The sequence below is a fragment of the Pseudomonas sp. GW822-FHT06B12 genome (genome assembly GCF_058799675.1).
Genome location: NZ_JBXALR010000003.1, coordinates 224,553 through 280,220 on the forward strand (window position 1 = coordinate 224,553; position 55,668 = coordinate 280,220).

Here is a 55,668-nt window from a genome sequence, read left to right on the forward strand (position 1 = left end):
GGAGTCCTCTAGAACTAAAGCAAAACGGGCGCTGGAGTATATAGCTCCAGCGCCCGCTTTTCATCATTGACCCGCCGGACGAACCGCCGCGTTAGCGGGTCTTGCCCTCAGCCAGCTGAAGCTGCTCCCTGGAAAAGTCATCGACGTCGATCACTTTGCGCCGTGCGGCTTCGGCCTCATGCAAGGTATAGGCTTCTGCTGCTTGCAGCACACCGGCCTCCAGGGCGGCGTCGATGACGTGCTCCCCGGCACTCGGTTTGAACTGCCCGCTCTTGAGCGCAATGTGCATTTTTTTCTGCAACGGTTGTGCTGCACTCAGCAGGTTGCAGGCATGTTGCAGGGCGCCGACCGGGTCATCGACCGATTGCGGGCGATAGCAACCCCCCAGCAACTCTTCAAGCGTCGGGTCGCCTTTGGCCCGGCCAATCACCGCAGCCACTTCGGCACCCAGTTTATCCGACGGCCCTTTGTGACGACGACCGAACGGGAACACGATCACCCGCAACAGGCAACCGAGCACCTTGCTCGGGAAGTTGCTCAGTAGTTCATCCAGCGCCCGTTCCGACTGGCCGAGACTCTCTTCCATGGCCCAGGCGAACAGCGGCGTCATGTGCTCCGGCGAGTCGAGGTCGTGGTAACGCTTGAGGGCGGCGGAGGCCAGGTACAGGTTGCTCAGTACATCGCCGAGTCGGGCCGACAGGCGTTCGCGACGTTTCAGTTCACCGCCCAGCAGCATCATGCTCAGGTCAGCGAGCAGGGCGAATGCCGCGGCCTGACGGTTGAGGGCGCGGAAGTAGCCCTGACTGAGTTTGTCCCCAGGTACATGTTCGAAGTGCCCGAAGCCGAGGTTCAGCACCAGGGTGCTGGCGGCGTTGCTCACGGCGAAACCGATGTGCTTGAGCAGCAGGCCGTCGAATTCCTTCAGTGCCTGGTCCTTGTCTTCACGGCCAGCGAGGGCCATTTCCTTGAGCACAAACGGATGGCAACGGATCGCGCCCTGACCAAAGATCATCAGGTTGCGTGAAAGGATGTTCGCGCCTTCCACAGTGATGAAGATCGGAGCACCTTGCCAGCTGCGCCCGAGGTAATTATTGGGCCCCATGATGATCGCCTTGCCGCCATGCACATCCATGGCGTGGCTGATGCATTCGCGACCACGTTCGGTGAGGTGATACTTGAGAATCGCCGAGAGCACCGAAGGTTTTTCGCCAAGATCCACCGCATTGGCGGTAAGCATCCGCGCGGCGTCCATCATCCAGGCGTTGCCGCCGATACGCGCCATGGCTTCCTGAATCCCTTCGAAGGCAGATAGCGGTACGTTGAATTGTTCGCGAACCTGAGCATACTGGCCGGTCACCAGACTGGTGAACTTGGCCGCGCCAGTGCCGACTGCCGGTAGCGAAATCGAACGTCCGACCGACAGGCAATTCATCAGCATCATCCAGCCTTTGCCGAGCATTTCCTGGCCGCCGATGAGGAAGTCCAGCGGCACGAATACGTCCTTGCCGGAGTTTGGGCCGTTCATGAACGCGGCGCCGAGGGGCAGGTGGCGGCGACCGATTTCGACCCCGGCGGTGTCGGTCGGGATCAACGCGAGGCTGATGCCAAGGTCTTCCTCGTCCCCCAGCAGATGGTCCGGGTCATAGGCCTTGAACGCCAGGCCGAGCAGGGTGGCGACCGGGCCCAGGGTGATGTAGCGTTTTTCCCAGTTCAGCCGAAGGCCCAGGGTTTCCTGGCCTTCCCATTCGCCTTTGCAGATCACCCCGGTGTCGGGCATGGCGCCCGCATCGGAGCCGGCCAGCGGGCCGGTCAACGCGAAGCAGGGGATATCGTCGCCACGCGCCAGGCGGGGCAGGTAATGGTTGCGTTGTTCATCGGTGCCGTAATGCAGCAACAGTTCGGCCGGGCCGAGGGAGTTGGGCACCATCACGGTGGAGGCCAGGTCGCCGCTGCGGGTGGCCAGTTTCATTGCGACTTGCGAGTGGGCGTAGGCAGAAAACCCCTTGCCACCAAACTCCTTGGGAATGATCAGGGCAAAAAAACCATTTTGCTTGATGTGCGTCCAGGCCTCGGCCGGCAAGTCCATCGCCTGGCCGATCTGCCAGTCGCTGACCATGGCGCAGAGTTCTTCGGTCGGGCCGTCGATGAATGCCTGTTCTTCTTCGCTCAACTGCGCTTTGGGATAGGACAGCAGTTTGTTCCAGTCCGGACGACCGCTGAACAGTTCGCCATCCCACCAGACGGTGCCGGCATCGATGGCGTCGCGTTCGGTTTGTGACATAGGCGGCAGGGTTTTCTGGAACCAGTTGAACAATGGCGCACTGAAATATTTGCGTCGCAGCTCGGGCAGCAGCAGGGGAACTGCCACGGCGGCCAGCACGATCCAGAAAATCAGCATCAACCAGCCTCGAGCATGGCTGAAGACACCCATCGCCAGCAGGTAGACAGCCACGATACCCAGGACGGGCAGGGGCGCAATGCGGCGGTGAGCCAGCCAGGCAATCCCGACCACCAGAACCAGTATCCACAACAGCAGCATATTCAATCCTCCGTGAAACCAGGGTCAAAACCACCTTCAGAGCTTAGACGGCATCTGTAAAACAGGGTGGTCAGAGCGATGTGTTTGAAATCGTGGGAAACAGCGGTGATTTTCGTGAGTGATAACGCTGACGAACGCCGTAAAAAGCTTCGCTGAGCGTGCGACAAGCTCTGATGTTTGGCCGAAACGTCGTTATCTCTGTGCTAGGTCTGTCGCTAGACTCGTGGCTTCCCCAGGAGATTGTTCTCATGCACGAGTATCTGAGTCCCGGCCGCTTCATCGATAGTGACCACCCGGCGGTGGTGGAGTTCGCTGAACAGCATCGCGGCAACAGCCGTGATCCGGTCGAGCAGGCGGTGAGTCTGTACTACGCCGTGCGTGAAGCGGTGCGCTACAACCCTTACACCTTCAGCCGCGATCCCGCGACCTTGCGCGGCAGTTATGCACTGGCCACTGGCGAGAGTTACTGCGTGCCCAAGGCCACGTTGCTGGCCGGTTGTGCGCGGCACTGTGGAATCGCGGCGCGGATCGGCTTGGCGGATGTGCGCAATCACCTGTCGACCCCGCGCTTGATCGAGTTGCTCAAGAGCGATGTGTTCGCCATGCACGGTTACACCGAGCTGTATTTGCAAGGCCGCTGGGTCAAGGCCACGCCGGCGTTCAACCAGAAACTCTGTGAGTTGTTCGATGTGCTGGCGCTGGAGTTCGACGGGGTCAACGACAGTGTGTTTCACCCGTTCAATCGCCAGGGGCAGCAGTCGATGGAGTACCTGGTCGATCACGGCCAGTTCGCCGATGTACCCGAAGCGTTCTTCTTCGAGTACCTGGAAAAACTCTACCCGCATTTGTTCGGTGAGCAGTCGCCAGCCCTGTTGGGCGACATGCAGAGCGATTTGAGTCGCGGCTGATCCGGGGCGTAGACTGCCCCGGCATTCATCCAATGAATCCATTGAGGGGCGGTCATGCTGAAGATCTGGGGTCGGAAAAATTCGTCGAATGTCAGAAAGGCACTGTGGTGCGCCGAGGAACTCGGGCTGAGCTACGAAACGCAGGATGCGGGCGGGGCGTTTGGTGTGGTCGACACACCAGAGTACCGGGCGATGAACCCCAATGGCCGCATTCCGGTGATTGAAGACGACGGTTTTGTGCTGTGGGAATCCAACGCCATCGTGCGTTACCTGGCTGCCCGTCACGCGGCGGGTTCGAACTGGTTCCCGGCCGATGTGCAGGCCCGGGCGAGCGCAGAAAAGTGGATGGACTGGACCACTTCGTCGTTTGCCGAACCCTTTCGCCAGGTGTTCTGGGGCGTATTGCGCACCCCGGCCGATCAACAGGATTGGGTCGCGATCAACGCGGCGCAGAAAACCTGTGAGCAATTGCTGTCGATGGTCGACCAGGCATTGGCGCAGAAGCCGTATTTGTCGGGCGACGAGATCGGAGTGGGCGATATTCCTCTGGGGAGCTTCATCTATGCCTGGTTCGAGATGCCCATCGAGCGAGCGCCAATGCCTCATCTGCAAGCCTGGTATGCGCGACTGAAGCAACGTCCGGCTTATCAAAAAGCGGTCATGACCGCGTTGACTTAATACTGACTATCAACACACTTGACTGTACTTGTGCGGCGTCGCCAAGCACCATTGCGTTCATGCGCCGCGGCTGCATGGCTCGCCGCCCGCTCTTATTTATTCCTGACTTCCCTTCTTGGTGTGTAAATCCGATATGAGTTCTGCTCTGTCCATCCGGCAGCTAACCAAAACCTACGGCAACGGTTTCCAGGCCTTGAGTGGTATCGATCTGGATGTCGCCGAAGGTGACTTTTTTGCCTTGCTCGGCCCCAACGGTGCCGGCAAATCCACGACCATCGGCATTCTCTCGACCCTGGTGAACAAGACCAGCGGAACGGTGAATATCTTTGGCCATGACCTGGACCGCAGCCCTGCCGCGCTCAAGCGCTGTATCGGTGTGGTGCCGCAGGAATTCAATTTCAACCAGTTTGAAAAGACCTTCGACATTGTCGTGACTCAGGCCGGTTACTACGGTATCCCGCCCAAAGTCGCCAAGGAACGCGCCGAGCAATACCTGACCCAGCTCGGCCTGTGGGACAAGCGCGATGTGCCGTCGCGTTCACTGTCGGGCGGCATGAAGCGTCGTCTGATGATCGCGCGTGCGTTGGTGCATGAACCGCGTCTGTTGATCCTCGACGAACCGACTGCTGGCGTGGACATCGAACTGCGTCGCTCGATGTGGACCTTCCTCACCGAGCTGAACCAGAAAGGCATCACCATCATCCTCACCACGCATTACCTGGAAGAGGCTGAGCAGTTGTGCCGCAACATCGGCATCATCGACCACGGCACGATTGTCGAAAACACCAGCATGCGTAACCTGCTCAGCCAGCTGCATGTCGAGACGTTCCTGCTGGACCTGAAGCACGACATGACGGTCGCGCCGCAGTTGAACGGTTATCCGACCCGCCTGCTCGACAGCCATACACTGGAAGTCCAGGTCGATAAGGCCGTCGGCATCACCGCGTTGTTCAGTCAGTTGGCCATGCAGAACATCGAAGTGCTGAGCCTGCGCAACAAAACCAATCGCCTCGAGGAGTTGTTCGTGTCTCTGGTGGAGAAAAATCTGGCGAAGGTGGCCGTATGAGTTCCGAATTGAAACCCAACCTCGTCGCGCTCAATACCATCGTTTACCGTGAAGTCCGGCGCTTTACCCGGATCTGGCCGCAAACCCTGCTGCCGCCGGCGATCACCATGGTTCTGTACTTCGTGATCTTCGGCAATCTGATTGGCCGGCAAATCGGTGATATGGGTGGCTTCACCTATATGGAATACATCGTACCGGGTCTGATCATGATGTCGGTGATCACCAACGCCTACGGCAACGTGGTCTCAAGCTTCTTCGGCAGCAAATTCCAGCGCTCTATCGAGGAACTGATGGTTTCACCGGTTTCGCCGCACACCATTCTGATCGGCTACACCGTGGGCGGGGTGCTGCGTGGTCTGGCGGTGGGCGTGATCGTGACGCTGCTTTCGCTGTTCTTCACGCACCTGCAAGTGCACCATTTGGGGATTACCCTGCTGGTGGTGTTGCTGACCGCGACGATTTTCTCGCTGCTGGGCTTCATCAACGCAGTGTTCGCGCGCAACTTCGACGACATCTCGATTATCCCGACGTTCGTGCTGACGCCGTTGACCTACCTGGGCGGAGTGTTCTACTCGATCAGCCTGCTGCCACCGTTCTGGCAGACGGTGTCACTGGCCAACCCGGTGTTGCACATGGTCAACGCTTTCCGTTACGGCATCCTCGGCGTCTCGGACATCAAGATCAGCATCGCCATTACCTTCATGCTGGTGGCGACCGTGGTGTTGTACATCGGTTGCGCGCGGTTGCTGGTCAGCGGTCGCGGGATGCGCACGTAACCTACGGCAAACTCGATCCTTGTGGGAGCGGGCTTGCTCGCGAAGGCGTCATTGCCAGCACTGCAAAAAATGGGTACTACACAAAAAAACGGCCTCCCAAGTGGAGGCCTTTTTTTGATCGTTCCCATGCTCTGCGTGGGAATGCCTCTAGGGACGCTCCGCGTCCAGTGACGCGGAGCGTCACGGGCTGCATTCCCACGCGGGAGCGTGGGAACGATCAGCGTGTTGGTGTGCTACTGCGGTGAGTCGGGTGGATCAAGGTGATCCAGCGCCCGATTCACCGCCAACTCGGCCAGAGAAATCATCTGCTGAATCGCCAGCGCGGTATTGCGCTTGGGGCCTTCGAGCTCAAACGCCAGATCGCTGGCCATGACATTCACCGAGGCGAGGGTTTCGCAGGCGTGGGCCAGCAGGGTTTCGCTGTCGACGTCGGGGGCGATGACAAAAATGCAGCCGGGACGTCGGTCGGCCAACAACTGCTTGGTCTCCGGTAGCACCAGATAGTGATCGAGCGCACGGTGCGCGGCGGCGTGGAGTTCTTTTGAATCGAGGGAGGCGTAGGGGGAAACCGGGTCGGTTTCGGGGGGATTGGGGGTGGCTTTGAACATGGTATTGGGTCCTTAAGGTTGGAGCTGCCACCGCTTCGCGACTAAACGAAGGGTGGCGGCTGTACGCAGGTTAGTCGACCGGGGACCCAAGGAAATCCGGCGCGCCGAAGCGCCCTGCGCACAGCCACCATCAAGTGCAGGAATAGGTAATACCTGACTGATTGTTGCGTGATGCGCCTTGGAGAACCGCGAGCGACTAAACCCGATCACTGATAAGCAGTGACACGGAAACAATAGAGGCGAGAGCCAAAGCGCACAAGCCGGCGGATTCTGGCGCAGGTGTAGGCCGTGACGCAAGGCGTTGTAGCCTCCGACGGAGGCTGAGTCGGCAAATATAAACGCGCGTAACGGAATCAATAACGGCACCTCAAAGGTGCCGTTTTTGCATTTCTATATCCGGCTTTGCCTGCGCCGCTTCCATTGCCGGCCTACCCACCAGCGCCAGTAGATCATGGTCAGGCAGTAGGCCAACGCGCCGAGCACCAGGCCAGTCACCACCGAGCCCAGTAGAAACGGTTGCCAAAGGGTCGACAGCTCACCGCTGATCCATTCCCAGGTCAGCTCATCCGGCAAGCTGCGGGCGGGGACATCCATCAGCCAGGCGCCGGTCTGATAGGTGCAGTAAAACACCACGGGCATGGTGATTGGGTTGGTCAGCCAGACCAGACTCACCGCGATCGGAATATTGCCTCGCACCCAAATGGCGAGCATTGCCGCCACCAGCATTTGCAACGGAATCGGTAGAAACGCGGCGAACACTCCAATCGCCATGGCGCGCGCAACCGAATGCCGATTGAGGTGCCAGAGGTTCGGGTCGTGCAGCAGCGTGCCAAGAAAGCGTAAGGATTTGTGTTCCCGAATGCTGGTCGGGTCTGGCATGTAACGTTTGAATAAGCGCCGGGGCATAAGGCTTCTCGGTCGGTTCAAGCGGCAAGTATGCCCGGATTCTACTGAGCGCCAGTTCAGACTTTGTGACAATTAATAAACGCGGACTTTGGTAACTCGGCTAATCCAAGAGAAGGGACTCTCAAGGACAGGCTAATGCGCACAGGGATGTTGGCGCTCGCGTTGGGTCTGTTGGCCTTGCGTTTTTTACCGGTGTTGCCACCGGTCGGGTTACTGCTGTTGCTGCCCGTACTGGCATTGATGCTGTTGCCATTTCGCACGTATCCACTGGCGTTTTTTCTGTTCGGTTTCAGCTGGGCGTGTGCCAGTGCGCACTGGGCTTTGGCAGATCGTTTGGCGCCGGACCTCGACGGGCAAACCCGCTGGGTCGAAGGACGAGTCGTCGGCTTGCCGCAGAACGCGCAAGGCGTGGCGCGTTTCGAATTGGCCGATGGCGAGGCGCGGCGCACACAATTGCCGAGGCTGATGCGGTTGGCCTGGTACGGCGGGCCGACCGTCAACAGCGGTGAGCGCTGGCGACTGGCGGTGAAATTGAAGCGCCCCACGGGCCTGCTCAATCCGCAGGCCTTTGATTACGACGCCTGGCTGTTGGCGCAACGCATCGGCGCGACGGGAAGCGTCAAGGACGGACAATTGCTCCGACCCGCACAGGGGGCCTGGCGTGATGCTATTCGTCAGCGCTTGCTGGCGGTCGATGCCCAGGGTCGTGCAGGGGCGTTGGCCGCATTGGTGTTGGGCGACGGATCCGGATTGAGCAGCGAAGACTGGCGTGTATTGCAAGACACCGGCACCGTGCATTTGCTGGTGATCTCCGGGCAGCACATCGGTTTGCTGGCCGGGATGGTTTACCTGCTGATTGCCGGGTTGGCGCGTTATGGCCTGTGGCCGCAAAGATTGCCCTGGCTGCCGTGGGCCTGCGGCATGGCATTCGCGGCGGCGCTCGGTTATGGACTGCTGGCGGGGTTTGAGGTGCCGGTGCGCAGAGCCTGCGTGATGATCGGTCTGGTGTTGTTATGGCGTCTGCGGTTTCGCCATCTGGGTGCCTGGTGGCCATTGCTGTTGGCGTTGAATGCAGTGCTATTGCTTGAGCCGCTGGCCAGTTTGCAACCGGGGTTCTGGTTGTCGTTTGCGGCCGTGGCGGTGCTGGTTTTCACCTTCGGCGGCCGCCTGGGCGCCTGGCGCTGGTGGCAAACCTGGACGCGCGCGCAATGGCTGATCGCAATTGGCTTGTGTCCGTTGCTGCTGATACTCGGTTTGCCCATCAGTCTCAGTGGCCCGTTGACCAATCTGCTGGCCGTGCCGTGGATCAGCCTGGTGGTGTTGCCCCCGGCCTTGCTGGGGACGTTGCTGTTGCCGCTGCCTTATGTCGGTGAGGGGCTGTTGTGGCTGGCCGGTGGCTTGCTCGATGTGCTGTTCAACGGCCTGGCGTTGGTGGCTGGGCAGATACCGGCATGGGTTGCCCCGGCGATTCCGCTCTGGGCCTGGGGGATAAGTGCTTTCGGCGCTTTTCTGCTTTTGCTGCCCAAAGGCTTGCCCATGCGGGTGTTGGGCTGGCCGATGTTGCTGTTGATGGTGTTCCCGCCACTCAGAACCGTGCCTGCGGGTATGGCCGAAATCTGGCAGCTGGACGTCGGGCAAGGCCTGGCCATAGTGGTCCGCACGCGTCATCACACGTTGCTCTACGACGCCGGTCCGCGTTTCGGTGATTTTGACTTGGGCGAGCGGGTGGTATTGCCGTCGTTGCGCAAGCTCGGAGTGCGCACGCTGGATGTGATGCTGATCAGTCACGCCGATGCCGATCACGCCGGTGGCGCGCGCTCGGTTTCAAATGGATTGCCGGTGACGCGGGTGCTCAGCGGTGATCCTCAAGCGCTGCCGGCCGAGTTGCATGCGCAAGCCTGTGAGAGCGGTCAACGCTGGGAGTGGGACGGTGTGGGTTTTGCGCTCTGGCAATGGTCCGGGGCGAGCGAGAGCAATCAGAAATCCTGCGTCCTGCAAGTCGAAGCCAATGGTGAACGCTTGCTGCTGACCGGCGACATTGACGCCCGCGCCGAGCACGCATTGCTGGAAAGTCCGCTGGCGGTCGCGACCGACTGGCTGCAGGCGCCGCATCATGGCAGTCGCAGCTCATCGTCGATGGTTTTTCTCACGGCGCTGGCTCCCAAAGGCGTGCTGATTTCTCGCGGGCACGACAATTCGTTCGGTCATCCCCATCCTCAAGTGCTGGCGCGTTATCGCAGGTTGGGCATGCAGGTCTATGACAGCGCCGAACAGGGCGCCTTGCGTTTGCGTCTGGGGGCGTTCGAGGCGCCCGAATCATTGCGTCAGCAATCGCGTTTCTGGCGTGACCCGCCGCCCGTCAGCCAATAGCCGCCAGTCATCGGCGCGGCGCGCCATGCGACACACGGTCTGTGGCGTGCCGGGTCGCTCTGTCGAGTCTGTATGTTAAAGTGGCGGACTTTTTCGAGGGGACTGTCACTGTGTGGGAATTGGTCAAATCCGGCGGCTGGATGATGCTGCCGATCATTCTGAGTTCCATCGCGGCAATGGCGATCGTTGCCGAACGTCTCTGGACCTTGCGAGCCAGCCGTGTAACCCCGGAGCATTTGCTCGGGCAGGTCTGGGTCTGGATCAAGGACAAGCAACTCAATAAGGAAAAACTCAAGGAATTGCGCGCCAACTCGCCGTTGGGCGAGATCCTTGCGGCGGGCCTGGCCAACTCCAAGCATGGTCGCGAGATCATGAAAGAGTGCATCGAAGAAGCCGCTGCCCGGGTGATCCACGAGCTGGAGCGCTACATCAACGCGCTGGGCACCATCGCCGCCATGGCGCCGTTGCTGGGGCTGCTCGGCACGGTGTTGGGCATGATCGATATCTTCAGTTCGTTCATGGGCACGGGCATGACCACCAACGCCGCGGTGCTGGCCGGGGGTATTTCCAAAGCCTTGATCACCACGGCTTCGGGCCTGATCGTCGGTATCCCGTCGGTGTTCTTCCACCGGTTCCTGCAACGGCGCATCGATGAACTTGTCGTGGGCATGGAGCAGGAAGCCATCAAGCTGGTTGAAGTGGTGCAGGGCGACCGTGACGTTGATCTGGCTGAGGGCAAAGCGTGAAGTTTCGCCGCAAGCAACGGGAGAACGTGGACATCAACCTCGTGTCGCTGATTGACGTGGTGTTTGTCCTGCTGCTGTTTTTCGTTGTGACCACCACCTTTACCCGTGAAACCCAATTGCGCGTCGACCTGCCGGAAGCCGTCAGCGGATCGCCTGCCGAAGACCAGCAGACCAAGCAGTTGGACATCGCCATCAGCGCCGACGGGGTGTTCTCGGTCAACAACCAATTGTTGCCGAAGAACGATCTGGCCAGTCTGATCGACGCCTTGAAGAAAGAGTCGAATGGCGACACCCACTTGCCGCTGGCCATCAGCGCCGATGGCAAAACCCAGCATCAGGCGGTCATCACCGCGATGGATGCTGCGGGCAAGCTGGGCTTCACGCACTTGCGCATGACCACCGTTGAGGCGGCGCCGACGCCCTGATGGCCATGTCCGATCGTTTGCTCGCCGCCTGGTACGCCGGTCATCCGGCGCTGAAGCTTTTGCAGCCACTGGAGTGGCTGTACCGGCGCGTGGTTACGGCCAAGCGCGAACGGTTTCTGGCAGGCCAAGGCGAGATCTACCAGCCACCCGTGCCGCTGATCGTCGTCGGCAACATTACTGTCGGTGGCACCGGCAAGACGCCATTGATTCTGTGGATGATCGAGCACTGCCAACGCAGTGGCCTGCGGGTGGGTGTGGTCAGTCGTGGTTATGGCGCCAAACCGCCGCAATTGCCCTGGCGGGTCGAAGCCGATCAGAGCGCAGCCGTCGCTGGCGATGAACCGCTGTTGATCGTCCAGCGCAACGGTGTGCCGTTGATGATCGATCCGGATCGCAGTCGCGCCGTGCAGGCACTGCTGGCCGCTGAGCCGCTGGATCTGATCCTGTCTGACGATGGCATGCAGCATTACCGTCTGGCGCGCGATCTTGAGTTGGTACTGATCGATGCCGCACGTGGACTGGGCAATAAACGCTGTCTGCCGGCGGGCCCTCTGCGTGAGCCGGTCGAACGCCTGCAAAGCGTCGATGCGCTGCTCTACAACGGTGCCTCGGCAGATCGTGAAGACGGCTTTGCCTTCCTGCTGCAACCGACCGCGCTGGTCAACCTGCTGACTGGCGAACGCCGCTCGCTTGAGCATTTCCCTGCCGGTCAGGCCCTGCACGCGGTGGCCGGAATCGGTAATCCGCAACGTTTCTTCAACACCCTTGAAACGCTACACTGGCAGCCTGTTGCACATGCTTTTGCCGACCACGCCGAGTACAGCGCGGCGGCCTTGAATTTCACGCCGTCACTGCCGTTGGTGATGACCGAGAAGGATGCGGTGAAATGCCGACCCTTCGCGGCCGCCGACTGGTGGTATCTGGCGGTCGATGCTGCGCCATCACCGGCCTTCGTGGCCTGGTTCGATACGCAGTTGATGCGGCTGTTGCCCGCGCGTCTTTTGCCTTAAAACGCTTTTATCCAGGGAATGCTCATGGACACCAAATTGCTCGACATCCTCGCTTGCCCGATCTGCAAAGGTCCGCTCAAGCTCAGCGCTGATAAAACCGAGCTGATCAGCAAAGGCGCCGGTCTGGCTTATCCGATTCGTGATGGCATTCCGGTGATGCTCGAAAGCGAAGCGCGCACCCTGACGGCCGACGAGCGTCTGGATAAATGAGCACTGCCTTCACCGTCGTGATTCCGTCGCGTTTTGCTTCCACCCGTCTGCCGGGCAAACCCCTGCAAATGATTGCCGGCAAGCCGATGATCCAGCACGTTTGGGAACAGGCGAGCAAAAGCAGCGCGCAACGGGTGGTCGTCGCCACTGACGATGCGCGCATCGTCGAGGCCTGCAAGGCATTTGGCGCTGAAGTGGTGATGACCCGCGAAGACCATAACTCGGGTACTGATCGTCTGGCTGAAGTCGCCACCCAACTGGGCCTGGCGCCGGACGCTATCGTGGTCAACGTGCAAGGCGACGAGCCGTTGATTCCGCCGAGCGTGATCGATCAGGTTGCAGCCAACCTCGCGGCCCATACCGAAGCGCGTATGGCGACCTTGGCCGAGCCGATCGAAGACGTTGAGACCCTGTTCAACCCGAACGTGGTCAAGGTTGTCAGCGATCTGAATGGCCTGGCGCTGACGTTCAGTCGCGCAACCTTGCCGTGGGCGCGGGACGATTTCGCCAAGAGCCGCGAGCAATTGCCGGCTGCATTGCCGGAGAAGGTTCCTTACCGCCGCCACATCGGCATCTATGCTTACCGCGCCGGTTTCCTGCATGACTTCGTCAGCTGGGGCCCGTGCTGGCTGGAAAATACCGAGTGCCTGGAGCAGCTGCGCGCGCTCTGGCACGGTGTGCGGATTCACGTCGCCGATGCGCTGATTGCACCGCCGCCGGGTGTCGACACGGCAGAAGACCTCGAGCGCGTTCGTCGCCTGCTGGAGGCCTGATGCGGGTTCTGTTTGTCTGCCTGGGCAACATCTGCCGTTCACCCACGGCTGAAGGTGTGCTGCGGCACAAACTGCGTGAAGCCGGTTTGGCCGATCAGGTCGAAGTGGCTTCTGCGGGCACCGGTGACTGGCACGTCGGCAAGGCGCCGGACAAACGCAGCCAGGCCGCTGCCCTGCGCCGTGGTTATGACCTGTCCGCGCAGCGTGCCCGGCAGGTCACGCGCGCCGACTTTTCCAGCTACGACCTGATCCTGGCCATGGACCACAGCAACCTGCGCAACCTCAAGGCGTTGCAACCGGCCAAGGGCAGGGCAGAGCTGGACTTGTTTCTGCGTCGCTATGAATCGAGCGTGGATGAAGTGCCGGATCCTTATTACGACGGCGATCAAGGCTTCGAGCAGGTGCTTGACCTGATCGAGCGCGCCAGTGATTTGCTGGTGATTGAATTGAAGGGACGTTTATGACTTTGCACCTGCAATCGCAGGTTTCGCTGAAGCCGTTCAACAGCTTTGGCGTGGACGTGCGTGCGCAATTGTTTGCGCAAGCGCACAGCGACGCCGATGTGCGCGAGGCGCTGGCTTATTCGGCAGCGCACGACGTGCCGCTGCTGGTAATCGGCGGTGGCAGCAACCTGTTGCTGACCGCAGATATTCCAGCGCTGGTGCTGCGCATGGCCACCCGTGGTATCCGGGTGTTGAGCGACAACGGCAGTCAGGTGGTGATCGAAGCCGAGGCCGGCGAAATCTGGCACCCGTTCGTGCAGTGGACCCTGGCGCAGGGCCTGTCGGGCCTTGAGAACCTCAGCCTGATCCCCGGCACGGTCGGAGCCGCGCCGATGCAGAATATCGGTGCCTATGGGGTCGAGATCAAGGATGTGTTCGCCGGGCTGACCGCGCTGGACCGCCAGACCGGTGAGCTGCGCGATTTCACCCTGGCCGAGTGCAACTTTGCCTACCGTGACAGCCTGTTCAAGCAGCAGGTCGGTCGCTGGTTGATCCTTCGGGTGCGTTTCGCTTTGGACCGCGTCGAGCATTTGCATCTGGAATACGGGCCGGTTCGTCAGCGTTTGACCGAGCAAGGCATCGATCATCCGACCGCAACCGATGTCAGTCAGGCGATTTGCAGCATTCGCAACGAGAAGCTCCCCGACCCGGCAGTGCTCGGGAATGCCGGCAGCTTCTTCAAGAACCCGTTGGTGTCGGCAGTGCTGGCAGATGAAATCCGGCTCGTCCATCCGGGCCTGGTCGGTTATCCACAAGCGGACGGCCGGGTCAAGCTGGCGGCCGGCTGGTTGATCGAACAGGCAGGCTGGAAAGGCTTTCGTGACGGTGACGCCGGCGTGCATCGCTTGCAGTCGCTGGTACTGGTCAACTACGGCACGGCCACCGGGCTTGAGCTGCTCAACCTGGCTCAACGGATCCAGAAAGATATTGCCGAACGTTTCAATGTCGAGCTGGAAATGGAGCCGAATCGGTATTGAAGCAGCTTCAAGCTTCAAGCTATAAGCTGCAAGCAGATCATGCTGTAGTTTTTGACTTGCAGCTTGCAGCTTGCAGCTTGCAGCTTGCAGCTAAAAGCCCTGCCCCAAGCAGGGCTTTTTTGTTAATACCGGGTTAACTTGGCTTCCTGACGATGCAGCTATTTGTTGCATAACCCTACACATATGCGGGCGTGCCCATGATTACCCTGAAGCTCAATGGTCAAGATCATCAGCTCGACGTCACGCTGAGCCAGAAGAAACCTTTGCTGGCGAAGGCTGACTCATGAGCGTGGGCGCGATCATTCTCGCGGCAGGGCAGGGCAGTCGTTATCGACAAATGGCCGGTGCCGATCAGGACAAGTTGCTGGCGATGTGTGAAGGGCGCGACGGCATTGTGCGACCGGTGATCGAACAGGTGCTGCGCAATTTGCCAGGTGGCGTTGAGGCGCGGTTGCTGGTGACGACACCGGATCGTCCAGAGGTCGCACGGCTGGCCCAGTCTTATGGCTGCCAGGTGCTGCTGTTGGCGTCGGCGGGCATGGGCGACAGCATTGCGGCGGCAGTTGCTGCATGTCCCGCGCTTGATGGCTGGTTGGTGGTGTTGGGGGATATGCCGTTTATCTTGCCGTCGAGTATTGAGCGGATTGCTGAGGGGGTTGAGGTCGATACCATCAGTGTGCCCGTGCAGGACGGCGAGTTTGGGCATCCCGTCGGGTTTGGGCGTTCATTTGGCACAGCGCTGATGGCGTTGTCCGGTGATCGCGGGGCGAAGCCGCTGTTTGCGTTGGCGAAAGTCGTTGAGGTGGCGGTGGACGATCCCGGGGTGTTGTGGGATGTGGATTTGCCGGTCGCGCTGGTCTTTCAATAATCGTCGATTGGTCGTGATACCTCGCGGGCCGAGGCCAACCCCCAGGCCTCTATAGGGCAGAGTACTGAACTCTGCCCCTTCTACTGCCTATTCGTATTTATCGATGGGTGCCAGATATAAAACTCGTTATTCATCCGGTTTTATCCGACATACGATCTTGTTGCATGCGGTGTTCACTGTTGCGGTGTATGCCCGGTTAGTACTCATCAAGATAGTAAAGAGCCTACATGATAAAGCAGTATATGGATGCGTCGGTTAGTGTTAGTCCTATTGAACTGGACAGTGAGGTCCAAACGTTGGGCGCCTTGGAGCGGGCGTTGAGTTTTGATGATGTTTATCAGCCGGTTCCCCGTTATGTCAACACGCTGCGTCAACTCAGAAAGGCTTCTCAAGCGATAAGTTGTCACCGTGACGAGATTAAGTTTGGTGTTACGTTTAGTGAACGCTTGCAAGTACTCTCTGATGACTTCGGTTTGTCAAAGGAGCACTTTTCGATCAATACCAGTGGCTCGCCATTGATTGTCAAGGAGCTGGTCGGGGAACACCTGATTTCGCCCACTCACTTTGAAAACGGTGCGTATTTCAGCCACCCCCATGCTGATCATCAACTCGATCACTCGGCGGATGAGTTGCCTTCGATCAAGATTGGCCAGTATGTGCGTTTTGGTCGTAATGCCGCAGTCAACGCCGGTGGCGATGTGGATATTGGCGACGGTGTCTGGCTGTCGCCGGGCAGTCAGTTGCTTCGTCAGGACCATGATCCTTATGGTCGGCTCTCCATCGGCTCGCGGACCGTTGCGATGACGCGCCTGCCCCCCCGTGAGGTTGTGCGATTACGCATGGGTCGGGCGTGAAGCGATCGTGGGCTGGAATGCGGATTATCTGGGCAAGGCCAGCATCGTCGGCATCCGCTCCTTTCTCAATACCTGGGTCGGCGACTATTCCATCGTTGGCGACCAGGGGAAAATCCTGCAATACCTGCCGTTCAAGGCTCACCTCATGGAAACGTATCAGCCGTCGATCGAGCAGACGCTGCAAGTCAGCGATTGGGCCGCGATCAATTCGGACTGGTTGATGATCTACCGTGATACCCCGAAGCGCGAGACATCACTATTGCCGGCATCCCTGGCGGAGTATCTGGACACACCGGGCAAGAAGTCGGTGTTGCTGATTGCGCCGACCGATAACGCCCAGCTTCAAGCGTTCGCCCGACACAGTCTCGATGTCATTTCCACTACCCGGCAGCAGTTTGCTCACCACTTGCAGTGGGCGCAGGACCACGGCCACAAGCAGCTCAGATTGCGTGCCGACCTGGATTTTTCGAGGCTGCCGTTTGCCTCGGCCGGCGATTTTCACTATCGCCGTCGATTGGGTTATTCACTCATTGTCGCAAACAGTTCGCCTGTCGAGGCCGAGCCTTGCCGAGTCTATGTCAATGAACTGGCCCGGGTGTTGGCGACAGAGGCACTTATGTTGGTGCCCATCACTGATGTGTTGCAGGCGCAATTGTCTGTGTATCAAGACGTGTTCCATCTGCTGGGGGAAGTCGAGTTCGACGGCGCCTCTTTCATGTTAATGAAGAAGATCTGACGAGGGTGCCAATGCCGTACTTACTACTTTCACTCGCTGCCGTGTTCTGGGGCGGTAATTATGTCGTCGGAAAATTGATGGTGGTGGATGTTGACCCCGTGCTGCTGTCGCAACTTCGATGGCTGATTACCAGTGCATTACTACTGGTGATTAACTATAAGTCTGTGGTCGCCAGTTTGCCGGCCGCGCGCAAATCATGGTTAACCCTGGTGATGTTGGCGGTCTGTGGGCAGGTTATATTTCCGCTGACGTTGTATATAGGTTTGCAATACACCAGTTCTTTGAATGCGGCGATTTACCTGTCGGCTACGCCATGTCTGGTACTGGCCCTCAATCGTTTCGTTTTCGGTGATTTCATCTCCAGGTCGAATATGCTTGGCGTGGTCATCAGTACGGTCGGTGTGTTCTGGCTGGTGACCATGGGGCACCTTTCCGATTTGAGTTTTCTGGAGGGTTTCAACAAAGGCGACTTCTGGACCATGGCCTCGGCCGCTAGTTGGGCTGTCTATTGTTCCTTTCTGCGGACAAAGCCCAAAACCATAGCTGGCAATGCCTTTGTGACGTATTGCGCGGTGGTGGGTGCGCTATGCCTGATTCCGTTCAGCCTGGGGGTTTGGGTCTTGCATCCTGACTTAACCTTCAACCTGGGGCAGGGCACAGCCCCCTGGCTCGGTCTGGCGTATCTGGTGATCTTCCCGTCCTGGTTGTCGTACTTGTTCTGGAGCAAAGGCATCGGTGAAATCGGTGCCACTCGTGGCGAGATCTTCACCCATCTGGTGCCACTGTCCGGGGGGCTGTTTAGCATTGTGTTCCTGGACGTACAAATGCATACCTATCACTTGGTCAGTCTGGTGCTGATTGTGTTTGGGGTGGTCCTCTGTTCCATTAAGCGACGGGCACCGGTTGCGCTACGTACGGAGGTCGCGTGATGGACAGAATCATCGATTCGGTCGATCGCCAGGGCGTTCGGTGGGTGGGCCTTGTACAGGGCAAGGGGGCATCGACTTCGGTCTGGCAGGTCGCAGGTGTCGAGACCTCTCAGGCGTTGGCCATGCGGTTCATGCGTAGCAAGCAATCCTGGGAGCGCTTCAGGAGCGGCTTGTCCCTTGCTGCGGTGCCGCTTGAGGCGCTTTCATCGATGACCTTTAACGTGCCGCTGCGACCCGTTCAAGATGCCGTATGCATGGTGAGCGGTTTCGGTTACACGCACCGCTCGGTCAATGGTCTGTCCATGCCTGAGCGATCCTCCCCGGACTGGTACTACAAAGGCAACGGCAAAGGGCTGGTTGCTGCTTCACAGGCGATTAAATCGCCGTGCCATGCCAGTGGCGCGGGAGTCGAAATCGAGTATGCCTGTGTATACCTCATCGACGACTGCCGAAACCCACGCTATATCGGCTACACCTTGGCAGTGGATTTCTCTGACCCGGTGCTGCGTCACGCTCAACCCGGGCTGGCCGGTCTTTCCAAGTTGCGCAATACCGCGTTGTGCCACGAACTGGTTATCGCTGAACCACCGCACCATTCGGTGGTGAGGAGTTCGATTGTCCGGCGTGGAGAAACTGTATGGAGCAAACAGTCGCTATTGGGGCTCGATCAACTGATGTTCGCCAAAAGCGAACTCGAAGCCTTGTTGTTCCAGCATGAAGAGCTCTGCGAGCCAGGTACGGTCCACTACGTTTTGCTCGGCGCTTCAATAAGTACTGACAAGGATGCCTTCGAGTTGCAGCACGGTGACGTGATTCAGGCGAGCAGCCAAGAGGAGGGGCTGCTACTGTCCAACCTTTTCGAAGATGAAGTGGTGCGTCAATCGTGTAACTGCTGACGAGTGCCCGGCCTGTTATATCGCTGTTGCCTTCAGCGGTAAGCGGGCCGACTTTTCGAAGTCCAGCACCCATTGCGCCAATGCCCTGGGGGCCGGTTTGCCAGGGTGATCGAAATACACGAATTCAGTGGTCAGCGACGCATATGGACCACTCAGGAAGTAAGTCTGCACCTGTTCACTGCGGCAGCACGAATCGACCAGTGACAAAGGCACCATGGCGACACCCACGCCGTTGATCACATTTGAAAACAGCAGCGGATAAGAACCGCACTCGATGATCTTTTCAGGAGTGATGTTGCCCATCATAAACAGTTCGTCGAGATTACGTTGCGAAGCGCTACGCCGGCTGTTGACGAGGAATACCTGACCGCTGAACGCTTTCAAGTCCTGGACAGCAGGCTGTGTCGCACTGTAGATCAGGGCCAGCGGATCGTTGAATAGTGTCACCCGGCGATAATGCGCAGGCGCAAAGCCGGCGCCGACAATTACCGCGTCGAGTTTACCGGCCTCAAGATCCTTGAGCAGTGACTGTGTGTTACCAATGCTGACATCCACCGCCAGGCCGTCGGGATTGGCAACGATGCTTTGCAGCAGATTCTGGCGAGTGATGGTGAGATTTTCGATGACTCCCAGGCGAACGCGTGTTTCGGTTTTTGCCTGATTCAGGCTGGCTTGAGCGAGAGCAACCAGATCGAGGATTTGTGAGGCGTAGGCATAGAGTTCCTTGCCTTGAGCCGTCATCGTGATGCCGCGACCGGAGCGTTCGAACAACTTGGTATCGAGTCGTGATTCGAGTGTCTTGATTCGGAAGGAAATACTGGATTGAGCGCGGTTTAATCTGATCGCGGCTTGCGTGACGCTTCCATAGTCAACAATCGCTTTGAAAGCGTCCAGTTCAGCAATTTCCATAGTCATGCGCTCTTTGCTCCATAACGGGCCGAAGGCTTTCGGGCCGTGGCAGGGTCTGCTTTTAGCCCTGCAACCGCTCTATTCTGCACGTTGCGTTGTTATTTTGTAAAAAAGTATTACAAGGTATTAAGCAAGTGTTTAACCGGGAGCGCAGGAACTTCGGTAATGAGCCATTGTTAAACCACGACGGGCTATCGGTATTCAAAGGCATAAAAAAGCCCCGCCTGGGTTACCAAGCGGGGCTTTTTAGTGGCTGATGGAATCAGGCGAGGGGTTTAGGCTCGTGTTCTTTTTCCAGGGCCTCAGGCTTTTGCTCTACCACTTCTTCGACGGAACGCAGGTTTTCGTCGAAGGTTGGGGTAGCAGGCTCGGCGGTCACTTCGGCAGCCGGGGCAGGGGCTGCCTCGACGACTTCAGCAACAACCGGGGCTGGCTCGGCAGCAACAGCCGGTGCAGCAGCGGCAGCCAGTTCGGCTTCCTTCTGCAAGCGCTCCTCTTCACGCTTGCGGCGACGCACTTCACGTGGGTCGTTTGGCGCGCGACCACTTGGCGTCAGGGCGCTGACCGGGGCGGCTTCGACAACTGGAGCTTCAACCACCGGAGCAGGCTCGGCAACAACAGCCGGGGCTTCAGCGACTGGTGCTGGAGCTTCGACAGCCGCAGTTTCTGCAACCCAGTTGAACGCAGTTTGCTCTTCACGAACCTCAGGCGCTTTTTCAACGACCGGGGCTTCAACCACAGGCTCAGCAGCGAATACTGGCTGTTCGGTAACTACGGCTGGTTCAACAGCAGCGTGAACTTCAGGCTGTGCTTCACGAGTTGGAGCTACTTCTACAGCTGGAGCGGCTGGCGCTTCGACTGGAGTAGTGGCTTCCACGATTGGCGCTTCAACTTGAGCAACTTCCTGAGCAACTTCTTCAGTCACGGCAGCAGTAGCGCGTTCAGCTTGCTGGTGAGCCTGGGCTTCAGCTGGAGCGCTGATCACAGTGCTGGCAACAGCAGCGGTAACGGCCAGGCCGGCAGCCAGTTCAGCGCCAGTTGGCTCTTCGCTGGTTTCGGACTCTTCCGAGCCTTCGATCACGTTGCCGTTGGCATCGCGTTGACGCTCGCGACGATTGCTGCGACGACGCTGACCACGGGAGCGGCGGCGTGGACGATCGCCTTCGGCGTTGTCCTGACCGTCTTCCTGCAGTTGCTCTTCGTTGGTCGGCAGCTCTTCTTCGGCAACAGCAGCGGCAGCCTGTTCGGCGCGTGGTTGACGCTCTTCACGCGGTGGACGTGGCGCGCGTTCTTCGCGCGGCTGGCGAGCCGGACGCTCTTCAGCTACGGCGGCAACAGCGGCGGCTGCTGCCGGGGCGGCATCCAGAGGTTCACGCAGTTCACGAACCGGGCGCTCTTCACGCTCGCCACGTGGCTTGCGATCTTCACGCGGGGCACGTGGTGCGCGTTCTTCACGCGGTGGACGTGGTGCGCGCTCTTCGCGAGCGACTGCTGGAGTCTCTTCGCGGGCTTCGCGTGGTTGACGCTCTTCACGAGGCTCGCGCGGTGCGCGCTCTTCACGAGGGGCGCGTTCTTCGCGCGGCTTGCGTTCTTCATCGCGGCGACCGTTACGGTTGCGGCTCTGTTGACGACCGTTGCGGCGCTCTTCGTTGCGTGCCGGACGCTCGGCGGCTGGTTTTTCAACCACAACCGGAGCAGCAGGCTCTTCCTTGGTGGCGAACAGGCTGACCAGCGACTTCACCAGGCCTTTGAACAGGCTTGGCTCAGGGGCGGCAACTGGAGCAGCAACCGGGGCGGCAGCGACTTCGGTCGGAACCGGAGCGTTGGCGCGGGCTGGAGCGGTTTTCACGGCAGCTTCCTGGCGAACCAGAGTGCGGGTGGCGGCGGCCGGTTGAACTTCTTCCACTTCAGCAGCGGCAGCAGCGATTTCGTAGCTGGACTGGTTGATGTGGGCTTCCGGGCTGTCATCGCGCAGACGCTGAACTTCGAAGTGCGGCGTTTCGAGGTGATCGTTCGGCAGAATGACGATGCGGGCACGGGTGCGCAGTTCGATCTTGGTGATCGAGTTGCGTTTTTCGTTCAGCAGGAACGCAGCGACCGGAATCGGCACTTGTGCGCGAACTTCGGCGGTGCGGTCTTTCAGGGCTTCTTCTTCGATCAGGCGCAGAATTGCCAGCGACAGTGATTCAACGTCACGGATGATGCCGGTGCCGTTGCAGCGCGGGCAGACGATGCCGCTGCTTTCGCCCAGCGATGGACGCAGGCGCTGACGGGACATTTCCAGCAGGCCGAAGCGCGAGATGCGGCCGACTTGCACGCGAGCGCGGTCGGCTTCCAGGCATTCGCGGACTTTCTCTTCCACGGCGCGCTGGTTCTTGGCAGGGGTCATGTCGATGAAGTCGATGACGATCAGGCCGCCGATGTCGCGCAGGCGCAACTGACGGGCGATTTCTTCGGCGGCTTCAAGGTTGGTCTGCAGAGCGGTTTCTTCGATGTCGCTGCCTTTGGTGGCGCGTGCCGAGTTGATGTCGATGGACACCAGGGCTTCGGTCGGATCGATAACGATGGAGCCGCCGGAAGGCAGTTCAACGACGCGCTGGAAGGCGGTCTCGATCTGGCTTTCGATCTGGAAACGGTTGAACAGCGGAACGCTGTCTTCGTACAGCTTGATCTTGCTGGCGTACTGCGGCATCACCTGGCGGATGAAGGTCAGGGCTTCGTCCTGGGCTTCAACGCTGTCGATCAGCACTTCGCCGATGTCCTGGCGCAGGTAATCGCGGATCGCACGGATGATCACGTTGCTTTCCTGGTAGATCAGGAATGGCGCGGAGCGGTCCAGCGAGGCTTCTTTGATGGCGGTCCACAGTTGCAGCAGGTAGTCGAGGTCCCACTGCATTTCTTCGCTGCTGCGGCCAAGGCCGGCAGTACGCACGATCAGACCCATGTCGGCCGGGGCTACCAGGCCATTCAGGGCTTCACGCAGTTCGTTGCGCTCCTCACCTTCGATGCGACGGGAGATACCGCCGGCACGCGGGTTATTAGGCATCAGAACCAGGTAACGACCGGCCAGGCTGATGAAGGTGGTCAGGGCGGCGCCCTTGTTGCCACGTTCTTCTTTTTCGACCTGAACGATGACTTCCTGGCCTTCGCTCAGGACGTCCTTGATGTTGACGCGGCCTTCAGGAGCTTTCTTGAAGTATTCGCGGGAGATTTCTTTGAGGGGCAGGAAGCCGTGGCGCTCAGAGCCGAAATCGACAAAGGCAGCCTCAAGGCTTGGTTCGATGCGAGTAATCCGGCCTTTATAGATGTTGGCCTTCTTCTGCTCGCGTGCACCGGATTCGATGTCCAGGTCGTAGAGGCGCTGGCCGTCTACCAGTGCAACACGCAACTCTTCGGGTTGAGTTGCGTTAATCAGCATTCTTTTCATGTAGTACCGTCGGTTTCCGGGCTGCCGGAAACGGCGTTCGGCACACACGACTTCTCACGGTCGGTGTCAGGTGCGTCAGGAGTGGTTGGCCACTCCCGTGTCTAGCGAAGTCCGGCCAATGTGGGCCTTCATCGCGACGTACGCGTCCTGCTTGCTGTGGCTACTTAAGCACTCAGTCAGGAGGAGGAATCAACCGGCGACTGTGGACGAGATGAAGCGTCTAAATATAAGCCTAGTGCTACACAGTCCGACGGTTGTGCATCTCCACCCTACACGTATCCCTGATAATTCGGGTGCTGCCGCGCGCAGAATCCGCAGCGGGTTGGCATTTACCGTGTTCTCCAATGGGGAGTTCACGCTCATGGCTACACAAGACTGGGTGATAGCTGTTTTGCTGGCACTCAGCTTGTAACAGGCGTTGTTTCCGAAGTATTCGCTTAAGGGCTGGTTCGAGACTGACTGCACTTTGTGAACTGGCCGTAAATATCGGCGCATCAGACGAGTGGTTACTCTGTTTGCTGCGCTCGCTTCAGGCCTCATGTCACCTGCGCTCGTTACAATCACGAACCTTCCAACGTAGCGAAAGCCCCGTAGGACGGCCTCGCGTCCTGATGAATTGCGTTGGTCAGGGCCGGCAATCTGCCGTTTGTCCTCTGTCCAGGCCGCTTTTGGCGGCGTTCGCGACTATAGCAGTAATGATTAAGTGCTTCAATTCCATAAAAAATTGATATCATTCGCGGCATGACGACTACTGCCCCCTCGACCCCTAGCGTACAACTGCTTGAGGTCTCGCCGGAATATGCCGGCCAACGTATTGATAACTTCCTTCTCGCTCGGCTCAAAGGCGTGCCCAAGACCTTGATTTATCGCATTTTGCGTAAAGGCGAAGTGCGTGTGAACAAAGGTCGGATCAAGCCCGAATACAAGCTGCAGGCGGGCGACATCGTGCGCGTGCCACCGGTGCGTGTGCCGGAGCGCGACGAACCTGTGCCGCTGGCGCAAGGTTTGTTGCAACGCCTCGAAGCCTCGATTGTCTTCGAAGACAAGGCGCTGATCGTGATCAACAAGCCTTGCGGCATCGCTGTTCACGGCGGCAGTGGCTTGAATTACGGGGTAATCGAAGCCTTTCGTCAGTTGCGTCCGGATTGCAAGGAGCTTGAGCTGGTTCACCGTCTCGACCGTGACACCTCCGGCCTGCTGATGATCGCCAAAAAGCGCAGCATGTTGCGTCACTTGCACACGGCATTGCGCGGCGATGGCGTTGACAAACGCTACATGGCGTTGGTCCGCGGTAACTGGGCGGCCTCGATCAAGCAAGTCCGTGCGCCGCTGGGCAAGAGCAACCTGCGCTCCGGCGAGCGCATGGTCGAGGTCGACGAGGAGGAGGGCAAGGAGTCTGTGACTGTGTTCAAGGTTCTGCGTCGCTTTGGCGACTTTGCCACCATGATCGAAGCCAAGCCGATCACTGGCCGGACTCACCAGATTCGTGTCCACACCCTGCACGTCGGGCACTGCATCGCCGGCGACACCAAGTACGGCGATGACGATTTCAGCAAGGAAATTCGCGATCTGGGTGGCAAACGCCTGTTCCTGCACGCTTACATGCTCACCGTACCGCTGCCTGATGGCGGCGAGTTGAAGCTTCAGGCCCCTGTCGATGAAATGTGGGCCAAGACTGTGGAGCGCCTGAGTGTCGCGCCTTGATTACAAACTGCTGATCTTCGATTGGGACGGTACTCTGGCTGATTCCATCGGTCGGATTGTCGAGGCGATGCATGTGGCATCGCAGCGCTCCGGTTTTCAGCTGCGCGATGATCTGGCCGTCAAGGGCATCATTGGTCTGGGGTTGCCGGAAGCGATTCGGACCTTGTATCCGGAGATTGGCGATGACGAGCTAGTGGCGTTTCGTCAGCACTATGCGGATCACTACATCGCGTCGGAGGCCGTGCCTTCGCCGTTGTTTGAAGGTGTGGTCGAGTCGCTTGAGGCGTTTCGTGCCGAGGGGTATCACCTGGCGGTGGCCACCGGAAAAGCGCGTCGCGGACTGGACCGTGTGCTGAAGTCCCACGGCTGGGAGGATTATTTCGATATCACCCGCGCCGCCGATGAAACCGCCAGCAAGCCGCATCCGCTGATGCTTGAACAGATTCTGGCCCATTGCGACGTCCGCCCGGAGCAGGCGTTGATGGTGGGGGATTCGTCGTTCGATCTGCAGATGGCGCGCAACGCCGGGATGGATTCGGTCGCCGTCAGCTATGGTGCTCAATCGATAGAGGCCTTGCGCGTGTTCGAGCCGTGTCTGGCCATCGATCATTTTTCGCAACTGCACGCCTGGCTGGGTCAGCGGGCCAATTAAGTTTTTTGTTGGGGTGGATGGAATGACCGACGAATGGAAGGCGCCAGCCAAGGCCAGTGCTGAAGGTGGCGACGACAAAAGCTGGAAGCTGCTGGAGAAAACCCTGCTTGCAGGCGTGCAAGAGCAGCGTCGTTCGCGGCGTTGGGGGATTTTCTTCAAGTTGCTGACCTTTGTTTATCTGTTCATCGCGTTGATCCTCTTTACGCCGCTGATGGATATTGAAAAAAGCGCGACTCGTGGGTCGGGCTACACGGCGTTGATCGAAGTGAATGGGATGATTGCCGACAAGGAATCGGCCAGCGCCGACAATATCGTCGGTGGTTTGCGCGCGGCGTTCGAGGATCCGAAGGTCAAGGGCATCGTGCTGCGAATCAACAGCCCGGGCGGCAGTCCGGTGCAGTCGGGTTATGTCTACGATGAAATCGGTCGTCTGCGTGCCCTGCATCCGGGTATCAAGGTTTACGCGGTGATTTCCGATCTTGGTGCTTCGGGGGCTTACTACATCGCCAGCGCGGCAGACCAGATCTACGCTGACAAGGCGAGTCTGGTGGGTTCGATTGGTGTGACGGCGGCCGGTTACGGGTTTGTCGGCACCATGGAGAAGCTCGGTGTCGAGCGTCGGACCTATACCTCGGGCGAGCACAAGTCGTTCCTCGATCCGTTCCAGCCACAAAAGCCTGACGAAACCGAGTTCTGGCAGGGCGTGCTGGACACCACGCATCAGCAGTTCATCGCCAGCGTCAAAAAAGGCCGTGGCGATCGCCTGAAAGACAAAGAGCATCCGGAGCTGTTCTCCGGGCTGGTCTGGTCAGGCGAGCAGGCGCTGCCATTGGGCTTGATCGATGGTTTGGGCAGTGCCAGCTCAGTGGCGCGTGATGTGATCGGCGAGAAAGAGCTGGTCGACTTCACGGTTCAAGAATCGACGTTCGACCGCTTCTCGAAAAAGCTCGGCGCCAGCGTGGCTGAGCAGTTGGCCATGTGGATGGGCTTTCAAGGCCCGACATTGCGCTGATTGCTGCACGACATAAAAAACCGGCCCGCGTGGCCGGTTTTTTTTTGATCAAAAGATCGCAGCCTTCGGGGCGCTTGTGTAGGAGCTGCCGCAGGCTGCGATCTTTTGACTCTTAGGGGATCTGCACGCTCTCCGCCAGCAGCATATCCACCAGGCGAATCAATGGCAGGCCGACCAGGCTGGTGGCGTCCGGGCCTTCGGTGCTTTGAAACAGGCTCACGCCCAACCCTTCGGCCTTGAAGCTGCCAGCGCAGTCGTAGGGCTGTTCGGTGCGCAGGTAGCGTTCGATGCGTGCCTGGTCGAGTGTGCGCATGTGTACGGTGAAAGGGATGCAGTCGAGCTGGTAGTGGCCAGTCTGGCTGTTGAGCAGTGCCAGGCCGGTCAGGAAGGTCACGCTGGCGCCGCTGGCGGCCAGTAGCTGCTCGCGGGCCTTCTCGAAGGTGTGGGGTTTGCCGATAATCCGTCCCTCGAGCACGGCGACCTGGTCCGAACCAATAATCAAATGGGCGGGATGACTGCCGGCCAGCGCTCGGGCTTTTTCATGTGCCAGGCGTTTTACCAGTTCGATGGCTGGCTCGCCCGGTTGGCGGCTTTCGTCGATATCCGGTGAGCTGCAGGTAAATGGCAGCTGCAAGCGGGCCAATAATTCGCGGCGATAAACCGAGCTTGAAGCAAGTAATAAAGGCAGCATACGGCTCTCCAAAAGTCAGTCGCAAATTCTAGCGGGGCTTCCAAGTGACGGACAGGGCTGAATTTCCTTTGACATGGCTGGGTGCATCCCTATAATGCTGCGCCTATGTTGAATGACCCGATTCCACCTCACGTTGACCCGCGCAAATTGGCTGATCGTGGCACCACCCTTCAAGGTGAAATGCTGCTGGCCGATTTGGAGAGACTCTGCGACCCGCTTTCCGACACTGTCGGTACGGTGCAGGCTAAATTCGTTTTTGAACGAGATGAACGTAAGTCTGTGGTCATCCACAGCTTTATCGACACCGAAGTCAAAATGGTTTGCCAGCGTTGTCTTGAGCTGGTCACCCTGCCGATTCACAGCGAATGCAGTTATGCTGTGGTGAAGGAGGGTGCGAATACCCAGTCGTTGCCGAAAGGTTATGACGTGCTGGAACTGGGCGAAGATCCTTTGGATCTGCAGTCACTGATCGAGGAGGAGCTTCTGCTCGCCTTGCCCATTGTGCCTGCTCATCATCCGGAAGAATGCCAGCAGCCGGCGGGTCTCGATGAGCCCGAACCGAGCGAGGACGAGGTAACGCGGTCCAACCCGTTCAGTGTATTGGCGCAGTTAAAGCGTGACCCAAACGTTTAGGAGTTAATCAATTATGGCTGTTCAGCAGAACAAAAAATCCCGCTCCGCCCGTGACATGCGTCGTTCGCACGATGCTCTCGAGGCAAGCACCCTGTCCGTAGAAAAGACCACTGGTGAAGTTCACCTGCGTCACCACGTATCGCCAGAAGGCGTATACCGTGGCCGTAAAGTGATCGACAAGGGCGCTGACGAGTAATCCTTGTCCGCTCAAGTCATCGCGATTGACGCAATGGGCGGGGACTTCGGTCCCCGCAGCATTGTTCAGGCCAGCCTTGCTTGTCTGTCTGCTACGCCCTCGCTGCATCTGACCCTTGTCGGTCAACCCTCCCTTTTAGAAGAATTGATTGCCAGCCAGTCGGCTGTGGATCGCGCGCGCCTGACGATTGTGCCGGCCAGCGATGTCATCGGCATGGACGAAAAGCCTTCCCAGGCCTTGCGCGGCAAGCCGGACTCCTCGATGCGGGTTGCGCTTGAGTTGTTGCGCGATGGCAAGGTTCAGGCGTGTGTCAGTGCCGGTAATACCGGTGCGCTGATGGCGTTGTCGCGTTATGTGCTCAAGACCTTGCCGGGTATCGATCGGCCGGCCATGGTGGCGGCGATCCCGACGCAGCGTGGTTATTGCCAGTTGCTCGATCTGGGCGCGAATGTCGATTGCAGTGCCGAGCACCTGTTCCAGTTTGCGGTGATGGGTTCGGTGGCGGCTGAAACCTTGGGCATTGTTCGCCCGAAGGTCGCGTTGCTGAACATCGGCACGGAAGACATCAAGGGCAATCAGCAGGTCAAGCTGGCGGCCACGCTGCTGCAAAACGCTCGCGGGCTGAATTACATCGGCTTCGTCGAGGGTGATGGCGTGTACCGCGGTGAGGCTGACGTGGTGGTCTGCGACGGTTTTGTCGGCAATATCCTGCTCAAGTCCAGCGAGGGGCTGGCGACCATGATTGCCGGTCGGATCGAGGCGTTGTTCAAGCAAAACCTGGCATCGAGAATGGTCGGGGCTTTGGCATTGCCGCTGATGAAGCGCCTGCAGGCCGATCTGGCGCCTGCGCGACATAATGGCGCAAGCTTCCTCGGTTTGCAGGGGATCGTCGTTAAAAGCCATGGCTCGGCCGGTGTGCAGGGCTTTCAGAGTGCCATTCAGCGCGCCTTGATCGAGATTCAGGAGAACCTGCCGCAGCGGCTTCACGGTCGTCTTGAGGATTTGTTGCTTTAGGCATTTTCGTCGGACAATGCTTAAATGTGACCGCTCAGTTCAATTGGCCATCCAACTGTCAGTTTCTTGCGTCCAGCCGTACAGGACGTCAATTCTCCGGCGACAAGATCATTAGGGGCTTGTTACATGTCTGCTTCCCTCGCATTCGTCTTTCCAGGACAGGGTTCGCAGTCCCTCGGCATGCTGGCCGAGTTGGGCGCGCAATATCCGTTGATCCTTGAAACTTTCAATGAAGCTTCCGAAGCTCTGGGTTACGACCTGTGGGCACTGACCCAGCAAGGGCCGGAAGAGCAACTCAATCAAACCGACAAAACTCAGCCGGCGATTCTCACCGCTTCGATTGCCTTGTGGCGTCTGTGGCTGGCTGAGGGCGGCGCACGTCCGGCTTACGTTGCCGGTCATAGCCTGGGCGAATACAGCGCGCTGGTCGCGGCTGGCAGCCTGAGTCTGGGTGATGCGGTGAAGCTGGTAGAGCGTCGCGGTCAGCTGATGCAGGAAGCGGTGCCGGCTGGGCAGGGCGGCATGGCCGCAATCCTCGGTCTGGACGATGCCGATGTGCTGGCTGCCTGTGCCGAAGCGGCGCAAGGCGAAGTCGTCAGCGCGGTCAACTTCAACTCGCCGGGCCAGGTAGTGATCGCCGGTGCCAAGGCTGCTGTCGAGCGCGCCATCGAAGGCTGCAAGGCGCGTGGTGCCAAGCGCGCCATGCCGCTGCCGGTCAGCGTGCCGTCGCACTGCGAGTTGATGCGCCCGGCTGCCGAGCGTTTCGCCGAGTCGATCGCTGCGATCAACTGGCAGGCTCCGCAAATCCCGCTGGTACAGAACGTCAGCGCCGATGTGGCGCCGGATCTGGAAACCCTCAAGCGCGATCTGCTCGAACAACTCTACAAGCCGGTTCGCTGGGTTGAGTCGGTCCAGGCGCTGGCCGCCAAAGGCGCTACTCAACTGGTTGAATGCGGTCCGGGCAAAGTCCTGGCTGGCCTGAACAAGCGCTGCGCCGAAGGCGTGTCGACCTCTAACCTGAACACCCCGGATGCTTTCGCTGCTGCTCGTGCAGCGTTGGCCTGAACTTAGGAGAAGCCTGCATGAGTCTGCAAGGTAAAGTTGCACTGGTTACCGGCGCCAGCCGTGGTATTGGCCAGGCTATCGCACTGGAACTGGGTCGTCAGGGCGCTATCGTGGTGGGTACCGCGACTTCGGCTTCGGGCGCTGAGCGCATCGCGGCAACCCTGAAAGAGAACGGTATTCAAGGTACCGGTCTTGAACTCAATGTCACCAGCGACGAGTCCGTAGCGGCTGTGCTGGCAAGCATTCAGGAGCAGTTTGGTGCGCCGGCGATTCTGGTGAATAACGCCGGTATCACCCGCGATAACCTGATGATGCGCATGAAAGATGACGAATGGCATGACGTCGTCGACACCAACCTGAACAGTCTGTTTCGCCTGTCCAAGGGTGTTTTGCGTGGCATGACCAAGGCGCGTTGGGGGCGAATTATCAGTATTGGTTCGGTTGTGGGTGCCATGGGCAACGCAGGCCAAGTAAACTATGCAGCCGCCAAGGCAGGTCTGGAAGGTTTCAGTCGCGCTCTGGCGCGTGAAGTGGGTTCGCGCTCGATTACGGTCAACTCGGTGGCCCCTGGGTTCATCGACACCGATATGACTCGCGAACTGCCAGAGGCGCAGCGTGAAGCCTTGCAGACACAAATTCCGCTGGGTCGTCTGGGGCAAGCTCAAGAGATCGCGTCTGTGGTCGCTTTTCTTGCGTCGGACGGTGCGGCTTACGTTACTGGGGCTACAATCCCGGTGAACGGCGGGATGTACATGAGTTAAATGTGACGGATTGATTCAAAAAAATGTCATACGAGCTGTCTAAAATCCGTTATAAAGCTGCAATCTATTTATAGGCAGATGGTCGTCAGGGTTTGAGGAGTGAAGCTTTCAGTTGAAAAACTGAAAAGCCTTTCTATACACTTACCCACTGGCCAGCTGCCTGAATTTGTCCATTAGGAGTGAAAACAAGGTATGAGCACCATCGAAGAGCGCGTCAAGAAAATCGTTGCTGAGCAACTGGGCGTTAAAGAAGAAGAAGTTGTGAACACTGCTTCCTTCGTTGAAGACCTGGGTGCCGACTCCCTTGACACCGTTGAGCTGGTGATGGCTCTGGAAGAGGAATTCGAGACCGAAATTCCTGACGAAGAAGCTGAGAAGATCACTACTGTACAAGCTGCCATCGACTACGTTACTAGCCATCAGGCGTAATAGTTTGTAGCCGTTGTTAGCTGTCATGGAAAAACCGCACTGCCATCACGGCGTGCGGTTTTTTCCTTTAGGCCTGATGCAAAGTCGTCATTTGAAAAAAGGAGAGTGCTGTGTCGCGTAGACGCGTCGTAGTCACCGGTATGGGTATGTTGTCGCCACTGGGCACGGATGTGCCGAGCAGCTGGCAGGGCATTCTGGCTGGCCGCAGTGGCATTGGTCTGATCGAACACACCGACCTTTCTGCCTATTCCACCCGTTTTGGCGGCTCGGTAAAGGGCTTCAATGTCGAGGAATATCTGTCGGTCAAGGAAGCTCGCAAACTCGACCTGTTCATTCAATACGGTCTGGCAGCAGGGTTTCAGGCAGTGCGTAACGCAGGCCTGGAAGTCACCGACGCCAATCGTGAACGCATCGGCGTGGCCATGGGCTCGGGTATTGGCGGTCTGACCAATATCGAAGAAACCAGCCGCACGCTGCATGATTCGGGGCCACGGCGGATTTCTCCGTTTTTTGTGCCGGGCTCGATCATCAATATGATTTCCGGTTTCCTGTCCATCCATCTGGGGACGCAGGGGCCTAACTACGCCATTTCGACAGCCTGTACCACCGGTACGCACTGCATCGGTATGGCGGCGCGCAACATTGCCTACGGCGAAGCCGACGTGATGATTGCCGGTGGTGCCGAGATGGCCGCTTGTGGACTTGGCATGGGCGGCTTTGGTGCTGCTCGAGCACTGTCGACCCGCAATGACGAACCGACTCGTGCCAGCCGTCCATGGGACAAGGGCCGTGATGGCTTTGTGTTGTCCGACGGTGCCGGTGCATTGGTGCTTGAGGAGCTGGAGCACGCCAAGGCACGTGGCGCGACCATTTACGCCGAGCTGATCGGCTTTGGCATGAGTGGCGATGCGTACCACATGACTTCGCCACCGGCCGATGGCGCAGGCGCCGCACGTTGCATCGTCAACGCGCTGCGTGACGCCAAGCTGAATGTCGAGCAAGTGCAGTACATCAACGCCCACGGTACTTCGACCTCCGCCGGTGACCTCGCCGAAGTCTGCGCGATCAAGTCGGTGTTTGGCGATCACGCCTACAAGCTGGCCGTCAGTTCGACCAAGTCCATGACCGGTCACCTGCTGGGTGCGGCGGGCGCAGTCGAAGCGATCTTCAGTGTGTTGGCAATCAATGGCCAGGTGGCGCCACCGACCATTAACCTCGATGAGCCGGATGAAGGTTGCGACCTCGATTTCGTGCCGCACACTGCACGCGATATGAATATCGATGTGGTGTTGTCCAACTCGTTCGGTTTTGGCGGTACCAACGGCTCGCTGGTGTTCCGTCGGTTCGTTGATTGATGGAAAGCTGGGTCGACGGTCAGCCGGCTGACGCTCTGTCGCTAAAAGACCGCGGCCTGGCGTATGGCGATGGTCTGTTCGAGACCATTGCGGTCAAGGGCGGGCAGCCGCTGCTGCTGGATCGACATTTGAGTCGTCTGGCCGATGGCTGCTCGCGTTTGGCGATTAACGCGGATCACGCGTTGATTCGCAGTGAGCTACTGACATACGCCGCCGCACTTGGCGAAGGCGTGCTCAAACTTATTCTCACTCGCGGCGACAGCCAGCGTGGTTATGCGGCCGATCCTTCGGTGGCGCCGCGACGAATTCTGCAAGGCAATCCGCCAGCTGCTTATCCTGCTGTCCATGCGCAGCACGGTATTCGGCTGTTTCCCTGTGCCACACGACTTTCCGAGCAACCCTTGCTCGCCGGCCTCAAGCACCTCAATCGTCTCGAACAGGTCATTGCCCGTTCGGAATGGCAGGATACCGAGCATGCCGAAGGATTGATGCTGGATCTTCAGGGCAGGGTGATCGAAGGCGTTTTCAGCAATCTGTTCCTGGTGCGCGATGGCGCGTTGCTGACGGCTGATCTGAGTCGTTGCGGCGTGGCCGGAGTGATGCGCGCCGAACTCTTGTTTCAAGCCGAGAGTCTGGGGATTGCCACACATATCACTGACATCAGCCTTGATCAGCTGCAACAGGCTGATGAAATTTTTGTTTGCAACAGCGTGTACGGTATCTGGCCGGTACACGCTTATGCTGCGCTGAGCTGGCCGGTTGGGCCGCTCACCCGTAAACTGCAAGGCATTGCCCGCGCGCTACTGGATGCTTGATTCGTGAGACGTAAACTCTTGCTGCTGCTGGAAACCGGACTGGTTCTGGCGGGGCTACTGCTGGGCGCTTCGGCCTGGAAGATCAACTCGGCGCTGGAGCAGCCACTCAAGATTACTCAGGAAGAGTTGCTGGATGTGCCGAACGGCTCGACGCCGTCCGGGACTTTCAATCGCCTTGAAACCGACGGTGTGCTTCAGGACGCCTTCTGGTTGCGCCTGTACTGGCGCTTCAACCTTGCCGCGCAGCCGTTGCACAGCGGTGAATACCGCATGCTGCCAGGTATGAGTGCGCAGGGCCTGATCGGTCTTTGGCAGCGCGGTGAAGTGGTTCAGTACAGCCTGACCTTGGTCGAGGGCTGGAACTTTCGTCAGGTCCGTGCGGCGCTGGCAAAAAGTGACAAGCTCGAACAAACCCTTGCGGGTCTGAGCGACAGCGACGTGATGAACAAGCTTGGTCACGCTGGAGTGTTTCCGGAAGGCCGGTTTTTTCCAGACACTTATCGTTTTGTGCGTGGCATGACCGACGCCGAGCTGCTGGAAAAAGCTTACGAGCGCCTCGACGAAGTCCTTGCGAAAGAGTGGAGCAAACGCTCTCCCGACGCGCCCTATACCGAGCCCTATCAGGCACTGATCATGGCTTCGCTGGTGGAGAAAGAGACCGGTGTGCCGCAAGAGCGTGGGCAGATTGCCGGGGTGTTCGTACGACGGATGCAGATCGGCATGTTGCTGCAAACCGATCCGACCGTGATCTATGGCCTGGGTGAGCGCTACAACGGCAAGTTGACCCGTGCCCACCTGAAAGAACCGACGCCCTACAATACTTACATGATCTCTGGGCTGCCGCCGACGCCGATTGCCATGGTCGGTCGTGAAGCGATTCATGCGGCGCTGAATCCGGTGTCCGGTACCAGTTTGTATTTCGTGGCGCGCGGTGACGGCAGTCACGTGTTCTCCGACGATCTGGATGCCCACAACAGTGCTGTGCGCGAGTTCCAGATCAAGCGACGCGCCGATTACCGTTCCAGCCCGGCGCCGGCCAATGGAGCTGCGGCGCCTGATGCGCAGGCGCCGACTGCTCCAGCGTCGCCCGACACGGCTCCAGAGGCGACGCCGCAACTGCCGCCATCGCAACCGGCTCCAGCTCCAGCTCCAGCACCGAGTGCCGATGAGCCGCAAAGCCCGCAATGACTCTGACTAAGGACTGCCTGTGACTGGCTTGTTTATTACCCTGGAAGGCCCGGAAGGCGCCGGCAAGAGCACCAATCGTGAATACCTGGCCGAGCGTTTGCGCGCCGAGGGTATCGAAGTCGTGTTGACTCGAGAGCCGGGTGGTACACCGCTGGCCGAGCGAATCCGCGACGTGCTGCTGGCCCCGGTCGACGAGGTCATGAACCCGGATACCGAGTTGTTGCTGGTGTTCGCAGCTCGGGCCCAGCATTTGGCCGAAGTGATTCGCCCGGCGCTGGCGCGGGGTGCGGTGGTGTTGTGCGACCGCTTTACCGATTCGACGTACGCCTATCAGGGCGGTGGTCGCGGATTGTCGCTTGAGCGTATCGCGACCCTGGAAACCTTCGTTCAAGGCGACTTGCGCCCGGACCTGACACTGGTGTTCGACTTGCCGATTGAAATCGGCATGGCGCGGGCCAGCGCTCGCGGTCGACTGGACCGTTTCGAGCTTGAGGGTCGAGTGTTTTTTGAGGCGGTGCGCAGCGCGTTCTTGAAGCGCGCCGAGGCTGATCCAGCGCGTTACCTGTTGGTGGACGCCTCGCAGCCGTTGGCACAGGTTCAGCAGTCGCTGGATGCCTTGATGCCACGATTGCTGGAGCGTCACCGTGGCTGAGGCCTATCCGTGGCAAGACAGCCTTTGGCAGCAACTGGCCGGTCGGGCACAGCACGCGCACGCCTATTTGCTGCATGGCCCGGCCGGGATCGGCAAGCGTGCGCTGGCCGAGCGGTTGATGGCCAGTTTGCTCTGCCAGCGTCCGACCGCCCAGGACGCCTGTGGCGAGTGCAAATCCTGCCTGCTGCTCAAAGCCGGCAGTCACCCCGACAACTACATCCTGGAACCGGAAGAAGCCGACAAGGCGATCAAGGTCGATCAGGTTCGTGATCTGGTCAGCTTCGTGGTCCAGACCGCGCAGATGGGCGGCCGCAAAGTCGTGTTGATCGAGCCAGCCGAGTCGATGAACATCAACGCCGCCAACGCCTTGCTGAAAAGCCTCGAAGAACCGTCAGGCGATACGGTATTGCTGTTGGTCAGTCACCAGACCAGTCGTCTGCTGCCGACCATCAAGAGTCGTTGTGTGCAACAGGCCTGTCCGTTGCCGAGCGAAGCCATGAGCCTGCAATGGCTGGCCAAGGCCTTGCCCGATTGCGCCGAAGAAGAGCGTATCGAGCTGCTGACCCTGGCTGCCGGTTCGCCGCTGGCGGCTGTCAAGCTGCAAGGGCAGGGCGTGCGCGAGCAGCGTGCGCTGGTAGTCGAGGGCGTGAAGAAGTTGCTCAAGCAGCAACAGTCGCCGACGCAACTGGCCGAAGAGTGGAAATCCATTCCGATGTTGCAGCTGTTCGACTGGTTCTGCGACTGGTCAAGTCTGATTCTGCGCTACCAGTTGACCCAGGATGAAGAGGGGTTGGGGTTGGCGGACATGCGCAAAGTGGTTCAGTACCTGGCGCAGAAAACCGCTCAGGAAAAAGTCTTGAATATTCAGGACTGGATTCTCGCCCAGCGGCAGAAAGTGATGAGTAAGGCGAACCTTAATCCGGCGTTGTTGCTGGAAGCGCTGTTGGTGCAATGGGTGTCCTTGCCCACCCAGAAGTGAGCGTCTGCGCCTAGACTCTGATCATCAGCCATGGAGGTCAGCATGAATGAACCCGTCAGCCCGGGCCCGCGCAACGGCATCTTGTCCCTGACCATCAAGGACAAATCAGTGCTTTATGCGGCCTATATGCCGTTCATCAAAAACGGCGGCCTGTTTATCCCGACCAACAAAAGCTACAAGTTGGGTGACGAGGTATTCATGCTGCTGCATCTGATGGATGAGCCGGAAAAGATTCCGGTGGCCGGTAAAGTGACCTGGGTGACCCCCAAGGGCGCTCAGGGTAATCGTGCCGCCGGTGTCGGCGTGCAGTTCAACGAAGGCGATGACACCGCTCGAAGCCGAATCGAAACCTATCTGGTCGGAGCCCTGAAGTCCGACCGTCCCACTCATACGATGTAGTTGCAGCCTTTTATGCTCGTAGATTCCCATTGTCACCTTGACCGTCTCGACCTTGCCGCACACGACGGCTCGCTGGATGCTGCGCTCGCAGCCGCTCGTCAGTGCGGGGTAGGGCATTTCCTCTGTATTGGCGTCAGCGTCGACAACGCCAAGGACGTCAAAGCCCTCGCCGAGCGTTACGACGACGTTGATTGTTCGGTGGGCGTGCATCCGCTGGATGTTCAGCCGGGCGCCGCTCCGGCGCTGGACTGGCTGCTGCAGGAGCTCAATCACCCGCGGGTGGTGGCGATCGGCGAAACCGGTCTGGATTACCACTACGAACCAGAAGCCGCCGAGTTGCAGCAGGAGTCCTTCCGTTTGCACCTGCAAGCGGCCCAGCAGACCGGCAAACCGGTGATCGTCCACACCCGTGGCGCCCGCGCCGATACGCTGAGGCTATTGCGTGAAGCAGCATTGCCGCAGGCCGGGGTGTTGCATTGCTTCACCGAAGACTGGGACATGGCCAAGGCTGCGCTGGATCTGGGGTTCTATATATCGTTGTCGGGGATCGTGACTTTCCGCAATGCCGACGCCTTGCGTGATGTGGCCCGGCAAGTGCCGGCGGATCGCCTGCTGGTGGAAACCGATTCGCCGTACCTGGCGCCGATCCCACATCGCGGCAAGCCGAACCTTCCGCAATACGTACGGGATGTCGCGGAGTTTCTGGCCATGTTGCGCGGCGAATCCTACGAGCGCTTTGCCGAGCAGACTACGGAGAACTTCAAGCGGCTGTTTCCGTTGGCACACGTCAAGTCGATTTGACAGGGTCGAGCCGGAGCCTCAAATCGCAGGCAAAAAAAACCCGGGTTCTGGGGGGTGAATCCGGGTTAAGACCATTAGGAGTAAAACAAAGGTACGCGGTCCTTTGGTACCTTCATCGGCGCAACACTTGGGGGAGATGCCGCGCCGACAGTTCAAGTATTGATCACTATTGCGCCGAGTCCAGTTTGCCCCAGCTGTTTCTTAAACATATTTGGAATACAGGCGCTTCGCTTGAGTTCTCACTGCCTGGCGATCGACGCAACAATGGCAGCAGTTTCGTCGATCACGCGCTTTTCGGTGTAGAAGTGCGGTGAAAAACGAACGCCTGGGCCGCGCGGGATGCAAATCACCTGCTGGGCTTTCAGGGCCTCGTAAACGGCCTGGTTATCGATGCAATCGATACTGAACGAAAGAATCCCCCCGCGCCGGGCTGGATTAAGCGGGCTGTGCAGTTGTACGCCGGGAATCGCGCTGAGGCCATCCTGCAGCCATTTCACTCGCTCGGCGATCAGTGCAGCGACTTGCTCCATGCCGACTTCTTCCAATAACGACAGGCTGGCTTCCAGCGCCATCGCTCCGAGCATGTTCGGGCTGCCGCATTCAAAACGCCGTGCACTCTTGGCCGGTTCCCATTCAGTGCGGTTGTAATCGCCCATGTGTTCGAGCATGTGCCAGCCGAATTCGTGCAGTTTCAGCTGTTCACGCAGTTCGCTGCGCACATAGAGCACCCCCAGGCCTTCTGGCCCGAGCAGCCATTTATGGCCGTCGGCCATGGCGAAGTCGCATTGATAGCTCTGCACATCGAAGGGCAGGGCGCCGAGTTGCTGGATGGCGTCGATGCAGAACAGCACGTTCTGTTGTTTGCAGCCAGCACCCAGGCGTTGCAGGTCCAGGCGCAGACCGCTGGCGAATTGCACTGCACTCACTGACATCAAGCGGGTGCGCGGTCCGCAGGCCGCCAACAGGGCGCCTTCCGGGTCATCGCCCTTGAGGCTGGCCTGAATCACTTCCACGCCTTGGGAGGCTAAAGCTTCCCAGACGATGCGGTTGGAAGGAAATTCTTCATCGCTGATGACGATCTGGTCGCCGCTTTGCCACGACAGTCCAAAGGCGACAAAAGACAATGCTTCAGAAGTATTTTTGACCAGTGCCACGTCATCCGTCGACGGTGCGTTAAGCAGGCGCATCAGGCGTTCACGCAAGCGTTGTTCAAGCGCCATCCAGTCCGAATAGTCCCTTGCGCCCAGTAAAACGTTCTCCTGGGCGAAGCGTGACACCGCCGTGGCAGCGCGATTTGGCCAGGGTGCAACGGCCGCATGATTCAAATAACGCAGGCCCGGTGCCTGTACAAATTCATCAAGAAACGTAGTCATGGTCGGATGATCCGTGCAATTTGGCGCAAGTTAGGCATAATACGCGGCTTCGAATTTTGACCCCTACAGACCTTTTCTTATGCATAAAGAACCTCGTAAGGTCCGTGAGTTTCGTCGCCGCGAGCAAGAAATTCTCGACACCGCGCTCAAGCTGTTCCTCGAACAAGGTGAAGACAGTGTCACCGTCGAGATGATCGCTGATGCCGTGGGTATCGGCAAAGGCACCATCTACAAGCATTTCAAGTCCAAGGCGGAGATCTATCTGCGCCTGATGCTCGATTACGAGCGTGACCTGAACGAGCTGCTGCACTCTGCCGATGTCGACAAGGATAAGGAAGCCCTGTCCCGGGCCTACTTCGAATTCCGCATGCGCGATCCGCAACGTTACCGGCTGTTCGATCGTCTGGAAGAGAAGGTGGTCAAGGGCAATCAGGTGCCGGAGATGGTCGAGGAGTTGCACAGGATTCGCGCCTCCAACTTCGAACGCCTGACCTTGTTGATCAAGGGCCGCATCAGCGAAGGCAAGCTTGAAGACGTGCCGCCGTACTTCCACTACTGCGCGTCCTGGGCGTTGGTGCACGGCGCTGTCGCGCTGTATCACTCGCCGTTCTGGAGCAATGTGCTGGAAGATCAGGAAGGTTTCTTCCAGTTCCTGATGGACATCGGCGTGCGCATGGGCAACAAGCGCAAGCGCGATACTGACACCCCGAGCAGCTGATTCATTCAGATGCCTTATTGCGCCATGTTTTCCCTGTATGGCGCAGTGCCCCAGGAATATACTCAGGCTTAGGTATTGCTAAAACTTGATTTGTGAGTCAAGTTTTAGCGCTTCCGAATCTACTTCCGCCGGAGTGATCCATGATCGTTGACCGACAAGGCAGGCGTTTCCGCAATTTGCGGGTCAGTCTGACCTCCGCCTGCAACTACGCCTGTACCTACTGCGTGCCCAATGGCAAGCGATTGGTGGCAGCGCAGGATGAACTGTCGGCCGAGGCCATGGCGCGCGGTGTTGCCTACCTGATCGAAGCCGCGGGTATCGAGCGTTTGCGCATCACCGGTGGTGAGCCGCTGGTGAGCCCGAAGCTGGAAGCCTTCATGACCGCCGTCGGGAAGATGGGCCTTGCCGACATCAGCCTGACCACCAATGGCCAATTGCTGGCGAAGAAACTGCCCTTGCTGGTGGACGCCGGCATTCGGCGGATCAACGTTTCCCTCGATACCCTGGACGCCGATGCGTTCCGCAGCATTGCGCGCGGCGGCGATCTGGCAACGGTGCTCAATGGCATGGACCAGGCACACGCTGCGGGCATGAAGATCAAGGTCAACATGGTGCCGTTGCGCGGGCAGAACCTCGATCAGGTGATGCCGCTGCTCGATTACTGTCTGGAACGCGGTTATGAGCTGCGGTTCATCGAGCTGATGCGCATGGGCCATCTGGCCAGTGATTCGAACGCATTCCTGCAGCAGTTCGTCAGCCTCAAGCAGTTGCTGAGCCTAATTGGCGATCGCTACGAGTACCTGCAGGCCGACGCGCCAGTGGATGCCACGGCGGTGCGTTACGAAATTCCGGGGCACGGCTATTTCGGCGTGATCGCCAATGAAAGCGTGCCGTTCTGCCGTACGTGCTCGCGTTTGCGCCTGTCGTCCACTGGCTGGCTGCATGGCTGCCTGTCGTCGAGTAACCGCCACTATGTCGGCGACTTGCTGGACAAGCCGCGCCATGAAGCGTTGCCGGCGCTCCAGCGGTTGCTGGTGAAGGCGTTGGGTGACAAACAGGAAGTGGCGTTTTCCGGTGGTGCGACCGTGATGAAAATCATCGGCGGCTGACCCGGCTTTTTGTAGCAGCTGCCGAAGGCTGCGTTCGAGGGCGCAGCCCTCGCAAAAAAACAAGCGACTTGCATTCGTCATTCAATCTATATCTCGTGCTCAGGTTTACGACTGCTGCGCAGCCGGACGCAGCATTCGGCAGCTGCTACAAATGGGTGTCGCATTGAGCTGGCGCGGAAGCTGCATCTTGCGGACATTCGCCGGTTTTCCGTCACCGGCCTCTGGAGGGTAGGATGCGTAGCCTGGTTTTGCTGCTGGCCTTTTTGGCGCTTGGCGGCTGCATGAATGTCAGCGATATGGGCGAAGGGGTTCGCTACCACATGAGCGACGCAGGTCTGCTCGATCACAGCGACAGCCGTCGTGTGAATAATCTGCGCATTCAGCCGGACTCGTTTATCTACATCGCTCAAGGCGCTTTTGCGCCTCCGGGCAGTGCCTATCCGCGGCCGAACGTGGTCGCTGAAGAAGCCTTCAACGGCTTCATCGAATATTTCCCGATGGTTCGCCGCGCTCGCGCGCCTGAAGGTCTCGACACCGCCATGGGCGAGGCGCGTGCGGCGGGCGCGCATTACCTGCTCTACACCCGCTTTGCCAAGGCCGACGACCGTATCGGCAATTCGGATGAGTTGATCGATCAGGGCGCCGTGGATCGCCTGGGGCTCGACAGTGGAGTGATTCAGATCATGCTGATCGAGACCAGCACCCAGTATTTGATCGATACTGCACGAATCAAGAGCCGTGGCGGTTTACTGACGTTCCACGACAACAAGCCAGAAGACCTGATCGCTCAGCCGCTGCAGCAATACGCTCGTAGCCTGTTGGGCATGAGCGATCAGTAACTCACCAGGAGAGCAGCATGAGTGGTCCGCAAAAAGCTAACGATCTGTTGGGGCAAATCCCCAAGTCCAAAGGCTTGCCGCCGGTCCATTTGTGGAACCCCGACTTCTGTGGCGACATCGACATGCGCATCGCCCGCGACGGTACCTGGTATTACCTCGGCACGCCGATCGGGCGCAAGCCGATGGTCAAGCTGTTCTCCACCATCATTCGCCGCGACGGTGATGATTATTTCCTGATTACCCCGGTCGAAAAGGTTGGGATCAAGGTCGATGACGCGCCGTTTGTGGCGGTTGCACTGGAGGTTGAAGGCGAGGGCGAAGCGCAGGTTTTGCGTTTTATCACCAACGTCGAAGAGCAGGCCGAGGCAGGTGCCGAGCATCCGTTGCGCGTGGTGATCGATCCGCTGACCCAGGAACCAGCGCCTTACGTGCACGTACGCACCAATCTTGAAGCGCTGATCCATCGCAACGTGTTTTATCAACTGGTCGAACTGGCCGTGACCCGCGAGATCGATGGCCAGCAATGGTTGGGCGTGTGGAGTGGTGGCGAGTTTTTCCCCATCGGGCTTGAGCCGTAACACGCTGTGCTGCTGTGTTCTGGAAAACGGCCCGGTGTTTAAACCGGGCCATTGCCAATGGGTTTACAAACCCTTGCTCTTGAGCCGAGCGGCATGTTCCAGATAGAGACTGACCGGGCTCACGTTCCAACTGGTGATCCCGGCCATTTGATTGACGGCGTCAAAATGGTCCATGGGGTAATCCGAGCGAATCACTTTCCCCAGGTGCGAGCTGTATCGTCCGACCAGCCCGTCGTTGGCGTGTTTCTCTTTATAAAATAACTTCGACAGCACGATGCAGTTGATATGGGTCGGATCGAGTATTTGCGGGGTTTGAAAGTTTTGCAGAATCCCGCTCCAGGAGTAGTAATACACGCCGTTTTCAATTTCGTTGCCTTCACCGCCCCAGTGTTTCGGCACCCCTTGCGGGTACTTGCGATTGAATTCAGCCAACCCTGCGCTGGTCAGCGATTCGAACGCTGCTTGAGGGTCCACAGGGTTCTGTGGATGGCCGCTGATCAATGAAATGAAGGTGCCGACTGCGCTCAACAGGGCCAGTACGAGCGCTTCGGGCAACTCACCGGGCGTCAGGGCCTTATGCAACTGGTCGGCAATCTCGGAGCCGTGATTGGGGCAACTGACAGAGGTGACCGACGCGACCTTCTCCGGGTGCAGTGCCGCTACATAGCGTGCTGCCAGGGGGCCTTGGCTATGGCCTATCAGATTGACCTTGTCGGCGCCCGTTTCGCGCAAAATGCGGTTGACCTGTTCGAGCAGTTTTTCACCGCGTTCCTCATTGCCGTTGACGGCTGGAATGTTGACTGCAAACACCTGAGCGCCAGCGTGTTCGAGGGCTTCCTTGATATCGAAGAAGTACGGATAACCGGCAATCGTATCGAAGCCGAAAAGGCCGTGAACCAAAACAATCGGGTATTGCGTAGACGCATCCATGTTCATGCTTATACCTGTCGATAGCGGATTCAAGTGGAACAGATGCTATTGACTGCTTGATCTGTCGCGGCTAACCGTAGTTTACAAAACGGGTTGGTACAAATCGCTTCGGGCAGGGTACCGGTCTATGCCTCTTGCGGCACATTGCTGGCGATTGCCCAACGCCACAGCAAGCGGCCAACGGCGATCGACCAATTCAGTAGCGCCACCGCCAACACTATGAGTAACAGCGTCGGCAGACCTTGCTCGACGATGATCTTGCCAGCCAGTAAGGGAAAGCCAAACACGCCCACGAAGTACCCAAGGCTGAACAGCAACAAGGCTTGGGAAGTGCTGCCCGCCGGCGCTTCATTGGCGGCCAGGCCGTTGATCACCGAGTAGGTCAATCCGTAACCGACGCCCAGAACAGCGGCGGCGATCAGGTAAGTGAGGGCGCCGTCGACGACGAAGCGGAACATCAGAATCGACACCACCATCAGTCCCGACAGAATGCAGGATGCCCAATAGGGATCGCGCTTGACCACAAAGCTGGCGATCAGCATGCGGCTGGTGATCGCAGCGCTCATGAAGCCAAGAAAGAACAGCGAGTAATCCAGTGAGCGGGACGCAGCGTAGCTGGTCTGGAAGCTCGACAGACCGCCAAACACGCAGCCACCAAGGCCGACCATGACGATGGGAAACAGTGCTTTGGATGACATCACCCGCGCTACGGCAGCCCAGGAGATCCGTGAAACCGCCGCCGCGCCCAACTGATTCGGGCGCTGTTTGAGTGCGACACCCAAACGCCAGAACAGCACCGCGCCGATCAGGCTCGCCAGTGCGGCGAGGTAAAATGCGCTGGTTACAGGGTAACCCAGCGCGCTGGCCGCCCGCCCGAGCAACGGCCCTGAGCCGATGCCAGTCATCATGCTGCCAGAGAGCAGCGCGAAGTATTTGGCGCGTTGTGCGGGCGTGACCAGCATCGCCACGATGATCGGCCCCAAAGTGTAAAACACGCCCCAGCCGAGCCCCAGCGTCAGGCCGAAAAACAGTAAGGTGCTACCGAAACCCGGGGTCAGGGCAAAGCCCAGGCTGGCGAGTACCAGCAAGCCGCCAAACACGGCAATCGAACGGGCCGCACCGAGCGCGTCCGACAAATGCCCCGACAGGATCACCGTCGCGAACGTGCTGAGCATCGCCGCCGAAATCACGCTACCGGCATCATGCTCGTTACCGCCGCGTGAGCTGATCAGCAGCGAGAGCAAAAAGGTCGAGCCGTAGGACAGCGAAAGCAGGTAGCTGGCGAGGCAGAACAGGCCAAACAGTTTTCCTGAAGCGGCGGTGTCTGGGGTGCTGCGGCTGGGCATGGATAAGTCTCTTTATCTATTGGTTTTATAGGCGACTTATCTAACACAGGCAGTCGTGGCGTATGTTCTGTGGTTAGCGGTTTCAGGGTTAGCAATTGGCGGAGTAATGGCTTCAGACGACGCTGGGTGGTAAACCGATCTCCTCAATGAACTCGTCCATGAAGCGCTTCAGACGCTCGTGGCGTAGTTGCGCAAGGCGCTTGCCAGTCGGCGTCTGGAAGCCGTTGGCCAAGTGCAAAAGCTTGGTCTGGAAGTGGTCGAGGCAAAAGCGTTTGTCGTCGTACTCGCGGGATGTTGCCGTGGGATCCTGCGGATCATAAAGCGTGCTGCCCATGCGTCCGGCGATGTAAAACGTGCGGGCAACGCCGAGCATACCGAGGGAGTCGAGACGGTCGGCGTCCTGGAGAATTCTTGCTTCCAGGGTTGTCGGCTGAATGTTTGCCGAAAAACTGTGGGCTTCGATGGCGTGAGCGACTGCTGCGCTTTTGTGCTTGGGCCAATTCAACTGGCTCAGGATTGCCGAGGCTTTTTCCGCCGCCAGCCGCGAGGCCTGAGAGCGCAGCGGCGAGTTTTTTTCCACTGCCACACAGTCGTGCAGCAATACGGCCGCCAGCAGCACTTCAAGGTCACCGCCTTCTTCGGTTTGAATCCGCTGAACGTTGCGCCATACCCGTTGCAAGTGCGACAGATCGTGGGCGCCATCCTCGGACGGCTCCAGCGCGTGGGGCAACAGGGTCGAGGCGAGGGCCTGCAGTGGGGCGAAGGCGGCGAGGCTCATAACAATCCTTTTGTGCGGAGCACTTTTGTGGCGGCGCCCGTAGATTAAGTTTTGAAGTGACATGTGACGAGCGCTGATCGCCGACATAGTATGGCGGTTTCAACTGTTCACAAGGCACGTCCATGTCGATCGAAATCCGCCCGGCCACTCCCAGCGATGCGCCACAAATTCTTGCGTTCATCACCGAGCTGGCCGACTACGAGCGCGCCCGGCATGAAGTCATCGCCAGTGTCGCCGATATCGAGCGCAGCCTGTTCAGCGAAGGTGCCACCGCCCATGGCCTGATCTGCCTGCGCGACGGTTTGCCGATTGGTTTCGCGGTTTTTTTCTTCAGCTACTCGACCTGGCTGGGCAGCAACTGCCTGTACCTTGAAGACCTCTACATCACTCCCGAACAACGCGGTGGCGGCGCCGGCAAACAACTGCTGCGCCACCTCGCCAAAATCGCCTGCGCGAACGACTGCGGTCGCTTCGAATGGAGCGTGCTGGAATGGAACACCCCAGCCATCGACTTCTACAAATCTCTCGGCGCCCAGCCGCAGGAAGAGTGGGTGCGTTATCGCATGGATGGCAATGTGTTGCGTGAGTTTGCCGAAGGCAACTGATCGCTAGCAGCGTCTGTTAAAGATCGCAGCCTGCGGCAGCGCCTACACCGATTCGTAGGAGCTGCCGCAGGCTGCGATCTTTTTTTTAGCCAGGAAAAACCTGAATCATCTTTCAATCCAAGCCGTCCCAATATGTGGGAGTTGTATTTATATATTGAGATATTTCTGCGTCCGGATTTATAGTCCTGCTCACTCACTGCCAAAAACAAATTCAGGTGAAGCGATGCAGGCGCAATTGATCGCGCTCGATTGGGGGACCACCTCCCTTCGTGCTTACAAACTCGGCTCCAATGGCCAGGTACTCGACCAGCGTTCGCTGGCGTCGGGGATCATGCAGTTGCCGAAAGCGCCGCGGGTGATCGCCGGCCAGTTGTGCACCGACGGATTTGAACTGGCGTTCGATGAGGCCTGCGGTGACTGGCTCGATGCGCAGCCCGGTCTTCCGGTGATCGCCTGCGGCATGGTCGGCAGTGCGCAGGGCTGGCGTGAAGCGGCTTACTGCGATACGCCGGCGAATGTCGCCAACCTCGGCACTTCCCTGCAAACCGTGCGCAGCCTGCGCGGCGTCGATGTGCATATCGTGCCCGGCGTCATCCAGCATTCGCGTTTGCCGAATGTGATGCGTGGCGAAGAAACCCAGGTTCTTGGCGTGCTGCAAAACCTGCCAGTCGGGGTAGGGGACAACCTGTTGATCGGCCTGCCGGGCAGCCATTCGAAATGGGTCGAAGTGGTCGAAGGCTGTATCACTCATTTCGACACTTTCATGACTGGCGAACTGTTCGCTGTGCTCAGCGAGCACAGCATTCTCGGTCGTACCCAGCAACGCACGTCGGCCTTCGATTGCGCGGCGTTTGATCGCGGCGTGCAGGTGGCGTTGTCGGCGGACGGCGAGATCGGGCCACTGTCGACGTTGTTCAGCACCCGCAGTCTCGGCCTGACCGGCGAGCTCAGTGCCACAGCGCAACCGGACTATCTGTCTGGCCTGTTGATTGGCCATGAGTTGTCCGCGCTGGCAACGGTGCATCGCCATCGCCGCCACAGCGCAAAGCTTCCTTCGATCATCCTGATCGGCAATGCCCAACTCTGTGCACGCTATCAACGAGCCCTCGACACCTGCGGCTTCACTCAAGTGACCGTGGCCGAGCAGGCCACTGAACGCGGGTTGTGGCAGCTGGCGGTCGCGGCGGGGCTGCTCGGCAAAACCGCTCCCGTTCAACCTGACTGGAGGTCTGACATGCTCAAGCAAGCGCTGGCAAAAAACGGTTTGATCGCGATCCTTCGTGGCCTGCGTCCGCAAGAAGCGGCAGCCATCGGTGAGGTTTTGTACCAGGCCGGTTTCCGGGTTATCGAAGTGCCGCTCAATTCCCCTGAGCCCTATGAAAGCATCCGCATCCTGCGCAGCACCTTGCCCGCCGATTGCCTGATCGGCGCCGGTACGGTGCTGACTCCGGAGCAGGTCGCCCAGGTGAAAGCCGCCGGTGGCCAGGTGATTGTCATGCCCCACAGCGATGCCAAGGTTTTGCGTGCGGCGAAGGCTGCCGGTTTGTACCTGTCGCCGGGTGTGGCGACACCGACCGAGGCGTTCGCGGCACTGGCCGAAGGCGCGGACGTGCTGAAGATGTTCCCGGCCGAGCAGATGGGCCCGGCGGTAGTGAAGGCCTGGCTCGCAGTGTTGCCGGCCGGGACCGTGCTGCTGCCGGTGGGCGGGATTACTCCGGACAACATGCAGGCGTTTGTCGAGGCAGGCGTTAAAGGCTTTGGTCTGGGTTCCGGGTTGTTCAAGCCGGGCCTCACGCCTGAGGAAGTGGCCGTTCGGGCCAGGGCGTACGTCACGGCATGGAACGCGCTGCACTTCGAGTTGTAGTGGCGGCACACGGGCAACCATAATGCTGCCCGTTCACTCGCTCAACGGTAAGACTGGACTATGCAGGAAGAGCTCTCGAAAAATGCCGCGCCAACCGGCACCCAAACGTTGCTGCGCGGTTTGGCGGTGGTGCATGCCGTGGCCGGCGGCGCTCGTGACCTCAAGGAAATCGCCCGGCTGATCGGCACCACGCGGAGCACAACGCACCGCCTGGCCAGTTGTCTGGTAGACGAACGCTATCTGCGAGTAGTGCCGCAGGTGGGTTACCTGCTCGGACCGAAGCTGATCGAGTTGGGTTTTCAGGCGCGTGAAGAGCTGCCATTGGTGACCCTTGCCGGACCGTATCTGGACGAGTTGTCGGCGTTGACTGGCGACACCATCCATCTGGCAATCCGTGAAGGCGATGAGGTGCTGTACCTGCACAAGAATCCGGGGCGCAATGGCCCGGAAATGCGCTCGCGGGTCGGTCATCGCATGCCGTTGGCGCGCACCGGGATCGGTAAGGCGCTGATGCTCGATGACTCACAGCAGGAATGGCAGCGGCTGTATCAAGTCAGCTTGCCGGCGGGTGGGAATAGTCAGTTCTGGCCGCAGCGCCCGGAGCAAGCCTGGGAGCAGTTTCAGCAGCGCATGCTGGAATATGTGGCGGGTGGCTACGCTTTCGATCTGGAGGACAACGAACCGTCGATCCGCTGTGTGGCTGCTCCGGTTCGCGATGCCAGTCGGCGGATCGTCGCCGGTATCAGTATCGCCAGCACCGTACCGTACATGCCGCTGGAAAAAATGGCCGAGCTGATTCCCCTGATCAAAGGGGTCACGGCTCGGCTGTCGGCGGAGCTAGGGGCGAAGGTATAAGCCGCTAGCTGATCAGACTTTCAAGGTCGCCATGTCGATGACGAAACGATACTTCACATCACCGGCGATCATGCGGCTGTAAGCCTCGTTGATCTGGCGGATGTCGAGCATTTCGATGTCGCAGGTGATGTTGTGTTCGGCGCAGAAATCCAGCACTTCCTGGGTTTCTGCGATACCGCCGATCAACGAACCGGCCAGCACCCGACGCCCCAGCACCAGTTTGGCCGCGTGGACGGGCGGATCGATCGGCTCGATCAAACCGACCAGGATGTGCACGCCGTCGAAGCGCAGCGTATCGAGGTAGGGGTTGAGGTCGTGCTGCACCGGAATGGTGTCGAGCAAAAAGTCGAACTGTCCTGCAGCGGCTGCCATCTGCTCTGTATCGGTGGAGACGATCACGTGGTCCGCGCCCTGGCGACGACCTTCTTCGGCCTTGCTCGCAGAGCGTGTGAACAAGGTGACTTCGGCGCCCATGGCCTTGGCAAACTTGATACCCATGTGGCCGAGGCCGCCCATGCCGAGAATGCCGACCTTGTCACCGGCCTTCAGGCCGTAGTGCTTGAGCGGCGAGTAGGTGGTGATGCCGGCGCAGAGGATCGGTGCAGCGCTGGCCGGATCGAGTTTCTCGGGAATGCGTACGACGAAATGCTCGCTGACCACGATGCTGTCGGAGTAACCGCCCATGGTGTTGCTACCGTCGACCCGGTCCGGGGTCGCGTAGGTCAAGGTCGGACCTTCCAGGCAATATTGCTCAAGGTCGGCCTGGCAGGCTTCGCAGTGGCGGCACGAGTCGACCATGCAACCAACCCCGACCAGATCACCCACCTTATGGGCGGTGACATTGGCGCCGATGGCGGTGACTTTGCCGACAATCTCGTGGCCCGGCATTAGTGGGTAAACCGCGATGCCCCATTCGTTGCGAGCCTGGTGGATGTCGGAATGGCAGACGCCGCAGTAGAGGATTTCGATCGCAACATCGTCGGCGCGTGGGCTGCGACGTTCGAAGGTCATCGGGGCGAGGGGAGTGGTGGCCGACTGGGCGGCGTAACCGATGGCGGTGTACATGGTGAACCTCGCAAAAGCAGTGACGGGTGAGGTGGGCCATTTTCCGCGTCGTCCGCTGGGGCGGCCATGACGATTCCTCCGCGTCTTTTGCCTATTCCTCCGGCATCCGCGGTGGATCGGTCGCATTGGCGCTCAGACCTGCGATGATGCTTTCATCCCTTTTTTCGCGAAGTTTTTGCCATGTTGTTGACCCGTCATCTCGATGCCAATGCCGCGCTGGTTGCGCTGATACAGCCGCTGGCGACCCGTGATGGTTTCGTGCCGACACGCTTGCCCGGCGTACACGTGCTCAGAGCCAGTTGCGATGTGGCGCGTGGCCCGCAGATCTATGAGCCGAGCCTGATGATCATCGCTCAGGGCAGTAAAGTCGCCTATCTAGGGGCGCGCACTCTGGAGTATGGTGCCGGGCATTACCTGATTCAGGCGCTGCCGGTGCCTTTCGAATGCGAAACCTTTGCCATGGCCGATGCACCATTGCTCGGGGTTTCGATTGCTATCGACCGGGCGCTGCTGGGCGAACTGGTGTTGGCCATGGGGCTGGTGCATGGGCGCAATACGCCGGCGCAAACACCCGAATCCATGACCTCGGCAGTACTCGACGACAGCATGCGCGGCTGTGTCGAACGCTTGTTGCACTGCCTGCACGATCCGCTGGAATGTCAGGTCATGGGGCTGGCGCGGTTGCGGGAGTTGTTGTTCGTGGCGTTGCGCGGTCCACAGGCTGATGTATTGCGAGCACTGGTCGAACAGCAGGGGCAATTTGCCCGGGTTGCCGCATCCTTGAGTCACTTGCACGCGCATTTCACCGAGCCGCTGAACGTCGAGACTCTGGCCAGCTGCGCGAACATGAGCACGTCGACCTTTCACGAGCATTTCAAGCGCAGCACCTTGTTGTCGCCGGTGCAGTATTTGAAGCGCCTGCGATTGCTCAAGGCGCAGCAGTTGTTGCTGTCGGAAGGGCTGGGAGTGGCGCAGGTCGCGCATCGGGTGGGCTATCAGAGCACGTCGCAGTTCAGTCGCGAGTACAAACGCTATTTCGAACGCAACCCGGGGGAGGAGCGTGTGGTTTAGATTTCAGACGCTGCGCGGTCTCTGTCGCAGCTGGCGGTGTCGTTTTCTCCAGGCAACAAAAAGGCCCCCGTTCGGGAGCCTTGATGTTCAAGCGTACGACTTACATGTTCGGGTAAGTCGGGCCGCCAGCACCTTCCGGTGTTACCCAGGTGATGTTCTGCGCAGGGTCCTTGATGTCACAGGTCTTGCAGTGCACGCAGTTCTGGGCGTTGATCTGGAAGCGCTTCTCGCCGTCTTCCTTGGTGATTACTTCATACACGCCAGCCGGGCAGTAGCGCTGAGCAGGCTCATCATACAGCGGCAGGTTCTTGCTGATCGGGATGCTCGCGTCGGCCAGCTTCAGGTGGCAAGGCTGTTCTTCTTCGTGGTTGGTACCGGAGATGAACACCGAGCTGAGCTTGTCGAAGCTCAGTTTGCCGTCCGGTTTCGGGTAGTCGATCTTCTTGCTGTCGGCCGCCAGCTTGAGGCAGGCGTAGTCCGGCTTGGTATCGTGCAAGGTGAACGGCAGTTTGCCGCCGAAGATGTTCTGATCGAGCCAGTTGAAGCCACCGCCGACGATCGCGCCGTACTTGTGGATCGCCGGGCCGAAGTTACGGCTGGCGAACAGTTCTTCGTAGAGCCAGCTGGCTTTGAACGATTCAACGTAGCTGTTCAACTCATCAGCGCCTTCGGAGCCTGCGAACAGGGCGTCGGCCACGGCGTCAGCGGCGAGCATGCCGGACTTCATCGCGGTGTGGCTGCCTTTGATCTTCGCGAAGTTCAGGGTGCCGAGGTCGCAACCGATCAGCGCGCCGCCCTTGAAGACCATCTTCGGCAGCGAGTTCAGGCCACCTTTGCAGATTGCGCGCGCGCCGTAGCTGATGCGCTTACCGCCTTCCAGGTACTGCTTGAGCACCGGGTGATGCTTGAGGCGCTGGAACTCGTCGAACGGCGACAGGTAAGTGTTGCTGTAGGACAGGTCAACGATCAGGCCAACCACCACCTGATTGTTTTCCAGGTGATAGAGGAACGAGCCACCGGTGTTTTCGGTGCCCATGATGTCCAGCGGCCAACCGGCGGTGTGCACCACCAGGCCTGGCTGATGTTTGGCCGGATCGATTTCCCAGATTTCTTTCAGGCCGATGCCGTAGTGCTGAGCGTCGGCGTCGGTGTCGAGGTTGAAGCGCTTGATCAACTGCTTGCCGATGTGGCCACGGCAGCCTTCGGCGAACAGCGTGTACTTGCCACGCAGTTCCATGCCTGGGGTGTACAGGCCTTCTTTCGGATTGCCTTCACGGTCAACGCCCAGGTCGCCGGTGATGATCCCGCGAACCACGCCGTTTTCGTCGAACAGCGCTTCCTGAGCGGCGAAGCCTGGGTAGATCTCTACGCCCAGGTTCTCGGCCTGCTGAGCCAGCCAGCGGCACAGGTTGCCCAGGGATATGATGTAGTTGCCTTCGTTGTGCATGGTCTTGGGCACAAAGAGGTCTGGAATCTTGATCGCGCCATCGGCGTTCTTGAGAACGAAGATGTCATCGCGAGTGACCGGAGTGTTCAGCGGTGCGCCGAGTTCTTTCCAGTCAGGGAACAATTCATTCAGGGCCCGAGGTTCGAACACCGCGCCAGAAAGAATGTGAGCGCCGACTTCGGAGCCTTTTTCGACCACGCAGACGCTAATTTCCTTACCGGCTTCGGCGGCCTTCTGCTTCAATCGGCAGGCGGCGGAAAGACCAGCGGGGCCGGCACCGACGATGACCACGTCGAATTCCATGTATTCGCGTTCCACAGGTTATCTCCTACTCAAGGCTCAACAGTTTTTTTCTAATTGGAGGTTTGGTGTCGCATCCATGAATTCCCACGACAGGCGGGGGAAGGGACAATCGATGAACCACCTTTCTCTCTAGGTGGCGCATTATATCTACACCACTCTCAGCGTCCAATACAAACGTTTGTTTGAATTTGCTCGAGGCCAGAGAAATCAAAGAAGCGCGGCTTATAACTGGCCATTTTGGCGTATTGACCGGAATAGGCGTTCCGGTCAAGATACGGGCGGTTTTGCGCTCGCCGTAGGCTGACTGTTGGTTTCAAGAGCACCTCTAAAGACAGGGCGAAGGCAGTACAAGGTGACGCGCAGCGCAGGTTTGGCGCGAAGTTTACACGCCGCGACAAAGAATGACTCGTTAGTCACCACTGACGAACGGTCATCACGCCTCGTGAGCGGGGTCACCCATTACAAATGCCGGCGTTTTTAGAGGTGCCCTTGTGCCCGATGAGCATCAACCGCCAGGTTCGCCTAGGCGACTTTCTTTTCACCGGAGAGTAACGAGGAATCCATGAAGGTTCTTGTAGCTGTCAAACGAGTAGTCGACTATAACGTCAAGGTTCGCGTCAAAGCGGACAACTCCGGCGTCGATCTCGCTAACGTCAAGATGTCGATGAACCCTTTCTGCGAAATCGCAGTGGAAGAAGCCGTACGCCTGAAAGAGAAAGGTGTTGCGACTGAAATCGTCGTCGTCTCCATCGGCCCGTCCACCGCTCAAGAGCAACTGCGCACCGCGCTGGCTCTGGGTGCCGACCGCGCCATCCTCGTCGAATCCGCCGAAGACCTGACTTCCCTGGCCGTTGCCAAGCTGCTCAAGGCTGTTGTCGACAAGGAACAGCCTTCGTTGGTGATCCTTGGCAAACAAGCCATCGACAGCGACAACAACCAGACTGGCCAGATGCTCGCTGCACTGAGCGGTTACGGTCAGGGCACCTTCGCCTCGAAAGTCGAAGTCACTGGCGACAAAGTTGCCGTGACCCGCGAAATCGACGGCGGCGCGCAGACTGTTTCGCTGAAACTGCCGGCCATCGTCACCACCGACCTGCGTTTGAACGAGCCGCGCTACGCGTCCCTGCCAAACATCATGAAAGCCAAGAAGAAGCCTCTCGAAGTGCTGACTCCGGACGCTTTGGGCGTTTCCACCGCCTCCACCAACAAAACCCTGAAAGTCGAAGCGCCGGCTGCACGCAGCGCGGGCATCAAGGTCAAGTCGGTGGCTGAACTGGTCGAGAAACTGAAAAACGAAGCGAAGGTAATCTAAATGACTATCTTGGTTATTGCTGAACACGACAACAAAGTAGTGGCCCCGGCCACGCTGAACACTGTGGCCGCTGCCGCTAAAATCGGTGGTGACATCCACGTTCTGGTCGCAGGTCAGGGCGTTGGCGCTGTAGCTGAAGCTGCCGCGAAAATCGCTGGCGTGGCCAAAGTGCTGGTCGCCGACAACGCTGCTTACGCTCACCAGCTGCCGGAAAACGTAGCGCCTCTGGTTGCAGAGTTGGGCAAGGGCTACAGCCACATTCTGGCTGCCGCTACCTCCAACGGCAAAAACATCCTGCCGCGCGTTGCCGCTCAGCTGGACGTTGACCAAATCTCCGAGATCATCTCGGTTGAAAGCGCTGACACCTTCAAGCGCCCAATCTATGCCGGTAACGCCATCGCTACCGTTCAGTCCAACGCTTCGGTAAAAGTGATCACCGTGCGTGCTACCGGTTTCGACCCGGTGGCAGCTGCTGGTGGTTCGGCTGCCGTTGAAGCGGTTGCTGCTGCTCACGACGCTGGCACTTCCAGCTTCGTTGGCGAAGAGCTGGCCAAGTCCGATCGTCCGGAACTGACCGCTGCCAAGATCGTCGTATCCGGCGGCCGCGGCATGCAGAACGGCGATAACTTCAAACACCTGTACGCTCTGGCCGACAAGCTGGGCGCTGCTGTTGGCGCTTCTCGCGCCGCGGTCGACGCAGGTTTCGTACCGAACGACATGCAGGTTGGTCAGACCGGCAAGATCGTTGCGCCACAGCTGTACATCGCCGTCGGTATCTCCGGCGCGATCCAGCACCTGGCCGGCATGAAAGACTCCAAAGTGATCGTTGCGATCAACAAGGACGAAGAAGCGCCGATCTTCCAGGTGGCCGATTACGGCCTGGTGGCGGACTTGTTCGAAGCCATCCCCGAGTTTGAGAAGCTGGTCTAATCCAGCGGCTTAACTTATAAAGAGCCCGGCCTTTTGGCCGGGTTTTTTATTGTCTGCGATTTGAGTGTGGGAGAAATGCGCCATGGATTTGCGTCGCTGGAGCGGCTTGTGGCTGCTGCTGAGCCTGTCGGCTTTGCCCTTATTCTCAGTTGCCGCGGGCAAATGCGAGCGTCTGGTGGTGACCGGCAGCCCGGATGCACCACCGTATCTATGGCAAGACCCGCAAGATCCGGTGCACTTGATCGGTACCAGCGCCGACTTGTTGCAGCAGATGGCGGGGGAGTTGGGGATCAAGGTTGAGCTGCTGTACGCCGGCAAACGCTCCCAGGCGCTGGATGAAGTGCGCAGCGGGCGCATCGACATGCTGGCTGATGCGCCTCTGATGGAGAATCAACTCGAGTCACTGGACTACATCCAGCCGCCGCTGGTGGAAAACGACTATCTGGTCTGGACCCGCAAGGGCTCGGCACTGGTCTACAACGAGGCGCAGGACCTGCGTGGGTATGTTGGTGCAGTCTCGGCAAAGGCTCGTTTAACACAACCTTTCGAGACCTATGCACAAGAGCAATTGACCTTGATGAGTCTGCCAAACCTGACACAGGCTTTTCAGAAGTTGCTGCTGGGTGAAGCGGATTATGTGCTCGCCGGGCGTTATACCGGGATGGCCATGGCACAGACATTGGGTATGGCCAATGACGTAAAGACGTATCCGCAACCGATCGACCAACCGGGGCTGTTCCTCGCCATTTCCCGCAACTCTGCCTGCAACGATCCATGGTTACGCGGACAGTTGTCGAAAAAGATGACAGAATTGCCCGCGTCCGGCCTGACGGAGGCCGTGCTGCAGCGCAATCTGGAGCGCTGGAAAGCACACTTGCAGCAACCCGTCAGCACCCCAAAACAGTAGGGATTTTTAGTGACTCTTCGACCTCTTTTCGCTGCCCTGGCCGTTCTGGCTCTGGCGGGTTGTGCAGCCGATCCGGCGCCGAATGAACAATTGCGTTTGACCGAACGGACCCTGGAACAGGCCGCCGCCGTTGGGGCAACTACTGAAGATGTGCCCGAGCTGAAACTCGCTGAAGGCA

The 55,668-nt window shown here is 59.0% G+C and carries 57 protein-coding genes and 1 pseudogene (1 of these 58 cut by a window edge); 46 read left to right on the forward strand and 12 right to left on the reverse strand.

The window, feature by feature from the left end; translation table 11 throughout:
* Positions 1-91: 91 nt before the first annotated feature.
* Complete coding sequence (locus tag AC1RKH_RS08475; protein ID WP_123423206.1) at positions 92-2,539, reverse strand: acyl-CoA dehydrogenase; 2,448 nt, start codon at positions 2,537-2,539, stop codon at positions 92-94.
* Between the two features lie 248 nt (positions 2,540-2,787).
* Between AC1RKH_RS08475 and AC1RKH_RS08480 the strand changes: the two genes are divergently transcribed.
* From AC1RKH_RS08480 to AC1RKH_RS08495, 4 genes are all read left to right on the forward strand, one after another.
* On the forward strand, positions 2,788-3,447 hold the full coding sequence (locus AC1RKH_RS08480; RefSeq protein ID WP_493061410.1) for a transglutaminase-like domain-containing protein: 660 nt from the start codon (positions 2,788-2,790) through the stop codon (positions 3,445-3,447).
* A gap of 54 nt (positions 3,448-3,501) precedes the next feature.
* Complete coding sequence (locus AC1RKH_RS08485; RefSeq protein WP_493061411.1) at positions 3,502-4,125, forward strand: glutathione S-transferase family protein; 624 nt, start codon at positions 3,502-3,504, stop codon at positions 4,123-4,125.
* 133 nt (positions 4,126-4,258) lie between these two features.
* Positions 4,259-5,191, forward strand: a complete 933-nt coding sequence (locus AC1RKH_RS08490; RefSeq protein WP_493061412.1) for an ABC transporter ATP-binding protein — start codon at positions 4,259-4,261, stop codon at positions 5,189-5,191.
* Positions 5,188-5,967 (forward strand): ABC transporter permease, encoded by a 780-nt coding sequence (locus AC1RKH_RS08495; RefSeq protein WP_019689336.1) that lies wholly within the window; start codon positions 5,188-5,190, stop codon positions 5,965-5,967. Before AC1RKH_RS08490 ends, AC1RKH_RS08495 begins: the two co-directional genes overlap by 4 nt.
* A gap of 233 nt (positions 5,968-6,200) precedes the next feature.
* On the opposite strand, the gene AC1RKH_RS08500 is transcribed toward AC1RKH_RS08495, so the two are convergent.
* Together AC1RKH_RS08500 and AC1RKH_RS08505 are read right to left on the reverse strand one after the other, a co-directional pair.
* Positions 6,201-6,575 (reverse strand): DUF6124 family protein, encoded by a 375-nt coding sequence (locus AC1RKH_RS08500; protein ID WP_145022253.1) that lies wholly within the window; start codon positions 6,573-6,575, stop codon positions 6,201-6,203.
* Between the two features lie 390 nt (positions 6,576-6,965).
* Positions 6,966-7,481, reverse strand: a complete 516-nt coding sequence (locus AC1RKH_RS08505; RefSeq protein WP_493061413.1) for a DUF2062 domain-containing protein — start codon at positions 7,479-7,481, stop codon at positions 6,966-6,968.
* Positions 7,482-7,616: 135 nt separating this feature from the next.
* Here AC1RKH_RS08505 and AC1RKH_RS08510 point away from each other — a divergent pair, with 135 nt between their 5' ends.
* The 13 genes from AC1RKH_RS08510 to AC1RKH_RS08570 all read left to right on the forward strand — a co-directional run bounded on the left by AC1RKH_RS08510 (position 7,617) and on the right by AC1RKH_RS08570 (position 18,778).
* On the forward strand, positions 7,617-9,851 hold the full coding sequence (locus AC1RKH_RS08510) for a DNA internalization-related competence protein ComEC/Rec2 (RefSeq protein WP_493061414.1): 2,235 nt from the start codon (positions 7,617-7,619) through the stop codon (positions 9,849-9,851).
* 110 nt (positions 9,852-9,961) lie between these two features.
* A complete protein-coding gene (locus tag AC1RKH_RS08515; protein WP_046031667.1) occupies positions 9,962-10,597 on the forward strand; it encodes a MotA/TolQ/ExbB proton channel family protein in 636 nt (211 codons plus the stop codon).
* A complete protein-coding gene (locus AC1RKH_RS08520; RefSeq protein ID WP_493061415.1) occupies positions 10,594-11,022 on the forward strand; it encodes an ExbD/TolR family protein in 429 nt (142 codons plus the stop codon). The genes AC1RKH_RS08515 and AC1RKH_RS08520 overlap by 4 nt, the downstream gene beginning before the upstream one ends.
* A complete protein-coding gene (gene lpxK / locus AC1RKH_RS08525; protein WP_493061416.1) occupies positions 11,022-12,032 on the forward strand; it encodes a tetraacyldisaccharide 4'-kinase in 1,011 nt (336 codons plus the stop codon). The genes AC1RKH_RS08520 and lpxK overlap by 1 nt, the downstream gene beginning before the upstream one ends.
* 24 nt (positions 12,033-12,056) lie before the next feature.
* Positions 12,057-12,242: a Trm112 family protein gene (locus tag AC1RKH_RS08530; protein WP_071551147.1), complete on the forward strand. Its 186-nt coding sequence runs from the start codon at positions 12,057-12,059 to the stop codon at positions 12,240-12,242.
* Positions 12,239-13,015 (forward strand): 3-deoxy-manno-octulosonate cytidylyltransferase, encoded by a 777-nt coding sequence (kdsB, locus tag AC1RKH_RS08535; RefSeq protein ID WP_493061417.1) that lies wholly within the window; start codon positions 12,239-12,241, stop codon positions 13,013-13,015. The genes AC1RKH_RS08530 and kdsB overlap by 4 nt, the downstream gene beginning before the upstream one ends.
* Entirely contained in the window at positions 13,015-13,479 is a 465-nt protein-coding gene (locus AC1RKH_RS08540) for a low molecular weight protein-tyrosine-phosphatase (RefSeq protein WP_262111164.1), read from the forward strand. Before kdsB ends, AC1RKH_RS08540 begins: the two co-directional genes overlap by 1 nt.
* On the forward strand, positions 13,476-14,495 hold the full coding sequence (gene murB / locus AC1RKH_RS08545) for a UDP-N-acetylmuramate dehydrogenase (protein WP_493061418.1): 1,020 nt from the start codon (positions 13,476-13,478) through the stop codon (positions 14,493-14,495). The genes AC1RKH_RS08540 and murB overlap by 4 nt, the downstream gene beginning before the upstream one ends.
* 283 nt (positions 14,496-14,778) lie before the next feature.
* A complete protein-coding gene (locus AC1RKH_RS08550; RefSeq protein WP_493061419.1) occupies positions 14,779-15,363 on the forward strand; it encodes a nucleotidyltransferase family protein in 585 nt (194 codons plus the stop codon).
* 227 nt (positions 15,364-15,590) lie between these two features.
* Positions 15,591-16,217 carry a hypothetical protein gene (locus AC1RKH_RS08555; protein WP_493061420.1) on the forward strand — a complete coding sequence of 209 codons (627 nt, stop codon included), beginning with the start codon at positions 15,591-15,593 and terminating at the stop codon, positions 16,215-16,217.
* Positions 16,218-16,224: 7 nt separating this feature from the next.
* Entirely contained in the window at positions 16,225-16,953 is a 729-nt protein-coding gene (locus tag AC1RKH_RS08560) for a hypothetical protein (protein WP_493061421.1), read from the forward strand.
* A gap of 11 nt (positions 16,954-16,964) precedes the next feature.
* Positions 16,965-17,882: a DMT family transporter gene (locus AC1RKH_RS08565; RefSeq protein ID WP_493061422.1), complete on the forward strand. Its 918-nt coding sequence runs from the start codon at positions 16,965-16,967 to the stop codon at positions 17,880-17,882.
* Complete coding sequence (locus tag AC1RKH_RS08570) at positions 17,882-18,778, forward strand: hypothetical protein (RefSeq protein ID WP_493061423.1); 897 nt, start codon at positions 17,882-17,884, stop codon at positions 18,776-18,778. Before AC1RKH_RS08565 ends, AC1RKH_RS08570 begins: the two co-directional genes overlap by 1 nt.
* Positions 18,779-18,793: 15 nt before the next feature.
* Here AC1RKH_RS08570 and AC1RKH_RS08575 read toward each other — a convergent pair whose 3' ends face one another.
* Both AC1RKH_RS08575 and rne read right to left on the reverse strand, forming a co-directional pair.
* A complete protein-coding gene (locus tag AC1RKH_RS08575; RefSeq protein ID WP_493061424.1) occupies positions 18,794-19,693 on the reverse strand; it encodes a LysR family transcriptional regulator in 900 nt (299 codons plus the stop codon).
* A gap of 256 nt (positions 19,694-19,949) precedes the next feature.
* A complete protein-coding gene (gene rne / locus AC1RKH_RS08580) occupies positions 19,950-23,114 on the reverse strand; it encodes a ribonuclease E (protein WP_493061425.1) in 3,165 nt (1,054 codons plus the stop codon).
* A 741-nt stretch (positions 23,115-23,855) separates the two neighbouring features.
* Here rne and rluC point away from each other — a divergent pair.
* Genes rluC through AC1RKH_RS08595 form a run of 3 tightly spaced genes read left to right on the forward strand, consistent with a single transcriptional unit; the run spans position 23,856 to position 26,482 of the window.
* Positions 23,856-24,818, forward strand: coding sequence for a 23S rRNA pseudouridine(955/2504/2580) synthase RluC (rluC, locus tag AC1RKH_RS08585; RefSeq protein WP_123423190.1), 963 nt, complete (start codon positions 23,856-23,858; stop codon positions 24,816-24,818).
* On the forward strand, positions 24,805-25,470 hold the full coding sequence (locus tag AC1RKH_RS08590; protein WP_123423189.1) for an HAD-IA family hydrolase: 666 nt from the start codon (positions 24,805-24,807) through the stop codon (positions 25,468-25,470). Before rluC ends, AC1RKH_RS08590 begins: the two co-directional genes overlap by 14 nt.
* Before the next feature lie 22 nt (positions 25,471-25,492).
* The gene (locus AC1RKH_RS08595) at positions 25,493-26,482 is read left to right on the forward strand and encodes a S49 family peptidase (protein ID WP_493061426.1); all 990 of its coding nucleotides are present in this window, start codon (positions 25,493-25,495) and stop codon (positions 26,480-26,482) included.
* Between the two features lie 112 nt (positions 26,483-26,594).
* On the opposite strand, the gene AC1RKH_RS08600 is transcribed toward AC1RKH_RS08595, so the two are convergent.
* Positions 26,595-27,173, reverse strand: coding sequence for a Maf family protein (locus AC1RKH_RS08600; protein WP_493061427.1), 579 nt, complete (start codon positions 27,171-27,173; stop codon positions 26,595-26,597).
* A 105-nt stretch (positions 27,174-27,278) separates the two neighbouring features.
* Here AC1RKH_RS08600 and AC1RKH_RS08605 point away from each other — a divergent pair, with 105 nt between their 5' ends.
* From AC1RKH_RS08605 to AC1RKH_RS08665, 13 genes are all read left to right on the forward strand, one after another.
* On the forward strand, positions 27,279-27,806 hold the full coding sequence (locus AC1RKH_RS08605) for a YceD family protein (protein WP_008152342.1): 528 nt from the start codon (positions 27,279-27,281) through the stop codon (positions 27,804-27,806).
* A gap of 13 nt (positions 27,807-27,819) precedes the next feature.
* Positions 27,820-28,002, forward strand: a complete 183-nt coding sequence (rpmF, locus tag AC1RKH_RS08610; protein ID WP_003179396.1) for a 50S ribosomal protein L32 — start codon at positions 27,820-27,822, stop codon at positions 28,000-28,002.
* Positions 28,003-28,005: 3 nt separating this feature from the next.
* A complete protein-coding gene (gene plsX / locus AC1RKH_RS08615) occupies positions 28,006-29,016 on the forward strand; it encodes a phosphate acyltransferase PlsX (protein WP_123423186.1) in 1,011 nt (336 codons plus the stop codon).
* A 126-nt stretch (positions 29,017-29,142) separates the two neighbouring features.
* Positions 29,143-30,081, forward strand: coding sequence for an ACP S-malonyltransferase (gene fabD / locus AC1RKH_RS08620; RefSeq protein WP_493061428.1), 939 nt, complete (start codon positions 29,143-29,145; stop codon positions 30,079-30,081).
* A 17-nt stretch (positions 30,082-30,098) separates the two neighbouring features.
* Entirely contained in the window at positions 30,099-30,842 is a 744-nt protein-coding gene (fabG, locus tag AC1RKH_RS08625) for a 3-oxoacyl-ACP reductase FabG (RefSeq protein ID WP_007942004.1), read from the forward strand.
* 192 nt (positions 30,843-31,034) lie between these two features.
* Complete coding sequence (gene acpP / locus AC1RKH_RS08630) at positions 31,035-31,271, forward strand: acyl carrier protein (RefSeq protein ID WP_003175607.1); 237 nt, start codon at positions 31,035-31,037, stop codon at positions 31,269-31,271.
* Between the two features lie 110 nt (positions 31,272-31,381).
* Positions 31,382-32,626: a beta-ketoacyl-ACP synthase II gene (gene fabF, locus AC1RKH_RS08635; RefSeq protein WP_123423183.1), complete on the forward strand. Its 1,245-nt coding sequence runs from the start codon at positions 31,382-31,384 to the stop codon at positions 32,624-32,626.
* The gene (pabC, locus tag AC1RKH_RS08640; RefSeq protein WP_493061429.1) at positions 32,626-33,441 is read left to right on the forward strand and encodes an aminodeoxychorismate lyase; all 816 of its coding nucleotides are present in this window, start codon (positions 32,626-32,628) and stop codon (positions 33,439-33,441) included. Before fabF ends, pabC begins: the two co-directional genes overlap by 1 nt.
* A 3-nt stretch (positions 33,442-33,444) precedes the next feature.
* A complete protein-coding gene (mltG, locus tag AC1RKH_RS08645; RefSeq protein ID WP_493061430.1) occupies positions 33,445-34,629 on the forward strand; it encodes an endolytic transglycosylase MltG in 1,185 nt (394 codons plus the stop codon).
* Between the two features lie 19 nt (positions 34,630-34,648).
* Entirely contained in the window at positions 34,649-35,281 is a 633-nt protein-coding gene (gene tmk, locus AC1RKH_RS08650; protein WP_123423180.1) for a dTMP kinase, read from the forward strand.
* The gene (locus AC1RKH_RS08655; RefSeq protein ID WP_123423179.1) at positions 35,274-36,260 is read left to right on the forward strand and encodes a DNA polymerase III subunit delta'; all 987 of its coding nucleotides are present in this window, start codon (positions 35,274-35,276) and stop codon (positions 36,258-36,260) included. The genes tmk and AC1RKH_RS08655 overlap by 8 nt, the downstream gene beginning before the upstream one ends.
* A 42-nt stretch (positions 36,261-36,302) precedes the next feature.
* The gene (locus tag AC1RKH_RS08660) at positions 36,303-36,659 is read left to right on the forward strand and encodes a PilZ domain-containing protein (RefSeq protein WP_123423178.1); all 357 of its coding nucleotides are present in this window, start codon (positions 36,303-36,305) and stop codon (positions 36,657-36,659) included.
* Positions 36,660-36,671: 12 nt separating this feature from the next.
* Positions 36,672-37,460 (forward strand): TatD family hydrolase, encoded by a 789-nt coding sequence (locus AC1RKH_RS08665; RefSeq protein WP_493061431.1) that lies wholly within the window; start codon positions 36,672-36,674, stop codon positions 37,458-37,460.
* Positions 37,461-37,699: 239 nt separating this feature from the next.
* Here the strand turns inward: AC1RKH_RS08665 and AC1RKH_RS08670 are convergent, their stop codons facing one another.
* Positions 37,700-38,833, reverse strand: coding sequence for an aminotransferase class V-fold PLP-dependent enzyme (locus tag AC1RKH_RS08670; protein WP_493061432.1), 1,134 nt, complete (start codon positions 38,831-38,833; stop codon positions 37,700-37,702).
* A 79-nt stretch (positions 38,834-38,912) separates the two neighbouring features.
* Between AC1RKH_RS08670 and AC1RKH_RS08675 the strand changes: the two genes are divergently transcribed.
* The 4 genes from AC1RKH_RS08675 to AC1RKH_RS08690 all read left to right on the forward strand — a co-directional run bounded on the left by AC1RKH_RS08675 (position 38,913) and on the right by AC1RKH_RS08690 (position 42,077).
* Positions 38,913-39,551 carry a TetR/AcrR family transcriptional regulator gene (locus AC1RKH_RS08675; RefSeq protein WP_123423175.1) on the forward strand — a complete coding sequence of 213 codons (639 nt, stop codon included), beginning with the start codon at positions 38,913-38,915 and terminating at the stop codon, positions 39,549-39,551.
* Positions 39,552-39,691: 140 nt separating this feature from the next.
* The gene (locus AC1RKH_RS08680; RefSeq protein ID WP_493061433.1) at positions 39,692-40,660 is read left to right on the forward strand and encodes a GTP 3',8-cyclase MoaA; all 969 of its coding nucleotides are present in this window, start codon (positions 39,692-39,694) and stop codon (positions 40,658-40,660) included.
* 233 nt (positions 40,661-40,893) lie between these two features.
* Positions 40,894-41,499, forward strand: coding sequence for a DUF4823 domain-containing protein (locus AC1RKH_RS08685; protein ID WP_123423173.1), 606 nt, complete (start codon positions 40,894-40,896; stop codon positions 41,497-41,499).
* Positions 41,500-41,516: 17 nt separating this feature from the next.
* Entirely contained in the window at positions 41,517-42,077 is a 561-nt protein-coding gene (locus tag AC1RKH_RS08690) for a DUF1285 domain-containing protein (protein ID WP_493061434.1), read from the forward strand.
* Between the two features lie 63 nt (positions 42,078-42,140).
* On the opposite strand, the gene AC1RKH_RS08695 is transcribed toward AC1RKH_RS08690, so the two are convergent.
* The 3 genes from AC1RKH_RS08695 to AC1RKH_RS08705 form a co-directional block, all read right to left on the reverse strand.
* A complete protein-coding gene (locus AC1RKH_RS08695) occupies positions 42,141-43,013 on the reverse strand; it encodes an esterase/lipase family protein (RefSeq protein ID WP_493061435.1) in 873 nt (290 codons plus the stop codon).
* Positions 43,014-43,132: 119 nt separating this feature from the next.
* Positions 43,133-44,353, reverse strand: a complete 1,221-nt coding sequence (locus AC1RKH_RS08700; protein WP_493061436.1) for an MFS transporter — start codon at positions 44,351-44,353, stop codon at positions 43,133-43,135.
* Positions 44,354-44,465: 112 nt separating this feature from the next.
* Positions 44,466-45,131, reverse strand: coding sequence for an HD domain-containing protein (locus AC1RKH_RS08705; protein WP_493061437.1), 666 nt, complete (start codon positions 45,129-45,131; stop codon positions 44,466-44,468).
* Positions 45,132-45,253: 122 nt separating this feature from the next.
* Between AC1RKH_RS08705 and AC1RKH_RS08710 the strand changes: the two genes are divergently transcribed.
* From AC1RKH_RS08710 to AC1RKH_RS08725, 4 genes and pseudogenes are all read left to right on the forward strand, one after another.
* On the forward strand, positions 45,254-45,736 hold the full coding sequence (locus AC1RKH_RS08710) for a GNAT family N-acetyltransferase (protein WP_123423168.1): 483 nt from the start codon (positions 45,254-45,256) through the stop codon (positions 45,734-45,736).
* Positions 45,737-45,959: 223 nt separating this feature from the next.
* Positions 45,960-46,931, forward strand: a pseudogene (locus tag AC1RKH_RS08715) (2-dehydro-3-deoxygalactonokinase); the annotation flags it as partial.
* Between the two features lie 39 nt (positions 46,932-46,970).
* Positions 46,971-47,600: a 2-dehydro-3-deoxy-6-phosphogalactonate aldolase gene (locus AC1RKH_RS08720; RefSeq protein ID WP_493061865.1), complete on the forward strand. Its 630-nt coding sequence runs from the start codon at positions 46,971-46,973 to the stop codon at positions 47,598-47,600.
* A gap of 60 nt (positions 47,601-47,660) precedes the next feature.
* Positions 47,661-48,455, forward strand: coding sequence for an IclR family transcriptional regulator (locus AC1RKH_RS08725; protein ID WP_493061438.1), 795 nt, complete (start codon positions 47,661-47,663; stop codon positions 48,453-48,455).
* Positions 48,456-48,467: 12 nt separating this feature from the next.
* On the opposite strand, the gene AC1RKH_RS08730 is transcribed toward AC1RKH_RS08725, so the two are convergent.
* Positions 48,468-49,520, reverse strand: coding sequence for an NAD(P)-dependent alcohol dehydrogenase (locus AC1RKH_RS08730; protein WP_493061439.1), 1,053 nt, complete (start codon positions 49,518-49,520; stop codon positions 48,468-48,470).
* A gap of 180 nt (positions 49,521-49,700) precedes the next feature.
* Between AC1RKH_RS08730 and AC1RKH_RS08735 the strand changes: the two genes are divergently transcribed.
* Positions 49,701-50,591 (forward strand): AraC family transcriptional regulator, encoded by an 891-nt coding sequence (locus AC1RKH_RS08735; protein WP_493061440.1) that lies wholly within the window; start codon positions 49,701-49,703, stop codon positions 50,589-50,591.
* A gap of 100 nt (positions 50,592-50,691) precedes the next feature.
* Here AC1RKH_RS08735 and AC1RKH_RS08740 read toward each other — a convergent pair whose 3' ends face one another.
* The gene (locus tag AC1RKH_RS08740) at positions 50,692-52,356 is read right to left on the reverse strand and encodes an electron transfer flavoprotein-ubiquinone oxidoreductase (RefSeq protein ID WP_216743244.1); all 1,665 of its coding nucleotides are present in this window, start codon (positions 52,354-52,356) and stop codon (positions 50,692-50,694) included.
* Positions 52,357-52,903: 547 nt separating this feature from the next.
* Between AC1RKH_RS08740 and AC1RKH_RS08745 the strand changes: the two genes are divergently transcribed.
* The 4 genes from AC1RKH_RS08745 to AC1RKH_RS08760 form a co-directional block, all read left to right on the forward strand.
* Positions 52,904-53,653: an electron transfer flavoprotein subunit beta/FixA family protein gene (locus AC1RKH_RS08745; RefSeq protein WP_489112303.1), complete on the forward strand. Its 750-nt coding sequence runs from the start codon at positions 52,904-52,906 to the stop codon at positions 53,651-53,653.
* On the forward strand, positions 53,654-54,583 hold the full coding sequence (locus AC1RKH_RS08750) for an electron transfer flavoprotein subunit alpha/FixB family protein (protein ID WP_493061441.1): 930 nt from the start codon (positions 53,654-53,656) through the stop codon (positions 54,581-54,583).
* A gap of 82 nt (positions 54,584-54,665) precedes the next feature.
* Positions 54,666-55,490: a substrate-binding periplasmic protein gene (locus AC1RKH_RS08755; protein WP_493061442.1), complete on the forward strand. Its 825-nt coding sequence runs from the start codon at positions 54,666-54,668 to the stop codon at positions 55,488-55,490.
* Positions 55,491-55,499: 9 nt separating this feature from the next.
* Positions 55,500-55,668: the beginning of a DUF4398 domain-containing protein gene (locus tag AC1RKH_RS08760; protein ID WP_123425574.1), read on the forward strand. The gene runs 188 nt beyond the window's last position; 169 of the gene's 357 nt are visible here — the first part of the coding sequence; its start codon is at positions 55,500-55,502; its stop codon lies off the right edge, out of view.

Bases quoted from the DNA above. Each gene is read 5' to 3' on its own strand.
- AC1RKH_RS08475 (WP_123423206.1), bottom strand. From the start codon at position 2,539: ATGCTGCTGTTGTGGATACTGGTTCTGGTGGTCGGGATTGCCTGGCTG.
- AC1RKH_RS08480 (WP_493061410.1), top strand. From the start codon at position 2,788: ATGCACGAGTATCTGAGTCCCGGCCGCTTCATCGATAGTGACCACCCG.
- AC1RKH_RS08485 (WP_493061411.1), top strand. From the start codon at position 3,502: ATGCTGAAGATCTGGGGTCGGAAAAATTCGTCGAATGTCAGAAAGGCA.
- AC1RKH_RS08490 (WP_493061412.1), top strand. From the start codon at position 4,259: ATGAGTTCTGCTCTGTCCATCCGGCAGCTAACCAAAACCTACGGCAAC.
- AC1RKH_RS08495 (WP_019689336.1), top strand. From the start codon at position 5,188: ATGAGTTCCGAATTGAAACCCAACCTCGTCGCGCTCAATACCATCGTT.
- AC1RKH_RS08500 (WP_145022253.1), bottom strand. From the start codon at position 6,575: ATGTTCAAAGCCACCCCCAATCCCCCCGAAACCGACCCGGTTTCCCCC.
- AC1RKH_RS08505 (WP_493061413.1), bottom strand. From the start codon at position 7,481: ATGCCCCGGCGCTTATTCAAACGTTACATGCCAGACCCGACCAGCATT.
- AC1RKH_RS08510 (WP_493061414.1), top strand. From the start codon at position 7,617: ATGCGCACAGGGATGTTGGCGCTCGCGTTGGGTCTGTTGGCCTTGCGT.
- lpxK (WP_493061416.1), top strand. From the start codon at position 11,022: ATGGCCATGTCCGATCGTTTGCTCGCCGCCTGGTACGCCGGTCATCCG.
- AC1RKH_RS08530 (WP_071551147.1), top strand. From the start codon at position 12,057: ATGGACACCAAATTGCTCGACATCCTCGCTTGCCCGATCTGCAAAGGT.
- kdsB (WP_493061417.1), top strand. From the start codon at position 12,239: ATGAGCACTGCCTTCACCGTCGTGATTCCGTCGCGTTTTGCTTCCACC.
- AC1RKH_RS08540 (WP_262111164.1), top strand. From the start codon at position 13,015: ATGCGGGTTCTGTTTGTCTGCCTGGGCAACATCTGCCGTTCACCCACG.
- murB (WP_493061418.1), top strand. From the start codon at position 13,476: ATGACTTTGCACCTGCAATCGCAGGTTTCGCTGAAGCCGTTCAACAGC.
- AC1RKH_RS08550 (WP_493061419.1), top strand. From the start codon at position 14,779: ATGAGCGTGGGCGCGATCATTCTCGCGGCAGGGCAGGGCAGTCGTTAT.
- AC1RKH_RS08555 (WP_493061420.1), top strand. From the start codon at position 15,591: ATGATAAAGCAGTATATGGATGCGTCGGTTAGTGTTAGTCCTATTGAA.
- AC1RKH_RS08565 (WP_493061422.1), top strand. From the start codon at position 16,965: ATGCCGTACTTACTACTTTCACTCGCTGCCGTGTTCTGGGGCGGTAAT.
- AC1RKH_RS08570 (WP_493061423.1), top strand. From the start codon at position 17,882: ATGGACAGAATCATCGATTCGGTCGATCGCCAGGGCGTTCGGTGGGTG.
- AC1RKH_RS08575 (WP_493061424.1), bottom strand. From the start codon at position 19,693: ATGACTATGGAAATTGCTGAACTGGACGCTTTCAAAGCGATTGTTGAC.
- rne (WP_493061425.1), bottom strand. From the start codon at position 23,114: ATGAAAAGAATGCTGATTAACGCAACTCAACCCGAAGAGTTGCGTGTT.
- rluC (WP_123423190.1), top strand. From the start codon at position 23,856: ATGACGACTACTGCCCCCTCGACCCCTAGCGTACAACTGCTTGAGGTC.
- AC1RKH_RS08595 (WP_493061426.1), top strand. From the start codon at position 25,493: ATGACCGACGAATGGAAGGCGCCAGCCAAGGCCAGTGCTGAAGGTGGC.
- AC1RKH_RS08600 (WP_493061427.1), bottom strand. From the start codon at position 27,173: ATGCTGCCTTTATTACTTGCTTCAAGCTCGGTTTATCGCCGCGAATTA.
- AC1RKH_RS08605 (WP_008152342.1), top strand. From the start codon at position 27,279: ATGTTGAATGACCCGATTCCACCTCACGTTGACCCGCGCAAATTGGCT.
- rpmF (WP_003179396.1), top strand. From the start codon at position 27,820: ATGGCTGTTCAGCAGAACAAAAAATCCCGCTCCGCCCGTGACATGCGT.
- fabD (WP_493061428.1), top strand. From the start codon at position 29,143: ATGTCTGCTTCCCTCGCATTCGTCTTTCCAGGACAGGGTTCGCAGTCC.
- fabG (WP_007942004.1), top strand. From the start codon at position 30,099: ATGAGTCTGCAAGGTAAAGTTGCACTGGTTACCGGCGCCAGCCGTGGT.
- acpP (WP_003175607.1), top strand. From the start codon at position 31,035: ATGAGCACCATCGAAGAGCGCGTCAAGAAAATCGTTGCTGAGCAACTG.
- pabC (WP_493061429.1), top strand. From the start codon at position 32,626: ATGGAAAGCTGGGTCGACGGTCAGCCGGCTGACGCTCTGTCGCTAAAA.
- AC1RKH_RS08660 (WP_123423178.1), top strand. From the start codon at position 36,303: ATGAATGAACCCGTCAGCCCGGGCCCGCGCAACGGCATCTTGTCCCTG.
- AC1RKH_RS08665 (WP_493061431.1), top strand. From the start codon at position 36,672: ATGCTCGTAGATTCCCATTGTCACCTTGACCGTCTCGACCTTGCCGCA.
- AC1RKH_RS08670 (WP_493061432.1), bottom strand. From the start codon at position 38,833: ATGACTACGTTTCTTGATGAATTTGTACAGGCACCGGGCCTGCGTTAT.
- AC1RKH_RS08675 (WP_123423175.1), top strand. From the start codon at position 38,913: ATGCATAAAGAACCTCGTAAGGTCCGTGAGTTTCGTCGCCGCGAGCAA.
- AC1RKH_RS08680 (WP_493061433.1), top strand. From the start codon at position 39,692: ATGATCGTTGACCGACAAGGCAGGCGTTTCCGCAATTTGCGGGTCAGT.
- AC1RKH_RS08685 (WP_123423173.1), top strand. From the start codon at position 40,894: ATGCGTAGCCTGGTTTTGCTGCTGGCCTTTTTGGCGCTTGGCGGCTGC.
- AC1RKH_RS08690 (WP_493061434.1), top strand. From the start codon at position 41,517: ATGAGTGGTCCGCAAAAAGCTAACGATCTGTTGGGGCAAATCCCCAAG.
- AC1RKH_RS08695 (WP_493061435.1), bottom strand. From the start codon at position 43,013: ATGAACATGGATGCGTCTACGCAATACCCGATTGTTTTGGTTCACGGC.
- AC1RKH_RS08700 (WP_493061436.1), bottom strand. From the start codon at position 44,353: ATGCCCAGCCGCAGCACCCCAGACACCGCCGCTTCAGGAAAACTGTTT.
- AC1RKH_RS08705 (WP_493061437.1), bottom strand. From the start codon at position 45,131: ATGAGCCTCGCCGCCTTCGCCCCACTGCAGGCCCTCGCCTCGACCCTG.
- AC1RKH_RS08710 (WP_123423168.1), top strand. From the start codon at position 45,254: ATGTCGATCGAAATCCGCCCGGCCACTCCCAGCGATGCGCCACAAATT.
- AC1RKH_RS08720 (WP_493061865.1), top strand. From the start codon at position 46,971: ATGCTCAAGCAAGCGCTGGCAAAAAACGGTTTGATCGCGATCCTTCGT.
- AC1RKH_RS08725 (WP_493061438.1), top strand. From the start codon at position 47,661: ATGCAGGAAGAGCTCTCGAAAAATGCCGCGCCAACCGGCACCCAAACG.
- AC1RKH_RS08730 (WP_493061439.1), bottom strand. From the start codon at position 49,520: ATGTACACCGCCATCGGTTACGCCGCCCAGTCGGCCACCACTCCCCTC.
- AC1RKH_RS08735 (WP_493061440.1), top strand. From the start codon at position 49,701: ATGTTGTTGACCCGTCATCTCGATGCCAATGCCGCGCTGGTTGCGCTG.
- AC1RKH_RS08745 (WP_489112303.1), top strand. From the start codon at position 52,904: ATGAAGGTTCTTGTAGCTGTCAAACGAGTAGTCGACTATAACGTCAAG.
- AC1RKH_RS08750 (WP_493061441.1), top strand. From the start codon at position 53,654: ATGACTATCTTGGTTATTGCTGAACACGACAACAAAGTAGTGGCCCCG.
- AC1RKH_RS08755 (WP_493061442.1), top strand. From the start codon at position 54,666: ATGGATTTGCGTCGCTGGAGCGGCTTGTGGCTGCTGCTGAGCCTGTCG.